Here is a 57671-nt window from a genome sequence, read left to right on the forward strand (position 1 = left end):
TATTCAAGAAATAGCTGGGATTGAAGGATATAAGGTAAATACACCTAGACCTTTAAAAAAATGCCCTACTAAGTATTGGGACAAGTTAGAAAAGGAGCTTCTTTTAAGAGATGTAACTTACGCCTATTTAAAGGGAGCGGAGAAAAGCTTTAATCCTTTTAATAGAATAGAGATTGTAACAGGAGATGAAGTGCGCCCTTTACTTTCTTCTATGATTTTGCAGTATATTTATAAGTATAAGCTTATAGAACCTAGGCCTTATGAAACAAAAGTAGGCATTATTACAGGGAGAATACATGAAACTGTAGATTTAATTGCTAATATTAAAGATGAGATAACGGACTTAACTTTATATACAAAAGAGCCTTTGGCATATAAAGAAGTTGTGCAAGAGCTTAATAGGCTCATAAAGCTAAGAGTAAGAGCAGTAGCACTCAAGGTAGAAGCACTTAATGAGATGGATATTATTTTCGACTTAAATGGAGCAGGGAAATATGCACTAGGATGTAATCCTAAAGCTATCTATATTGATTATAAAAATCAAACAAGAAGGTATATGCAACAATTTATAGGCCCACCTCCTAGAATATGGTATGAGTTTGATATAATATGTCGTAGTCAATCCTTAAGTGTACCTTTTTTACAAGCTATACTTTATGCACAGGGTTTAACCCATGGTTTATTAAGGAAAGAAATAAACAATCTAGGCCTTACTTTAGGCAAAGTCTACGCAAGGCGCATAAGTTGACATCCAGCATAGAGTAGGTTATAATTTTAAAATTAATAGTTTAATGCGCTTTAGAAAGGGAGTATTTTAAAATGGCAGATAAACAAATATTACTCACATATGAGGGGATTAAAGCCTTAGAAAAAGAACTTGAAGATCTCAAAACAGTTGAACGTAATAAAGTAGCAGTTGAATTAAAAGAAGCAAGAGCCCAAGGAGACTTATCAGAAAATGCTGAGTACGATGCGGCTAAAGATAGACAAGCAGAGATTGAAACACGTATTGTTGAAATCGAAAAAATGCTTAAAAACGTTGTAGTTATTGATGCTGACGAGCAAGCTTCAGATACAGTTAAGCCAGGACATAGAGTTAAATTATATGATGAAGCATTTGAAGAAGAAGTAGAGTACCTTATTGTAGGTTCTACAGAAGCAGACCCAATAAATGGTAAAATCTCAAATGAATCACCAGTAGGTGCGGCACTCATTGGGCATCAAGTGGGTGACGAAGTTTTAGTAGAGACAGAATTCGGAACAGATAAATACAAAATTTTAGCTATTTCTAATAACTAAGGATAAAGTTAGAAGTACGGAGGAGGAAATATTTTGTCAGAAGTAGAACAAAGTTTAAATGTTAATGAATTAATTAAAGTACGTCATGATAAGCTTAAGGATTTACAAGAGAAAGGTAAAGATCCATTCCACATTACAAAATTTGATGTCAATGCACATAGCCAAGATGTTATAGATAACTTCGAAGAATTAGAAGGTAAAGATGTAACAATAGCTGGTCGTATTATGGCCAAAAGGGATATGGGTAAGGCTTCTTTCATCCATATTCAAGATCAGAAAGGTAAAATCCAGTCTTATGTAAGACGTGATGAACTGGGTGATGAAGATTACGCAGAATTCAAGAAATTTGATATAGGTGATATTGTAGGTATTACAGGTCTCGTATTTAGAACACAAAAAGGTGAAATCTCAGTACGTGCACATAAAGTAACACTTCTTTCAAAGAGTCTTCAAATCCTTCCAGAGAAATACCATGGATTAAAAGATACAGAAGTACGTTACAGACAACGTTATCTTGATCTTATTGTAAATCCGGAAGTAAAAGATGCATTCATTAAGCGTTCTATGATTATTCGTGAAATCCGTAGCTTCCTTGATCAAAGAAACTTCTTAGAAGTAGAAACACCAGTGCTTCACTCAATTGCAGGTGGAGCTGCTGCTAGACCATTCATTACACACCATAATGCATTAGATATTGATATGTACATGCGTATTGCACTTGAGTTACATCTTAAACGTCTTATTGTAGGTGGATTTGACCGTGTATACGAAATCGGCCGAGTATTCCGTAATGAGGGTATGTCAGTAAGACATAACCCAGAGTTTACACTTCTTGAATTATACCAAGCCTATGCAGATTACGAAGATATTATGAATCTTACAGAAGAGCTTATCCGTCACGTGGCAGTAGCTGTTAACGGAAGTGCTGTTTTAGAATACAATGGTGTAACAATCGACCTTGAAAAACCATTTACACGTTTATCAATGGTAGATGCAGTTAAAGAATACGCTAAAGTAGACTTTAGAGCGGTTAAAGATGTAGAGGAAGCACGTTTACTTGCTAAGGAGCATCATATTGCATTTGAAAAACATCATGGTAAAGGTGATATCTTAAACTTATTCTTCGAACATTATGTAGAAGAACACCTTATTCAGCCAACATTCATTACAGAACATCCAGTAGAAATTTCACCACTTTCAAAACGTAAACCAAATGATCCAGAATACACAGAGAGATTTGAGTTATTCATCGTTGGTCGTGAACATGCGAATGCATTCTCAGAACTCAATGACCCAATCGATCAAAGAGGTCGTTTCATGCACCAAGAAGAACTTCGTGCAGCTGGTGATGATGAAGCAACTGAAATGGATGAAGACTTCCTTACAGCACTTGAATATGGTATGCCTCCAACAGGTGGTTTAGGAATTGGTATTGACCGTTTAGTTATGCTTATTACTAATTCATACTCAATTAGAGACGTATTATTATTCCCAACAATGAAGCCAATTAATGAATAATAGATAAAAAGAGGTTGCTTACCAAAGCAACCTCTTTTTATTGTTAGGATTAATGTAGCTTGGAGGATAAAAACGAAAGTCTGTGGTCTTAACCATGTTCAAAGAGTGAAGGAATAGAAATAGAGTGTCTATAAGAAGTAGGGAATTTATGATATAGAGTAGTAAGCTCCTTATACATCCTATCAATATATTGTTTATAACTTACTTTTTCGTATGTGGAAATAAGAGATAGACAGTGATGAAATAAATCAAGGCCATCATTTAACTCATTTTGTTCAAGATAAATATGTATAATAGGAAATGTAGCAAAAATTTGAAGTTCTAAAGATAGGTCATAAAATTTGAGGATTTGTTGATAACTATTAAGAGCATCATCATAGCGATGGAATGCTTTAAGGCAGTAAATTTTTAAAAGTAGTAGTCTAGTAGGTTTATCAGAGTGAAGAGACAAGTTGTCTGACAGAAGAAGCATTGAAGTGTTTAATTCTTGTAAAGCTTTTTCGTAGTATTCTAGATGATAATAAGCAAGTATCATATTATATTTAAGTTCAAAGATTAGATCTATATTAGGTAAATGATCATAATGAAAAAAAATAAGGCAGTAGTTTACAAGAGGCAAGAAGCGCTCTGTTTTGTAACAACATTGTATAAGGTGAGACGTAAGATTTGCAAAAGTATCTGAATAAGATTGTTTAGGAACCGAGTTAAAGGCTTGTGAATAATAAGTATAAGCTTCAGTATAGTCATGGTGACGCATATAATAACTGCCAATGGTATCATAGAGGAGAGCTTTTTCAAGTGGGAGATTATGTTCCTCAAGTAGGAGTAGCATATTCGCATAGTTACCATTTTTAAAAGATAGCGATATAAGAGTATTATCAGCTTGAAGAGAGCTAATAAACTGTAGGGCAAGTGCACGAGCCTGTGATTGAGCAGAATTGAGTAATTCATTAAGTGAGAGTGTACATGTTTTATTTTTTTGTAAGCATGCATTGTGAAAGTTAGTAAGAATAGCTTCTGCTGTACTTGGGGTCAAAGAGATTTTATTGGTTTCAATCATGCTAATAGTATTACGCGTCATATTTTTACCTGCTAAATCATCTTGTCTTAAATTATATTTTCTGCGGAATAATCGAAGTTTTTCACCGGGGGTCATTACTATAAAATCCATTATATTTTCACCACCTTGTTCTGACATCTAAGTCTATAATAACTAAAAATACGATAAAGGTAAATATAAAATTTTTAGTTTAAATGATAAAGATTATTGACAAAGAAAGATAAAAAGGCTTATACTTAATTTAGTAGTTCTAAATAAAACTACTAATTCGAATAAGATAAATAACATTTACATACAAGTAAAAATAGAGGAGGAACGAGAATGAGTACAATTAAAGTAGGTATCGTAGGATATGGTAATATTGGTCGTGGCGTAGAGGCAGCTATTACACAAAGTCCAGATATGGAACTTGTAGCTGTTTTCACAAGAAGGGCGCCAGAGACACTTACGATTGAAACAGCAACAGCAAAAGTGGAGCATATGGACGCTTTATTAAATTATAAAGGTATCATTGATGTAATGATTTTATGTGGTGGTTCAGCTACAGATTTACCAGTACAAGGTCCAGAACTTGCAGCTAACTTCAATACAATTGATAGTTTTGATACACATGCAAGAATTCCAGAGTACTTTGAAAGTGTAAATGAAAAAGCACTAGAAGCTGGTACAACAAGCATTATCTCAGTAGGTTGGGATCCAGGTCTCTTTTCTATGATCCGTATGATGTCAGGTGCAATCTTACCAGTTGGAGAAGACTACACATTCTGGGGCAAAGGTGTAAGTCAAGGTCACTCAGATGCATTACGCCGTGTTGAAGGCGTTAAAAATGCTATTCAATACACAATTCCGATGGATGAAGCAGTTGAGAGTGTAAGAAGAGGAGACAATCCTAAGCTTACAACAAGACAAAAACATCTTCGTGAATGTTTTGTTGTGGCTGAAGAAGGTGCAGATCTTGCAGCTATTGAAAATACAATTAAAACAATGCCAAACTACTTCGCAGATTATGATACAATTGTTAACTTTGTAAGTGAAGAAGAATTAAAAGCTAACCACTCTAAAATGCCACATGGTGGATTTGTATTTAGAACTGGTGTAACAGGTTTAGAAGAAGAAAACAAACAAATCATTGAATTCTCACTTAAACTTGATAGTAATCCACAATTTACAGCTAATGTACTTGTAGCATACGCTAGAGCTGCTGTAAGAATGAATAAAGAAGGTATGAAAGGTGCTAAATCCGTATTTGATGTACCATTATCTTACCTTTCAGCAAAATCAAACTTAGAACTTATGAGAGACTTATTATAAGATTTTAAAAGAGTTATTAGGAAGCCTAATAACTCTTTTTTATTTGTTTTTATAAATAAGGGGATTATAATAAAAGTAGATATATAGAGCTAGAGGAGGTTATAACGTGATTAGTGAAAATTTTACTTTCATAGGAGAAGAACAGGTGCAAGTGTATGCCTATAGATGGTTACCTGATCCAGAAATTGGTGTAAAAGGAATTGTGCAAATTGCACATGGGATGGCTGAAGGGGCTCACCGCTATGAACGTGTAGCAAATTACCTAACAGATAGAGGATACATTGTTTACGCCCATGATCATAGAGGCCATGGAAGAACGGCTAAAGGCTTAGAAGATATAGGTATTCTAGCAGAAAAAGAAGGCTTTAAATGTTTAGTTAAAGATTTATATCGTTTGACTCAGCTAATAAAAAAAGAAAATCCACAGTTGCCTTTATTTTTACTTTCTCATAGTATGGGGTCTTTTGTTGCACAAGCTTATATTATGAGATATGGAAAAGAACTAGATGGTGTTATTCTTTCTGGAACCAATGGTAAACAAGGTTTCATTTTAGATATAGGTTTATGGGTAGCTAAACAAGAAGTTAAGAAAAAAGGAAGAAATACAAAAAGTCCTGAGATGGACAAACTTATATTTGGAACGTATAATAAACAGTTTAAGCCTAACCGCACATCATTTGACTGGCTTTCAAGAGATGAGAAAGAAGTAGATAAATACATAGAGGACCCATATTGTGGAAGTGTTTTTACAGCAGGATTTTTCGAAGATTTTCTTACAGGGCTTAAGTATGTTGGGTCATTAGAAAACAAGAAAAGTATTCCATTAGATTTACCTATTTATATTTTTGCAGGAGATAAAGACCCTGTTGGCAGAAATGGAAAAGGGATTTATGACCTTGTAAAAGATTATGAAAAAGTAGGAATAAAAAATGTAACCTATAAGCTTTATCAAGAAGGCAGACATGAGATGTTTAATGAAATAAATAGAAAAGAAGTTATGGAAGATGTAGTGAAATGGTTAGATAGTTTAATAGAAAGATAAAAGGCTGCCAGCTAACTTGCAAGTGAGTTAGCTGGCAGCCTTTTGGATTTGGAAAGGAGGTTAGAACTGCTGGAGGTCTGTAGAGACTCTAAACTTAACAGCAGTACCATAGACAAGCATTTGTGTTTGGTTATTTGAGGAGGGGCATATACTGCACTGAATACCTATAACGGCATCAGCTTTAATGCGCGTAGCTTCTTCTTGAAGACTTTTTAAAGCTTCATCAAAAGCTTGTTCTCCAGCAGAAGATAGGCCTTTTACAAGGCCTAATAATTCTAATTCTTGATTTTCAATAGAATGAGTAGTAGTAAGCTGCATCACGAATACTCCTTTAATAAGCAATCTTTTTAGATAGTATATGCCTAGGTATTAAAAATTATTGCTTATGACTAAGAAGGAGCGACATTTCACGGATAACTTTACAGCATGTAGCAGTAGATACGCCTGATATATCATAGTGAGGAGAGAGTTCTACCACATCTGCGCCCACTATATGATTAAGTTTTGTGAACTGCTTAATAGCAAAGATAAGTGTATTAAAATCAATACCACCAGGTTCAGGTGTACCTGTTCCTGGGAATATGGAAGGATCAAGTACATCTAAATCAATTGTAATATAAACAGGACGATTCTGAAGTTGAATAATAATTTCCTCTAGACTATCTAGATTAAATGGTTGAAGATAGGTATGAGATTTGGACCAGTCAAATTCTACTTTAGTGCCAGAACGTATACCAAATTGGAAAATACGATTATCACCTAGTATGTCCCAAGCGCGTCTTATAACAGAAGCATGAGAAAGCGATTCACCCATATAATCCTCACGTAAATCTGTATGAGCATCAAAGTGGATAATACATAAATCAGGATAAATCTTGCTAAATGCCTCAATAATAGGAAGAGAAACTAAGTGTTCCCCACCTATCGTTAAAGGACGTTTTCCGTCTTTTATAATTTGAGCAAAAGTTTTGTATATCGTATTAAGTGCTTTCGTTGTATTTCCAAAAGGAAGTTCTATATCTCCTAAGTCACAGAGGTTGTAATCTTCCATATCTAAGTCTAGGTAAGGAGAATAAGTTTCAAGCCCGTAGGAATCGGGCCTAACTACAGCGGGTGCAAAACGTGTTCCGGGTCTAAAGCTTGTTGTCCCGTCAAAGGGAATACCAACTAAAACAACAGGAGAAGTGTCATATTCTTGGTCAAATCCAATAAAACTAGATGTAGTAGAAATATTATGCATTTTCTAAGCTCTCCTTAACGTAGGTTGGAAGCATAAAAGCACCTTTATGTAGGTCTGTATTATAATAACGTGTATGAAGCCCGAATGCATTCCAAGCATCTGCTTTAAGATCTTCTAGAGGATGGAATTTCTTAGAAGCGAATCCAAAGAGCCAGTGACCTGAAGGATAAGTTGGCATATGGAATTGGTAAACTTGTGCAATTGGGAATGTATCTTTAATTTTGGAGTGCGCACGTTTCATTTCATGAGCGTAAGAATCGTAGTAAGGGCTCTCGTGTTGATTAATAAGAATACCAACTTCGCTTAAAACGCGCTTGCAGTTGTTATAAAAATCGTAAGTGAATAACCCTTCACCAGGTCCGATTGGATCTGTAGAGTCTACTAGGATAAGATCATAGCTAGCATCTTTTGCATCTTGAACAAATTTGAGCCCATCTTCAAAATGGAGGCAAAGCCTTGGATCAGCATCAAGTTTGCAAGCAGTTTGTGGGATGTATTTTTGACAAAGGCGTACAACACGTTCATCAATTTCAACCATATCTACCTTTTCAATGCTCTTATAACGTAAAATTTCACGGGCAGTTCCCCCATCACCTCCACCGATAATGAGTACTTTTTTGATTTCTGGATTAACTGCCATAGGTACGTGTGTAATCATATCGTGATAGATGAATTCATCTTTTTCTGTTACCATCATTAACCCATCTAATGTAAAGAACTTGCCGAATGTATCACTTTCAAAGAAGTCAATCTGTTGAAAAGCACTTTTTTCAGAGTGTAAGTGTGACTTAACTTTGATAGAGAATTTAGTATCCTCTTGGTGGTTTTCTGTATACCATAAATCAATCATATTTTCCTCCTGACTACTGTCTAATACAAGAATGTGATTAAGATTATCTGTAGCATTCAAGATGACAGTATCTTGTTTTTGTAAATAGTGATAATACTCAATAAGTGGTTTGGTAATCATCTCACCAGGGATAATAAGTGGAATACCTGGTGGATAAATCATAATAGATTCTCCGCTTATCAGACCATCAGCTTCATCAATAGAGATTAGCTTTTTAGGATGGTAGTAAGCTTCTCTTGGTGTAAGAAGAAGTTTGTTGTGCAAGGAGACTACTGGGGTAGTGTTAAGACTAGATGGAAGAGAGCCAGTATAAAGCTTCCTGCTAATGTCTTTTAAGGCAGAAACTAAAGTAGATAGGCTTTCTTTAGTGTCTGCTAGTGAAATAATAGCAAGTACAACGTGAGGCTCGGCTAGTTCGAGTTGAATGTTGTAGTCACTTGCAAGCAAATCATAAATATAAAAACCTGAAACGCCCAAATCACTTACACGGATAAGTAGTCGTAAAGGGTCGAAGTGGTGAGCGGCATCCATACACTGAAAACCCGGAATTTGATTAATTTGTGTTTTCGTATGCTTGGTAAGATTAATCAGCTCATGGAATAAAATATGACCCTCGGTAGCAAGTTTATGACGAGCATAGTCCAGAGAACACATCAGCAGATAAGAAGCAGATGTAGTCTGCATCAGATTAATGGTGGAGCGTACTTTCAGTTTATCGATTAGTCCATCGTTATGGAGTAAAACAGAAGATTGGGTAAGAGAACCTCCTGTTTTGTGCATACTAACTGTGACTAGATCAGCGCCTAGCTTGCATGCATTATCAGGTAGCTCAGGATGAAAAGGAAAGTGAGCACCATGAGCTTGATCTACAAGCACAGGAACACCTTTCTCGTGAGCAAGTTGAATAATAGCCTCAAGTTCTGATATGGCTCCAAAGTAAGTAGGGTGAATGACTAGTATAGCCTTAATATCATCATTGAGGTCAAAAGCGTGCTTGACGCTACTTACAGTAATGCCATTAGCAATACCATAATGGGTATCAATTTCAGGCTCAATAAAAACAGGTTTTGCACCTGTTAGAATAAGTGCGTTAATAGCAGATTTGTGAACGTTGCGAGGAAGGAGAACTTTGTCACCATCGCTTAAGGTACTCATAAGCATATACTGCACACCACAGGTAGAACCATTTACGAGCATAAAGGCATTGTCTGCTTCAAAGGCATCTGCTAAAAGCTTTTCTGCTTCTAGAATGATGCCGGTAGGGTGGGCTAAATGATCTACAGGTTTAGTAGAGTTAACATCCATTCTAAGTACGTCTTCACCCCATAAGCTTTGGAGTTCATCAAGTGCTTTGCCACCTTTATGACCTGGTACATCAAAGCGGGTTATAGATTCGCTCGTATAGGTCATAACACCTGTAAGTAGTGGAGTAAGATGATGATTCATTGCCTAATCCTCCACAGGGAACATGGCTTCAGTGACATTAGTCCCATAGAAAATTTCATCCATTTCTCTGCGAACTTTTTTGGCAATCTGATGTGCAGTACCTGGATGAAGATCTTGTTTGGTATAGCCAAATAAGTAGTTATCCAAATCAAAGTTTTTTAGTTTGCATTTTGTGTGGAATATATTTTCCTGATATACATTAACGTCGATCATATGATAAAGATGCTTAATGTGATCAGGAATAAAGTTTTGGATAGAATCAATAGGATGATCAATAAACAGTTTATTGCCTGTAATATCTCTAGTAAAACCACGAACTTTATAGTCAATGGTCATCATATCTGCATCAAAGCAGTGGATGAGATAGTTAAGGGCCTTAAGGGGAGAGATCTCACCACATGTAGAAACATCAATATCGGCCCTAAAGGTACTAATACCATCAGTTGGATGATATTCAGGATAAGTATGTACAGTAATGTGACTTTTATCTAAATGGGCTAGTACGATGTCAGGCAGTGGGCCAGGTGTTGCGCAGTTTGGAAAAGAAGCAGCTGGCGCTATAGGGCTTTCTGATATTAAAATCGTAACACTAGCACCTTGAGGTTCATAATCCTGCTTTGAAACGTTTAAAATATTGGCACCAATAATTTCAGTAACAGTCGTAAGGATTTCAGTAAGTCTGTCGGCATTATATTGTTCGTCAATATAATTAATATAAGCTTCACGATCTTCGGACTTTTGGGTATAACAAATATCATACATGTTGAAACTCAAGGTTTTTGTGAGATTATTAAAGCCATGTAATTTAATTTTTTGTGTATCTAAATGTTCCATCAGTAATAAGACCTCCTTGGTTTTAGTGTGAGAATCATTTTTTAACAAATGCTATTATAGGGGTGACTTTTTGAAAAAGCAATAAAAAATTTTGTATACCTATACTAGTAGTTTAGTAATAGTGTTATAAAAAATAAAATCTTATATCTAACAAAAAGTTTTATAATACTAAACAAAATAAAATAAAATGTAATGCGTATAAGTGTATAATAATGAGAAAAGTACTAAGGACAAAGAATGTTTAAAAATAAGAATGAAAAAATCTGAAAAAAATAATATAAATTTTATGTATAAGAGTTAAGTAATAATATTTGAAAAAAATATAAAAATTAATTAAAAAAATAAGCGATAGGATAGATAAAAATGAAGAAAAAATGGCTTAAGAATCTATTATATTTACTTATAATGACATTTTTAATTGTATGTATAGACTCTATTAAGGCTCAAGAATTAGACGTATCTAAACCACTTATTTTAGCTTTTCAAAGTCAAAAAGCTAAAGTAGAAGGTGGTGAGAAAATTAATTTTTTAGCGCTATATGCGCTGCCTAATGGAACCCAAAAGGTAGAAGAGAGATGGAGTTATAGACCTCTGTTTTTAGATGAAGAATACGTTGTTTTTGAAAAGCCTGAAGTACTTTTTGCACCAGGTCAGTATGAAGTCGCATTGCAGATTAAAGATAGCCATGAGGTATGGAGTGAGCCAGCTCTAACTTATATCACAGTATCTAAAAACTATAGTCAATCTGAAGTAGCCTATATGGCGCAGAAAAATATAAAAGGGGCTAAGTTTAATCTGTTTGGAACTGAAAACTATAGACTATATAAAAAAATAACCGGTACAAGAAATGGTGTAGTGGGTGGAAAGTTAATCATTAGTGATAGTCCGGAAAAGGTCAAAGAAAAAGGAATTTTATATGAGGGAATAAGTAATGGAACAGGAAGACTTCTTATGCACCATCTTCATGATATGAAGGATGGTAAAGATTATAGAATGATGATTTTAGTAACCAATTTAAGTAAGGAGAAACAGAGAATCCATATTAATAATTATGCTATAAAGGGACCTAGTGAGGATGTGCTTTATGTAGGTGAGCAGCTTCTATTAGATTATTGGGATAACCAGACAAGAGAGGTCGTTTATGATTTGCCAGCAGGGCAGACAGGAATTATTTATAAGCAGGAGCTACCTTGGAAAAGGGGGGATGCCCTATCGAGTTATATAGATTTTCATACAGAGGATAAAGTTAAATGGCAGGTATTATGTGTAGAAAATGGGGATAACTTCGAAACATATAGGCATTATTGTGCAAAAGATCAGCACATAAGGGGAACATTTGAGACTATGAAAAAAATCTATTATATAGATTTAGACACAGAATTAGCCTATTTTTCCATAGGAGAAGGGATGGAAGAATTTCTAATAGGGTTTGATGAGGTATTAGGTAAAGAGGTCTATAATAAGGGGAACTTTGGTATGGAGTATGAACTTCATTTAAAAGCGGTGAAAGATACCTTTGTAGTATTTAATCCAAGAGGGGATGTATTTAGAGGGGCGCTTATGTGGAATGGTAAAGTTTATGCCATGCCTAATAAGGGATGTTTAAAAGGAAAAGGAGAAGCTAGTTTTTTGGGAGAGATTCAAGAAGGAGAAGAGGCTATAGTGAAATATATTTTACCTAATGGGTCTTCGGCTCCTGTACTTTTTGTGTTTGTACCCCAAAATAATCTGGAAAAAATGTCAATTTTGAAGGAAATTTGTAAAGCGTATAAGCCGTTCTGAATATAGTGTAAGTATGGGGGGGTCACTATGAAAAATAACTTAGAACTAAGGCGGGAGGATCTTAAAATCTCCTATCTCAATACAGGTTTTAATTTTAAAACAACAGATGAAATCCAACCAGATGAGAGCATTATTGATCAGGACAATGCGCTTATGGCACTAGAGTTTGGTTTGCAATTAGGTGCAAGAGGCTACAACATGTATATATCTGGAGTAGACCAAAAGACAATTTATGAATACGTAAAAGCAAGGTTAGAAAAACAAGCTGGTGAAAAGGCTGTCCCTCAGGATATATGCTATATTTATAATTTTAAAAACCCTTCCACACCTAGAGTGATTCGTATGCAGCCAGGCGAAAGTATACGTTTTAAAGAGGATATGAAAGAATTTAGACAGTTTCTTATAGATGGATTAGGTGCTAAATTAGATAGTGTTGAAGCAGAGAGAAAAAGGCAGCATTTAATAGATAAATTAGATAGTAAAAAGGAACAAATATTAGGAGAACTTAAGAGCTATGCAAAAGAGCAAGGCTTTATTGTTAAGTTAACTCAAGAAGGTTTAGGGTTTATTCCTCTTGATAAGGAAGAAAACCCTATTTCAATGGAACAGTATGAACTTCTAGACCAAACTACAAAGCAAGAGATTGAGGAAAATATTGATAGACTTTCAGAGATGGCAGAACAAGTACTTGCAGATATTAGAGATGCAGAAAAAGAGTATAGTCAATATATGAATGATATTAGTGAAGAGATTGTTCTTCATGAAGTAGGCTATTTTATTAAACATCTGAAAGAAGTATATGGGAAATACGAAGTGATTAAAGAGTATCTAGATGAAATTTTACAAGATATATTAGAAGATATCTCTATTTTTAGTGATTCACAGTCTGCAGAAAACCAGGATATAAAAAGTATTTTTCCATGGTTAGGGAGTAACAAGGTAGGAGAACGTGTAGGTCATTATGATATCAATGTACTTGTAGATAATAGCCAGCTTCAAGGTGCACCAGTAGTTACAGCAAGAGATTTAAGCTTTGCTAGACTAGTAGGTAAGATAAAGGTAGATACAGAGTTAACGCTAAACCGTGTAGATTTTAATAACATTAGTGCAGGTCTTTTACATGAAGCTAATGGTGGATATCTACTGTTATATGTTAATGATCTTTTAGATTATCCAGGGTCTTTTGAAGTTATTAGAAGAACACTTAAGACAGGAGAAGTTAATGTAGAGAGTTTAGCGATTTCTAATATTACAACGAGTTTAGGTATGTTACCACCACCTGTTCCTGTAGATTTTAAGGTGATTTTAATTGGTGATTATGAAGTATACCGTGTGCTTTGTGATATGGATGCAACTTTTAAAGATTTATTTAAAATGAATATCGATTTTAAAGATACTATAGATGGAGATAAGACTTCACTCTTACGATTTGCAAGCCAGATAAAAGCTTTTTGTAATAAAGAACATTTGCCAGATGTAAGCTATGAAGGTGTATTAGTCTTGGCAGAATATAGTCATAGGTTAGCTGAAAGTCAAGAAAAAATGAGTGCCAATATACAACCTGTTACAGACTTAATAAGAGAAGCAAGTGTTTTTAGTAAAGACCTTATTACAAAAGAACATATTGTGAAGGCAAGAAGGGTTAAGACACTTTTTAAAGAAACCTTACAGAAAAATATAGAAGAAAAATATGCAAAGAATATCTATCTGCTTGATGTAGGTGGAAAGAAAATAGGGCAGGTTAATGGATTAGCTGTATATGATGTGGGGGACTTTATGTTTGGTAAGCCTGTTCGTATTACTGCTACAACTTATAGGGGGAAAAGTGGTGTAGCAGATATTGAAGGTGCAGTTGGACTGAGTGGAAGTATTCATTCAAAGGGGGTTCAAATTATTACAGGCTTTCTAGGTAATTATTTTGCACAAGATTATCCTCTTTCATTGTGTGGGAAGATTTGCTTTGAGCAGAGTTATGGGGGAATAGACGGAGATAGTGCATCTAGTGCGGAATTGTATGCTATTTTATCAAGCTTATCACAAGTTCCTATTAGGCAAGGGGTTGCTGTAACAGGCTCTATTAATCAATATGGGCAGATTCAACCTGTAGGAGGCGTCAATGATAAGATAGAAGGATTTTATAGAATTTGTAAGCAAAAAGGCTTAACGGGAAAACAAGGTGTTATTATTCCAAAACAAAATCAAAAAGACTTAGTGCTAGATGAAGAGGTAATAGAAGCAGTTGAGCAGGGAAGATTTCATATTTATGCAATTAGTTCCTTTAAAGAAGGAATAGAAATTCTGACAGGCGTACCGGCAGCGCAGGTTGAAGAACGTGTGGCATGTAAATTGAAAGCTTACAGTGGTGAAGGACAAAATAAGCCAATACGAATTAAGAAAAAAGTAAAATAAACGTCTTATAACAAGAAGTAAGGGCTGTTGCGTGGCAACGGCCCTTTTCTTTATGTATAGGCCAAAAGAAATTGGTGTGAACAAGCCGCTGTAGGGGAAGAAAGTAATGAACAATAAATTTATAGAAATAAAATAAATAGAATGAAAAATACATACTATGGTATAATATTCTAAATGAAAATTGGAAAAGGAGATGTTCCATGAAAAATACTATACTTTCCGTATTGGTTGAGAATAACTATGGTGTTGTTGCGCGTATTGCGGGTTTATTCACAAGAAGAGGATTTAATTTAAATAGTTTTACAGGAGAGGAGACACATGAAAAAAATATTTCTAGAATTACTATTTCTGTAACAGAAGATGAAAATTCTCTCTATCAAATTCAAAAACAGGTAGAGAAACTTATTGATATTAAAAAAGTTGAGGTACTTGATAGCAAGCAAGATATTATTCGTGAACTTGCCCTTGTTAAAGTGACTCTAAAACCTGAATTATGCAATAAGATTAAAGAACTTACTGAGATATATAGTGTAAAAGTCATTGATATTGATACAGAGGTTATTGTATTCGAAATCTGTAACAGTAAAGATATGATAGATGCTTTTATAGATGTAGTAAGACCTTTTGAGATTGTTGAAAGTGTGCGTACTGGTGTAATTGCACTTCAAAGGGGTAATCAGCATATATAAAGAAGTTTTTTTATTAAGAAGAATATTATTGAAGGAATTTGGCGACATTTTCTAAGACAATGTCACTTTTAATAGGAAGAGATAAAAGAAATCTATAAAATGTTTTAAAAGGAAGATATGGTAAAAATATCCTTGTAAATAAACGCATAAATATGCTACACTAATTAAAAATACTATAGAATTAAAAGGAGCTAGTTTGAATGGATACAATTCAAGACATGACATTAGCTCAGTTAAGAGAACTTGCAAAAGAAAAAGGCCTTAAGAATATTAGTAAGCTTAAGAAAGCTGAACTCATTGAAGCACTTACCCCATCTCAGGAAATCCAATCTGAAATCATCCCAGAACCTATTGAAGTGGAAAATTTAATAGAAGATGAAGAAGAAATCAAAATCAGTAGACAAGACCGTATGGTAGGCGCCGGCATTTTGGAAATTATGCCAGACGGCTATGGTTTTTTACGTGCACGTAATTTTATGCGCGGTGATGATGACATTTATCTATCAATTTCACAGATTCGACGTTTTAATCTTAAAACAGGCGACTGGATTGAAGGGGATATGCGTAGACCTAAAGAGGGAGAGAAAGCAGGAGCCTTACTCTATGTGCATAAAGTAAACGGTGACAGACCAGAAAAGGCTAAATACCGTCCTAACTTTGAAACGCTTACGCCAGTATTTCCAAATCAAAGACTGTCTTTAGAATATGATGAGAGTGTATTATCGACGCGTATCATTGACATTATTGCCCCAATAGGAAAAGGTCAAAGAGGGCTTATTGTAGCACCACCTAAAGCAGGGAAAACAATTCTCTTAAAGCATATTGCTAATGCTATCACACACAATCATAAAGATGTCTCTCTTATTGTAGTACTTATAGATGAGAGGCCAGAAGAAGTAACCGATATTAGAAGAAGTATAGAAGGACAAGATGTACAAGTTATTGCTTCTACATTTGATGAGCCGCCAGAACACCATAAACAAGTAGTGGAAATGGTACTAGAGCGTGCAAAACGTATGGTCGAACAGGGAAAAGACCTTGTTATTCTGTTAGATAGTATTACACGTATGGCAAGAGCGTATAACCTTACTATTCCACCAAGTGGAAGGACTTTATCAGGTGGACTGGATCCAGCTGCACTTCATATGCCAAAAAAATTCTTTGGAGCAGCGCGTAAGATAGAAAATGGTGGAAGTTTAACCATTCTTGGGACAGCACTTGTAGAAACAGGAAGTAAAATGGATGATGTTATCTTTGAAGAATTCAAAGGAACAGGCAATATGGAACTTGTATTAGATAGAACCTTATCAGAACGCAGAATCTTTCCAGCAATTGATATCTATAAGTCTGGAACAAGAAGAGATGATCTTCTTTTAAGTAATGATGAGGCTAATGTAGCTTACAATATTCGAAGAGAGATGAGTCGTGGTAATTCTGCAGAAGTTACAGAGGACCTTATTAATAAGATGATCAAGTATCCAACAAACAAAATTTTTACAGAAAAAATGCTGAAAAACGATTATTAATAAACCTTGCAATTTAAAAAAAGACATGATATAATACTAACGTTGTCATAATAGTATTGTTAACGTATAAATTAACATAGAAAGTACTATGAAAGAGGTGAATAGCATGAATAAAGAAATCCAACCAAAATATGAAGAATTAGAAGTAGTTTGTAACTGTGGTAACGTAATCAAAACACGTTCAACAAAATCTGACATCCGTGTAGAGGTTTGCTCAAACTGTCATCCTTTCTATACAGGTAAACAAAGAGCTGCACAAGCTAAAGGTAGAATTGACAAATTCAACAGAAAATACAACGTTCAATAATCGTAAACAAGAGGGGTTGAGAGGATGGTCTCAACTCTTTTTTTATTTATAGATTATTTTATTTAAGGAGGTGCAGTATGGCAAGGACAGATATAGGGGGTCAAGCAGTTATTGAAGGCGTTATGATGAAGGGAAGAAAGTTATACGCCGTAGCTGTAAGAAAACCAGATGGTGAGATTGAAGTAGATGTACAAGACACAAAGAGTATCCTAGACCGCTATAAAGTGCTAAGATTACCGATTTTACGAGGTATTGCAGTATTTATAGAATCCTTAACATTAGGTGTGAAAACACTAAGTTATTCTGCAGAAATCTTTGGAGACGAAGAAGAAGTGGAAGAAAGTAAGTTTGAAAAATGGCTTATGGAGAAGTTAGGAGATAAAGCTGAGAAGTTTTTAATTGGTGCAACTATGTGTATTTCTTTTGTATTAGCAATTGGTATCTTTATGGTTCTGCCAATGCTTATTAGTACTTTATTTAAGAACTTTATTAACTCTTCCTTTTTACTGAACCTCGTTGAAGGTGCACTTAGGATTTTTATTTTCTTAGGTTACATGAAACTTGTAACTTGTATGAAAGATATTCAGCGAACTTTCCAATATCATGGTGCAGAACATAAAACGATTAACTGTTTAGAACAGGAAAAAGAGCTTACAGTAGAAAATGTAAGGTCATGTACAAGACTTCATAAAAGTTGCGGGACAAGTTTCCTTTTTGTCGTTATGATTGTAAGTATTCTAGTATTTAGCTTATTTACAACACAAAATGTATGGCTTAGAATGGTTACCCGTATTGTAATGGTACCAGTTGTTGCAGGTATTTCTTATGAATTTATTAGATGGGCTAGAAAAGCAGATAGTAACAAGCTTGCAGAGCTTTTAAGTAAACCAGGTATGTGGCTTCAAAGAGAATTTACAACGATTGAACCAGATGATGAGCAAATAGAAGTAGCTATTGCTGCGATAAAAGGAGTTTTAGATAATGAGCATGCTGAAGGATCAGCCAAAAAATGTAACTGTTAATCAGCTTATTGCAATGGGTAGAAATGTCCTTGAAAGCTATGAAAAGATGGATGCTACTATTGATGCAAGACTACTTGCACTTTATTTACTACAGTGTACATCAAGCGAACTGATTCTTCATGGCAATGATGAAGTTGCAGATCATATTAAAGAGTCTTATATGTATATGATTGCAAAACGTATTCAAGGGATACCTCTTCAATACATTACAAAAAGTCAAGAATTTATGGGACTAGAATTTTATGTAGATGAGCGTGTTCTCATTCCGAGACAGGATACAGAAACGTTAGTAGAAACAATTATAGAATACAGCAAACAAAATAGAGTTGAAAAAGCAGTAGAAGTAGGCGTAGGTTCAGGATGTATTAGTGTATCACTTGTGCACTACATAAAAGGGCTGAACATAACAGCGATAGATATTTGTGAAAATGCACTTGCAGTAGCAAAGAAAAACGTAAAAGCGCATCAGTTAGAGGAACATATTACCCTCTTGCAAAGTGATGTCTTTAAGGATTATGATGGAGAAGAAGAAAGTCTAGATCTTATTGTGTCTAATCCGCCATATATTACATTTGACGAGTGTAAAGGGCTTATGGGAGAAGTAAAAGAGCATGAGCCTCGTAAAGCGCTAACTGATGAAGGCGATGGCCTTAAGTTTTATCGTGAAATTACTAAAGAAGGTAAAAAGTACCTTAAGAAAAATGGTTTATTAGCCTATGAAATAGGATATCTACAAGGCGAAGATGTATGTAACATTCTTAAGCGAGAAGGTTTTTATAACATTAAGCTTATACAAGATTTAGCTGGAAAAGACAGAGTTGTTATAGGCATGAAATTATAAATAATGATGAGGTGAATGGATGTTTGATCAGCTTGACGATTTAGTACAAAAATTTGAAGACATAGGTGAAATGATTAGTGATCCAATGGTAATTGCCGATCAAGAGAGATGGCAAAAGCTTATGAAAGAGCATAGTGATTTAAGACCTATTGTAGAAAAATATATCGAATACAAAGATACACTTGCAGCAATTGATGATGCACTTATGATGCTTGAAGAAAAGTTAGATGATGACTTTAGAGAGCTTGTAAAAGAAGAACTTAATGAGAATAAAAAACGTGTAGAACCACTTGAGAACGAAATTAAACTTTTACTTCTTCCAAAAGACCCTAACGATGAGAAAAACGTTATTGTGGAGATTCGTGGTGGCGCTGGTGGAGATGAAGCTGCACTCTTTGCTGCAGACCTTTACCGCATGTACAACCGTTATGCAGAACGTTGCAAATGGAAAACAGAGCTTATGGAAGTCAACGAAAGTGGAATTGGTGGTTTTAAAGAAGTTATCTTTATGATTAAAGGGCAAGGTGTTTACTCTAAACTTAAATATGAAAGTGGTGTACACCGTGTACAACGTATTCCTTCAACAGAATCAGGCGGTCGTATCCATACATCAACAGTTACTGTAGCTGTTCTTCCAGAGGCTGAAGAAGTAGACGTTGAACTTAACATGAATGATGTGCGTATTGACGTATTTAGAGCTTCAGGTAATGGTGGACAGTGTGTAAATACAACTGACTCAGCTGTACGTGCTACTCACATTCCAACTGGTCTTGTTGTGTCTTGCCAAGATGAAAAATCGCAGCTTAAAAATAAAGAAAAAGCACTTAAAGTACTTCGTGCTAGACTTTATGATATGGAGCAAGCTAAACAACATGCTGAAATGGCAGCAGAAAAGAAAAGTCAGGTAGGTACTGGTGACCGTAGTGAACGTATTCGTACTTACAACTTCCCACAAGGACGTGTAACAGACCACCGTATCGGTCTTACACTTCATAGATTAGATTCAATCCTTGATGGTGATATTGAGGAAATTATTTCAACACTTACTACAGTAGATCAAACTGAAAAACTTAAATTAGTAACTAACGAATAAAAAAGATGCCTCTTCTAAAGAGGCATCTTTTTTTGTGGATATTATTTTGAAGTATAGATATCTTTTTCAACATTGATGAAGATATCTGCAATAATGTTATAGGCTTTACCCCATGCTTCCATAATTTCTTCAGTTGCACCATCACCTAATACATCTTTAAGAGCTTGTAATAAGTTCTGTCCTACGATTGGGTAGTGTTCAGGTTTGACATTAAGTTCTACGTGTCTTGCGCCGATTTTTTGTACCGCTGGAAGAAGTGTTTCTAAACGGTCAATATTTTGGGCAGCAGCTAATACTGTCATAGCTAAAGCCATTGGTTGAGCACCTGATTCTTGTTTGCTCATATCAAACATAGCTTTTACTTCTGGATTATTTTCAAACATAATTTTATAAAAATGAGTTGTAATTTCTACACCTTTTTCTTGCAATACAGGAACTGTGCTTTTAACAACTTCGATTGTTTTTTGATCTAACATGGTTAAATCCTCCTAGTAAAGTAATGAACGAATGGTTTTAATTTAGAAAATAAAGAAATAATAAAGTATAAAGTATTAACCTCTAATAGGTTGTATTAGTATGTTATTTAGTAAGCAAAAGGGGGAATAGCATAAGCTATATTTGAACTTTTACTATAGAGATAGCAGGCCAGAACGATAAGGGGTGTTGTTGGAATAACGGGAAGGAAAGTACCTACTATCCCTATAAATAAAAGTAGGGAACCTAATATGAGATAGGTATATTTTTTTAAGTCATTTAACATATTTATAGTCCCTAAGTTAAATGTGTATATGTTTTACATATTTAATTTAACATATTTTACTTTAATGTGCAAGTAAAATATACATTTAAAATGTGTTATAATAGTTAAAGTTTAAATGGAAAGGATGCTGCAACTATGCAACTATCTAAATTTACCGATTATACATTTCGTGCACTTGTGTATTTAGCTAGACATACAGATAAGTTATGTACAGTAGAGGAATTGGCAACTTATTTAGATGTATCAGAGCACCATATGAAAAAGGTTATACATCAGCTTGCTAAAACTGACTACGTACTTTCTATAAAAGGTAGGTCAGGTGGCCTGAAGCTGGGAGTATCACCTTGTGAGATTAATCTAGGAAAAGTGCTTAGGATGACAGAAGAGACAGGAAATATGGCAGAATGCTTTAGTAGAGGTGAAATCTGTAAGCATGTACAAGGTGGCTGTAAACTGAAAGGTATTATCCAAAGATCTCTTAATAAATTTATAGAGGAATTTGATCAATATACATTAGAAGATGTTTTATAGTAAAAGAAAATAAAGTGAGAAAAGCTAGCACAGGCCATTACCTTTTGAAAAACATGGCTCTATGCTAGCTTTTTAACTTTTTAAGAATTCTTAGTTTCTTCAAAGTCTACATCAATGATAGGTTTACCATCAGGAGTAGTAGTTGGTTTTGAGTTTTTTTTAGGTGATCGATTAATGTTAATATGAATACCTAATTTATTACGCCATTTTTTAGGAATAAGTAAGGTGATAAGACTAATAATGATGGCAATGCCAGCAACGCCTAAGGCAAAGGTAATGGCAATGCCTATAATAGAAAAAACAACAGATAATAAAACACCTACCAGTGCAATGACAGGAATAGCAATAAGGATAGCAAGCATAATTGCCCATGCACCAGTTATATCATGACTACCTATTTTAAAGTGGAAATTTGATGGTTTCATTTCAATTTCTCCTATCTTTTTATAACTGTTTTTATATGTCTTAGTATAACATAGCTGAGTTATAATATGAATAATAAGTAAAGAGGACTGGCGGATGTAGTGTTGCATTGTATAATATGGGTTATACCAATAAAGATTTTATATCGGTTAATTGGGGATATGTTATCTTTGGTAAGTTAGAAAATATGAAAGAATAAATAGTTGCATCAAAAGTTCTAGAAGTTACTAGTTGACAATAGTATGTAATCGTCATAGGATATATCTATAAAATAGTTTGTATACGAACTAATAGGAGTGAGTGAAATGGATAAATTCGTGCTTAGGTGTTCAAAGAAAACATTATTAATATATGCAGCTATTGTGTGGATGTTTGCGGGGGGGATGGTGATGAAACTAGGTTATGAAGTTTTATTAGCAGCACAAGGCCATAAAATGATTTCTGTTATAGTGGCTGTAGGTGTATTTTTGATTTTCTATTTTAGTATTTTTAGTAAGATGGTCCATAAACATGAAAAACGTATTAAAAATAAAGAGAAAGAAAGGCTATGTGTCTTTTCGTTTTTTGATATAAAAGGTTATGTCATTATGGCTTGTATGATGACCTTAGGAGTAGTGATTCGTTCTATGAGTTTCATTCCGCCTATGTATTGGGCACCTTTTTATGTAGGATTAGGGACAGCTTTATTTAGTGCAGGGATTCTATTTGTTAGAGGTTGGATGAAATGGGAACAATAAAAAGGGAAACAGAGTCTTTTCAAATTATTATGATGATTAAAGAGATTTATTCGCTTATGAATAATCATATAGGATTGGGAATGAGAATGAGTGGATTAACTAATCAACAGGTTATGGTAGTGAAGATCTTAGCTCATAAAAAAGAGATGACACTTACAAGCCTGTGCAGTGAACTTTCTTTAACGAAAGCTACAGTATCAGGTATTATTAAAAGATTAGAAGAAGCAGGATATATAGAGAAGACAAAGAAAGATAAGGATAAGCGTAATACTTATATTACCTTATCATATAAAGGAAAGGAATTTGCTTATTCTTTTAAGAAAGCTATGAATGATAGTTTTTGTAATGTATTTAAGGAATTAACATCGGAAGAATTAAATCAGATTAAACAGTCCCTAGAGATACTTATTAATAAAATGCAATAAAAAAAGCTGTAGAGTTCACTCTACAGCTTTTTTAGATTTAGTTACCTAAGAATCTATCATAAGCTTGGTTGTAAATTTCCATATATCTTTCTAAGCCCATTTTGTTAAGTGTAGCCACATAGTTATCCCAATCAGTATCTACATTTTGTTGACCTGTTGTCCATTTTGCTTTATTTTGATTTACATAGTCTTGTAAATCTGTTTGAAGAGCTGATAATTCTTTAGACTCTTCTGGAGTTAAGTTCATGTTTGGAATAGCTGGTGCTAAGAATGGTTTGTACATTTCGAGACGTTCATTAGCTCTGATTGAAGATTCTGTTTGAACAAGGTCGTTCATTTCCATATCTTTTGTTTCCATTGTTGGAGCATATGGACCTGGACATTCGCTAGATACGCCTGGTTCAAGTTCTATAATTTCCCATTTACCGCCCTCTCTTTCTTGAAGACGTTTACCGTATTTAAGTTTTAAAGAGTTTTCTTTTTCAAAGAATGAGTCAATGTAACGCATTGCAACTTCTGGATACTGGCAAGTAGCAGAGATGATTGCTCTGTTTTTATCAATACCGTAGTCGAATTGAGACCATAATTGATCACCATTTGGTCCTTTAAGTGGTTCGATTGCAATCCATTCAATGTCTGTACCTTCTAATGGTCCATTTGTAAGGTATGCACCTACGTAGTCAGAACTTCTTTTAGCCATATATTGGTTGTGGTCTTGTGTGAAAAGTTCTGGGTCAAGAAGACCTTCTGTATAAAGTTTGCTTGTCCATTTAATATAATCTTTGTAACCTTCTTGAACAGGTGTGTAGATAAGATCTTGTTCATCTTCAGAAAGCATCATGCTTCCAGTAAGTGTTACAACACCGAATGCACCACTGAAACCTGTATCACCATTCCATACATCATATGGAGGAACTGGTTCATAAGTCATTGGAATTTCGTCTGCCTTACCATTTCCGTTAGGATCTTGTGTTTTAAAAGCTTTTAAAACTTCATAGAATTCATCTGTTGTTGTTGGTACTTCTAAGCCTAATTTATCTAACCAAGTTTTGTTAATGCAAAGCTGAGTTGTAGGGATACCTGCATTTGCATTTACAGCTGGAATAGAGTAAATGTTACCGTCTGGCATTGTAATAGCGTTTTTGATATCTGGGCGCTCTTCAAGTACCGCTTTGATATTTGGAGCATATTGATCAATAAGATCGTTAAGTGGAAGGAATAATCCCATTCCAGCATATTTATTAATCATAGTAGAACTTAAACCTGAGAAGAAGATATCAGGAAGTTTATTTGATGCAAGAACTAAGTTAAGTTTTTCAGTTGCACCATCTCCACTTACTGTTTCGAAGTCTACTTGAACATTTGTTTTTTCTGCAAGTTCTGCAAATACTGGATAGTCATCCCAGTCGCCATTTCCAGGTTCGCCATAAGCGAAAGCTGTTAATTGGATAGGCTCTTCAACGATTGGATAACCTGTTAAGTTAACTTCTACGCCTGAAGATGAAGTGTTTCCTCCTGCTGCTGCTTGTGATTTGTTTCCAGTGCTACATCCTGTTACAGAAGATACTAAGAGCATTGTAGCTGTTGCTAAAGTTAAAGCTTTAGTGAATTTTCTCATAACTGTCCCCTCCGGTTGTTTGTAATAAAGTCATAAAAACGGATAAATTCTAGTGATACACATGTATAAATTAACTAGAAATAAATGTCTTTATGTCAGAATCAAATTTAATATATATAAATAATAACATATATTTTTGGTTTTTAAAGAGATTATGAACAAAAAAATATAAAAAATTAATTTTTTGTTTATAATCAACAAAAATACGACTAAAATTATAGAGATAGAGACAGTAAAATGTAGCATAATGACGAATAGCATAGTAAGAAAAAGGAAAAAAAGTTATAATAGGGGATAGATCAATAAGCGTGAAAGGAAAGAGAATATGTTAGCCATTGATAATTTTGTTGGGGATACACTTAAAAGATTAGAACAGATTGCACCATTAAATTGTTTAGATATACGATCTTATAAGAAAAATAGAAAAATTGTGATAGAAAAGTTAGAAGAGGGTTATAACCTTTATGAAGAAGGCTTTCATGAAGAGGTTTTTTATGACCTATCTAAGGAAGAACTTAAGAAGCTACTTAAAATTATTGAAAAGAGGGAATTTCCAAGAAGTAATAAGTTAAGACTTTATGTACTAGATTCGAGAGAAAGTAGTGTTGCAAGAGCGAATTATAGACAAGAAGTAGAAGAAGAGGAACAGGAATTAGAAAAAGTATTTCTGAAATGCCCCTATAACTTATTTACGCCTATTAAGAGTTTACTAGAGGAGCAGGGAGGGGAAATTATAAATGTAGATTTTAGAGAAGAAGTAGGTATACAAATGCTTCTTAATGAAGGTGTATATAGTTTATTAAAAGAATATGTAAAAGACGAACAGAATATAGAACTCTATACGTATTATTAGGAGATTAAAATATGAAACAAATTATAATAGAAGATAATAGTGTATTAGAAAAGTTTTTTAGACGTAATAGAAAGTATGAAGAAAAGATTATAAATGAGATTCAGGAGAATCTTCTATCTATTATAAAAGAGAAAGCTTATAAAATTAAAACAGTAAAGGGCTATAAATATGAAGGTAAGACCATTTATGAATATAAAATTCCATTAGATAAAGTTTTTTCTTGTAGGGTAGCGTACATTTATCAGGAAGAGAAGATTATAGTATTCTTTATTTCTCTTACTACTATTAAGCATGAGTTTACTAAATTGATTGCAGGGGTAGTAGGTGTAACGAAAAGTTAAAATAAGAATAATAGGTTACATAATTTAACAAATATAAAACAGGAACTTTATCATAAAATGCTACGTCTAAGATGTATAAATCAAAACTTTTGATAATAAGGAGAGTATAAAGATGAAAATAAATAAAAAAGTTATAGCTATTATGATGACACTTGCAGTGGCAGGAAGCCTTGTAGGATGTGGACAGTCAAATACACCAGAAACACCAGAAACAGGAGTTGTAACGCCAGAAGAGAAACCAGAAGAAGGAACAGAGCAAGATATCGTAGAGCCAGAAACATCAGCATTAGCAGGTTTAGTAGAAACTATTACAGAGGGCATAGAGCTTCCAAGTCAAACTACCATGTTACCGGAAATGTTTGCAGATGCCTATGGAATAGATACAAGTTTACTTAAAGATTATTATGTAAGTATTTCTATGATGAATGTACATGCAACAGAAATTGCAGTATTTGAGTTAAATGACGAAAAAGATGCCGAAGCAGTTATGGAAGGTATTGAAAAAAGACAAAAAGGATTAGAAGAACAATGGATGAGCTATCTTCCAGAACAATATGAATTAGTTCAAAACTATCAAACAGCTCAAAAAGGAAATAAAATCTTATTTGTTATTAATGAACAAGCAGACAAGATTGTAGAGAACTTTAACAATGTAGCTGAATAATAATATACAAAAAGAGCAACTCATAAAAGTGAGGTGCTCTTTTTGTATACTAGGATTTTTTTATTTGTTTATCATCTTTTGGAATTTCTTCAGGGGCACGTCCTTCAGAATAATCAATAGTAGAAGCTGCTGTGTGACCGCAGTTACACCATGCATTTGTTGTCGCTGTTTTTTTTGCTTTATTCATAGGTTGTTTCACTCCTAAGCTTTAAAATGAAAGATTTAAAAATAGTATATGGAGATTAGAAAAAGTCATGCTGGATAAAGAAAGGAAATTAAGATATATATTTCCATGAATATCCAGATTGACAAGAATATGTCAATGTGGTATCTTAGTTAGGTAAGATACATATTTTTAAATTGTTATTGTTAGATATAATAGACGGGAGACTTGAGACATGAGTAAAAAAGTAGCAAAGATGTTAGTTGCTGTTATGATGGTAGCAACAGTAGCTTTAACTGTAGGATGTGCACAGCAAGCACCAGAAATGCAACCAGAGACAACTACAGAAGTAAAAGCTGAAGAAAATGCAGATGCAGTAACAGGAGCATCAGCAGAAGAATATGAAGTAACAGATTTAGAATGGAGTGCACAGCCACAACTTGGAATCATCAAAGGTGATTATTATAAAGAGGAAGAGCGTTTTAGACAAGGTCATTTAGGAATTTTTGAAGTTGTAAAAAATGGGGATGAGATTGTTAAAGTAGAGTTTAACGAAAATACACGTCCAAATTACTACAACCGTTTTTATCAAGATGTGCCAAAGCGTTTATCAGAATACAACTTCAGCATGGGTAAAGCTAAAGGTGCAGCATGGATTCAAAGTGTTGTTTTAGTTGAAAAACAAATGTTAGAAGAACAAAGATTAACAGGTGAGTTTGATGTAGTATCAGGTGCATCAAATAGTATTTACCAAGCGATGGTACCACTTGCAGAAAAAGTAGAGCCATTATTAGCTCAGCCTTCAAAGCAAAAATTCTACGGTATTGCTGAAGAATTAGGTGGCGGTTTAACTGGTCAACTTAAAGTAATTGTAGAAGATGGAAAGATTATTTCTTGTCGTTATGATGAAATCTTCGCAGATGATCCAGCAGACATTGAAGAAGATAAATTAAAAGGATTCTACAGACAATCAAAATATGAAAGTGTTATGTATGATGAGCCATCAAGAATTGGCTTCAACGTACAAATGGATGCTTTAAATGAGAAAGTAGTAGAAACACAAAACTTATTAGATTTAACAGGTCTTCCAGCTATTGAAGCAACAGGAGATTATGGTAAATCAGGTTATACAGAGCGTAATACTGCATGGGATAACTATCTTGCATTAGCTGAAAAACTTTTAGCTGAAATGGAAGCGGATAAAGTTTTATATTAATAGATAGAAGGAAGGGACTGTTTTTAGCAGTCCCTTTTTTGTATTAATATTTTTAGTTCTAAAATAGTGTACGAGCCCCATACAATAGAGAAGAGGGGAGGAATAAAATGAATGCATTTGGAGCAGCCTTACTCGCTTTAGTAGCAGAAGGAGGTGGCGTATTAACAGGAATTTTATTATTATATCTTTTTCACATTAAAAGTAAGAGACTTATAGGTATGCTTTTTGGAACGACTTCTGGGATTATGATTGCCATGATTTGTTTTGATGTGTTACCACATGCATTAGAGTCAGGTGAAAATATACTGATGATGATTGGTGTGATAATAGGAATTCTAATAGGAATTTTTTTAGAGGATTTTACAGAACTTTTAGGGGACAAGTTTGGAGCCGGTCATAACAAGAAAATGCATACCGGGCTGATTTTGCTATTAGGAATAGCTATACATAATATACCTGAAGGAGTAGCTTTAGGTACGTTAGCTGCTACGTCGCCTGAAACTATTTTAAAATTTGCTTTTGTTATAGGAATTCATAGTATACCTGAGGCTATAGCTGTGGCGATTCCACTTAAAATAGCTAAGACACCTTATAAGACTATTGCGATGATTCCTCCTGTACTAGGTGGGATCATGGGAATTGGAGCTTTCTGTGGATTTATTATGAGCCAGATGGCAAGTTTTTTTATAACTGTTATGCTAGGGCTTGCAGCGGGAATCATTCTTTATATTGTGTGTCAGGAACTACTTCCAGAATCACGTAAAATATGGAATGGAAGACTTACAACTATAGCAACGGTAGTAGGGATTATATTAGGCATGTTATTAGTCAAATAATGTTACATTTTGGCAACAAATCTTTACGACTATGCTTCATTATGTAAAAATATGCTAATATAGAGTGAGACATAAATAAGCAGGAGGCCTTACATGAAGCTTAGAAAAAGACTCATTGCCACTATGGCATGTGTAATTGCAATGAATAATCCCATTTTTGGGCTTGAACCTATAAATACTGTACAGACACATACATATGAAACAACAAAAGAAGTCATTATAGATATTAAAAATACAACGAACGTGAAGAATTTTAATGATACCTATTATATTTCCACTGATTTTATTAAATCTTATATACATGATGTAAAGGTAAAGTGGGATAGTATAAATAAACAGACTATTATTACTGTTAATCAGAAAGACTATAGTGTGAAGGTAGGATCTAAAGAGCTTATAACAGAAGAAGGCAGTTATGATTTAGCTAGTCCAGTAGTAACTTATAAAGACCGTACTTTTGTACCAGCTAAAGCTTTCATGCAAGCAGTAGGCGGAGATGTGAAGTATGATGCTGTGCAGAAAACGTTACAATTTAATGTACCACTAACGCAAGAAGAGATACTGAATCAAGCACCTATAGCAGACTTTGACTTTATTCAAGAAAGTTATATAGATGGGCAAGAAGTAAAGGTAATAGATAAAAGCATAGATTTAGATGGACATAATATTACAAATTGGCAATGGCAGATATCTGGAGATAGGGCAAGCTATAGTTCATTTGCAGAGCTAGGGGTTCATCTAGAAGTTGGAGAAAATGTAGTAGCATTGCGTGTTAAAGATTCACTTGGTAAATGGAGTGAATGGACAAATAAAAAAGTCGTAATTGAACCTAATCAAATTCCACTAATCAAAGCAGTAGAAGTAGATAAAAAAACTTATCAACAAGGTGAGCCTATTACCTTTAAAGATTATGAGTATGAAAATGAAGAGTGGGAAAAGATCACAGAAGAAAAGTGGACTTATCAATGTATCAGCCAAGATAATATGCCACTAATTGAAGGTAAACCGTATAAACTTTTTGCTGAGGGAACTTATCACGTTACACTTCAAATTAAAGATGAAAAAGGACAGTGGAGCTTGCCTTATGTGAAGGAGATAGAAGTAGGCAAAGAGGTTCTTCAAAGTGAGCTTACTTATCGCTTTACAGAAGGACGTATTGGAGATATTTTAGAGAACTATAAAAACTTTAATTTCCAAGAATTTGAGGCCATTATACCAACACGTGTTACTTATACAGGTGCCACACTTATGATGAGTAATTCACCAGAATCTGTTCAAACTAAAGGTATTCTTTATGAAGATACCATTCAAGGAGAAGGACGTATTCTCTATCATCATAAAAATGCTTCTACAGATAAGTCTAAAAAAAGATTTGTCATTGTAATGGAGAATGTAAATGAAGTGCCTATTAAAGTTGTGACGATGAATGCAAGCCATAAGGGACCTTCCACAGATGTTTTATACTTAGGTCAACAGGTTGCTTATGACATTTTAGGCCAAAATCATGAAAAGCATTATAATTTGGCACCGGGAGAAAAACGTTATCTTTTTGATACAGGAAATAAAAATTGGTATCAAGGTCAAACTATTTCGGGCATGATAGATCTTTATTCACAAAGTCCAGTAAAGATTACCATTGCTATGGTAGGGGATCAAACAGAGATTAAACATTTAGAAAATCTTGTGTATCTTCCAAGAGATGGTGTACATACAAGAGGCACATTCCCAAATGCAGATAGATATTATACGGTAGATGTGCCTAAAAATAAACCTTATAAACTTATGTTAGGCTTACCATCAGGAGATATTGAACAGCCAATAGAAGGTTATGATGCCTTAACGGGACAAAGTACTGTTAATAAGGGTAATTATGGTGTTAAATATCATATTCGTACAACAGCTGAAGTAAATACTGGACTTCTTTTAAATCCAAGGGGTAATATTTTTAAAGGTGCTATTGGATGGGCAAATAATCGCAGCTATTATGCTCCAAGTGGACATTTAAATGGGGCGAAAAGTGCAGCTAATATTGGTGTTGTAAAAGAGGGGGAGACAAAAGAACTGCTTTATATGTTGCCAAATGGCTCTGCAGCACCTGTTTTAATTTGTTTTATTCCAGAAAATTTATGGAATTATTATTAAAATATTTGTAGAATAGGATAGCCTTCTTAGTGAAAAAATAAAGATGCAATATATCTTATTGTCACTAAGGAGGATTTTTATATGCCAAAATTATATTGTGGTGTAGAAAACTGCACTTATAATGCTGAACATTGTTGTTGTTTAGGAAAAGTAGATGTAGATGGTTCAGAAGCAACAGATTGTACAGAAGGTACTTGCTGTAATAGTTTTGTAGAAGATAATGGGGTTCATAACTGTAGTGGAGAACCTGAGCCAAATTCAGAAATCGACTGTAAGGCAGAAAGTTGTATGCATAATGAAAACTGCAAATGTCATGCAGAAAGTATAGAAGTAGTAGGTAATGGAGCTTGTCGCTGTGGACAAACAGAATGCAGTACTTTTACCAGAAGATAGTAGAATATGAAAAGTGATAAAAAGGCATACTAGACTTGTTAAAAAATTTAAGGAGGCATTAGCCATGAAAAATTCAACAAATAACTCAACAAATAACAACACAGGTTTCAATAATTCAACAAACAATGCAAGTAACTGTGGAAGATGCAATAACTCAACAAATAACTCAACAAATAATTCAACAAATAATTCAACAAACAACAGCACAAACTGCAGATAGTCTATTACATTCAAATAGCTCAAATAGGTTGAAGGGTAAAAAAGTCATTAGGAGAACAAACATTCTCCTAATGACTTTTTCTTTCTAACTACATAGTGTATGATAGAGAAAAATAGATGGAACACTTAAAAAGAAAGAAGGGAGAAAGGAATGAATCAAACAACACCTTTTAAAATTGAATCAGCTTTTAAACCCATGGGAGATCAGCCTGAGGCCATTAGAAAAATGGCAGAGAGTATAAAAAAAGGTAATCGCTATCAGACGCTCTTAGGTGTAACAGGCTCAGGAAAAACCTTTACCATGGCTAATATTATAGAAAAAACTCAAAAGCCTACCCTTATTATTGCACATAACAAGACTCTAGCAGCACAGCTTTATAGTGAGTTTAAAGAATTCTTTCCTAATAATGCAGTAGAGTACTTTGTTTCTTATTATGATTATTATCAACCAGAAGCTTATGTACCTCAAAGTGATACTTATATTGAAAAAGACTCCAGTGTTAATGAAGAAATAGATAAACTGCGTCACTCAGCTACAGCTTCTTTATCTGAAAGAAGGGATGTAATTATTGTAGCAAGTGTATCTTGTATTTATGGTTTAGGTGACCCCATTGACTATGAAAATCAAGTACTATCCTTAAGACAAGGTGCAGAAATGGATAGAGATGATGTACTACGTAAATTAGTTCAGATTCAATATAACCGAAATGATATGGACTTTGCTAGATCTACCTTTAGAGTAAGAGGAGATACAGTAGAGATTATACCGGCAGGAGCATCTGAGAAAGCTATTCGCGTAGAGTTTTTTGGGGATGAAATAGATCGTATAGCAGAGATTGATCCATTAACAGGAGCCGTACTAGGTTATAGAGAACATGTCTCTATTTTCCCAGCTTCTCACTATGCTATTAGTAGAGAGAAGATGGAAGTGGCTATTGAAGCTATAGAGAGTGAGCTTAAAGAACGTCTAGAAGAACTAAAAAATGAAGACAAGCTCCTTGAGATGCAAAGATTAAGTCAGCGTACTAATTTTGACGTTGAGATGCTAAGAGAAATGGGATACTGCTCTGGAGTTGAAAATTACTCACGTCACCTATCTGGCAGAGAGGCTGGCAGTACACCTTTTACACTTCTTGACTACTTCCCAGATGATTATCTTATTATGATCGATGAATCTCATATGACAGTACCTCAAATTAGAGCTATGTATAATGGCGACCAGGCCCGTAAAAATGTACTTGTAGACTATGGTTTTCGATTACCGTCCGCTCTTGATAACAGGCCTCTTAAATTTGAAGAGTTTGAAGAAAAGATTAATCAAATTATGTTTGTTTCAGCTACGCCAGCGCAGTATGAGTTAGAGCATTCCTTAACTATTGCAGAGCAGCTTATTCGTCCAACAGGGCTTCTTGATCCACCAATTGATGTAAGACCTGTTAAAGGACAAATTGATGATTTACTTAGTGAGATTACAAAACGCACTGCTAAAGGTGAGAAAGTACTTGTTACAACGCTTACAAAACGTATGTCTGAAGACTTAACAGATTACTTAAGAGAAATGGGTGTCAAAGTTAAATATTTACATTCAGATATTGATACACTAGAGCGTATTGAAATTGTACGTGATTTACGTATGGGTATTTTTGATGTATTGGTAGGGATTAACTTATTGCGTGAGGGACTAGATATTCCAGAGGTAGCCCTTGTAGCTATTTTAGATGCGGACAAGGAAGGTTTCTTACGTTCTGAAACATCACTTATTCAGACTATAGGGCGTGCAGCTCGAAATGCGGATGGACAGGTTATTATGTATGCAGATAATATGACACGTTCTATGCAAAGTGCCATCTCCGAAACCAATAGAAGAAGGCAGATTCAAGAAGCTTATAATGAAGAACATGGTATTGTACCTCAAACCATTAAGAAAGATATACGTGACCTCATAGTCGCAACCAAAACTGCAGCTAAGAATGAAGAGTTCTTTAAAGAAAAAGATCCAGAGTCTATGAGTAAGGATGAACTTGAAAAAACTATAGCTAAAGTAGAAAAAGAAATGAAAAAGGCAGCGAGAGATTTACAGTTTGAACGTGCAGCAGAATTACGTGATACACTTATTAAGCTTAAACAAATACTAGCATCAAATTAGAGTTTTGCCTAAAAATACTACCGAACACATGTTTGATTATGTCGTTTTATATGCTATAATAGGCATAAAATGATAAATTAAGAAGGGGAAAATATGAAAAATAAGATTGTCATAAAAGGTGCGAGAGAGCACAACTTAAAAAATATTGATCTTGAACTTAATCGTGACCAGCTTATTGTTTTTACAGGGCTTAGTGGTTCAGGTAAGTCTTCATTAGCATTTGATACGATTTATGCAGAGGGTCAGAGAAGATATGTAGAATCTTTATCAGCTTATGCAAGACAATTCTTAGGTCAGATGGAAAAGCCAGAGGTAGATTATATTTCAGGGTTATCACCAGCTATTTCTATAGATCAAAAGACAACAAGTAAAAACCCACGTTCTACAGTTGGAACAGTTACAGAAATCTATGATTACTTAAGACTTCTTTTTGCTCGAGTAGGTGTGCCACATTGTCCAAACTGTGGCAAGGAAATTAAGAAGCAAACTATTGACCAAATGGTAGATCAGCTTATGGAATTACCTGAGCGTACAAAGGTTCAGCTCCTTGCACCTATTGTAAGAGGCCGTAAAGGAAGACATGAAAAAGTACTTGAAACGGCAGTGAAACAAGGTTATATCAGAGCGCGTATTGATGGAGAAGTTGTAGATCTGACAGAGGCAGAGATTGAACTTGACAAAAATAAAAAGCACTCTATCGATATTGTTGTAGACCGTCTTGTTATTAAAGAAGGAATCGGTAAACGTCTTACAGACTCTATTGAGACTATTATGAAGCAAAGTGGTGGTCTGATGATTGCTGAAATTAATGGTGTAGAAGAAATGAACTTTAGCCAAAGTTTTTCTTGTCCAGATTGCCAAATTAGCATTGAGGAAATTGAGCCACGTCTATTCTCCTTCAACAATCCATTTGGTGCTTGTCCAACTTGTACAGGTCTTGGTGAGAAGTTAGAAGTAGATCCCGAGCTTGTTATTCCTAATCCAGAGCTTACCCTTAGACAAGGAGCTATCGCAGTTATTGGTTGGGGTTCTATAGGTAATCCGGATAGCTATGCTTATGCACTTTTTGATGCGCTAATGAAAAAGTATCATTTTAATTTAGACACACCATTTAAGGAATTGCCAGAAGATATTCAAAACATGATTTTATATGGAACAGATGGTGAAAAAGTACAGTTTACTTTCTCTGGTGAATATGGAACACGTAACTATGATTATGCCTTTGAAGGTGTCATAGCCAATACAAAACGTCGTTATGAAGAGAGTAGCTCTGAAAGTATGCGTGATGAGTACGAAAGCTATATGACAAGTATTCCATGTAAAACTTGTAAAGGTGCTAGACTTAAACCAGAAGCACTTGCAGTTACTATTGGAGATAAAAACATTAATCAGGTCACAAGCATGTCTATTGGTGATCTTAGAACTTTCTTCCTTGAAGTAGAGCTTACAGATAGGCAAAAAGCAATTGGTGTACAAATCCTAAAGGAAATTAATGCAAGGCTTGGGTTCTTAGTAGATGTAGGTCTTGATTATCTGACTTTATCACGTTCATCAGGAACATTATCAGGTGGAGAAGCTCAGCGTATTAGGCTTGCCACACAAATTGGTTCAGGACTTGTAGGGGTACTTTATATTTTAGACGAGCCAAGTATTGGGCTTCATCAAAGAGATAATGAGAGACTCATTCAGACACTTGTGCGTCTTCGCGACCTTGGAAATACACTCATTGTTGTAGAGCATGATGAGGATACCATGCATGCTGCAGATTGGATTGTAGATATAGGACCAGGAGCAGGTGAGCATGGTGGCAATATTATTTCGAGTGGTCCAATTGATACGATTTTAGCATGTGAGGAATCTGAAACAGGTGCATACTTAAGTGGACGTAAACAAATTGAAGTGCCTGAAGTAAGGAGAAAAGGTAACGGCAATAAGATTAAAATTGTAGGTGCCAAAGAGAATAACCTTAAAAATGTGAGTGTAGATATTCCACTTGGAACACTAACTTGTATCACAGGTGTATCAGGATCAGGAAAAAGTACACTTATTAATGAAATCTTGCTTAAGCGTTTATCAAGAGATTTAAATCGAGCTAAATGTAAACCAGGTGCACATAGAGATATTAAAGGTCTTGAAAACTTAGATAAAGTTATTCATATTGATCAGTCTCCAATTGGACGTACACCACGTTCAAATCCAGCTACTTATGTAGGGGTATTTGATATGATTCGTGATGTATTTGCACAGACACAGGAAGCTAAGATGAAAGGGTATCAAAAAGGTCGTTTTAGCTTTAATGTAAAAGGGGGACGCTGTGAAGCATGTCGTGGCGATGGTATGCTGAAGATTGAAATGCATTTCCTACCAGATGTCTATGTACCTTGTGAAGTATGTAAAGGTAAACGTTACAATAGAGAAACTTTAGAAGTGAAGTATAAAGAGAAAACGATTTCAGATGTATTAGATATGACAGTAGAAGAAGCGCTTAAATTCTTTGAGAACTTCCAAGCGATTAGCCGTAAACTTCAGACACTTTATGATGTAGGTCTAGGTTATATTAGACTTGGACAATCTTCTACGACTTTATCAGGTGGGGAGGCGCAACGTGTTAAACTTGCGACAGAGCTCAGTCGCCGTGGTACAGGAAAGACGATGTATATTTTAGATGAACCAACTACAGGTCTGCACTTTGCGGATGTGCATAAGCTTGTAGGCATTTTAGATAGGCTCGTAGAGAATGGTAATACAGTTGTAGTTATTGAGCATAACTTAGATGTTATTAAAACAGCTGATTATATTATTGATTTAGGTCCTGAAGGTGGTAGCCGTGGTGGTGAAATTGTAGCAACAGGTACACCAGAAAAAGTAGCTAGAGTAGAAGGTTCTTATACAGGTAAATTCCTTAAGAAAATATTAAATATATAAGCATAGATGTGCAAAAAAGCCAAGCCCTTATGCAGTTCCCCCTTAAAATAACTGCATGGGCTTGGCTTTTTATGTGGCAAGGGTAGTGTCTATAGATTGTATAAGCGTCATGAGCTTAAGGTTAAGAAGGGAAAGGCTCTTCTGTGGTGAACTCATAGGTATTAGGTGGGTATTGTCTGCATCTGCCGTTTATAGGGATGTCAACACATATATAAGGGTCAGATGGGAGGTAGCACGTAGTACGTATGGAGGTACCGTAAGAGAGGCCGGTTGCTTCTATAACTTATACGCTAGAGCTTATTTAAAGTATAGACACTTTTATATATTAAACCGTGCAAGCTTAGTTGCCACCATCTAGGCTTACTGGTTTGTAAACTAATCTGAATACTCATAATTTGGAAGGGGGACCAAAGTAGAATAGATAGATCGTTTACGGGTCGTAAGGTACTTTCACTACCTAGGATGTGTTTTGTATCTTACATATACTATATAGTCCTATGTAGCTAAAATTCTTCAAAATTTTTTTAAGAAATTTTTGACTTATAAAAAGAGATTAAATAAGTAAAAAAAGTGCATTTTTATTAAAGAAAAAGTAGCTTATAATAATTGGACAAACAATCAACCTCATTGAATAAGGAGAAGTAGGATGACAACTTTATTAAAGTTTGAAACTATGCAAATCAAAGTAAGTCCCTGGTTAGAAGAAGCAAGTGTACCTTTTATATCTCAAATTAATATTTTGCAGAATGGCTTAAAAAATAGATTGGAAGAGGGAGATGATATAGGACTAGGATTTGGAACTATACAGACACTTTATCCTTACGTTCAGCAAAATATCTATACAAGAAAACTAGAAGAGCAAGAGATAGAAGTTGTAAGATTAGAGAATGATTATTTAAGAGCTATATTTATACCAAGTTTAGGTGGAAGGCTATGGTCTTTATATGATAAGGTAGCCCAAAGAGATTTACTTTATGTAAATGATGTGATTAGGCCTAGTAATCTAGCTGTGCGTAATGCATGGGTAAGTGGTGGTGTAGAATGGAATATAGGCGTTATAGGGCATTCTCCATTTACATGTTCACAGCTTTTTGTAGGCGTAGTTGAAGTAGAGGGCATGGAAGTTCTAAGAATGTATGAATATGAACGTATTCGCAAAGTGACGTATCAAATGGACTTTTTCCTTCCTGAGGATTCTAAGTTTTTGATGTGCCGTATGAGGATTGTTAATCCTAATGAGATAGAAGTACCTATGTATTGGTGGAGCAATATGGCCGTACCTGAACTGGATGGGGGAAGGCTTGTTGTAGAAGCAGATGAGGCATATACCAATGGAGAAGGAGCTGTCTATAAGGTACAGGTACCTGTAGTAGAGGGAGTAGACATTACATATCCTAAAACGATTCCACATGCAGTAGACTATTTCTTTGATATTCCTAAAGTAAAAAGGAAGTATATTACACAGTTAGATGAATCCGGTTACGGTATGATTCAGACATCTACAAGTAGGCTTCAAGGCAGAAAACTTTTTGTATGGGGACAGGCAAGAGGCAGCGAGAGATGGCAGGAGTATTTGACCAATGAAGCAGGTCATTACATAGAAATTCAGGCAGGACTTGCTAAGACTCAATATGGATGTCTGCATATGGAACCAGCAAGTGAATGGGAATGGCTAGAGGCATATGGAGCTATTCAAGTAGATAAGCAACTTGTACAAGGAGAGTGGCAATCATTAAGGAAGCAGGTAACTCAAACTTTAGAAGAGGCATTACCTGAGAAGAGGCTAGAACAACTCCTTAAAGAGACTAGAGCATCTATCGCCTTGAGAGAGGCAAAACTTATAAAAACAGGAAGTGTATTTGGAGCTATAGAAAATATACGAAGAGAGCAAGAAGGAAAAGGGGCTTTAAGTGAAAACTTAGATTTTGGGCAAGTCTCTAAAGAAAATGAATGGGTACAACTCATGCTAGAAGGTAATATGGGGGGCTGTGAAGATAGGGAGATGTCAGGAAGCTATATGAAGGAAGACTATTATTATAAACTTCTTCAAAAGGCTGTGCAGCAAAAAGATAAGGATAATGCATATACTTGGTATCATTTAGGCCTTTATGAACTTGTACATCAGCAGCTTGATCAAGCCATTAATTCTTTAAAGCATTCTAGAGGTATAAAGGCTACAGCCTTCAATACCTATGCGCTGGCTATAGCGTATAGCCTAAGAGGGAATACAGAGGAAGCTATAGATTATTGTATAAAGGCTATGAGATTAAGGAATGATGATATAGGGTTAGTTAAGGAATGTTTATCTCTTTTATTAAAGAAGGAAGCGTATGAAATTTTACTGAAAGAAGTTGAAATGCTTCCAGATGCTATTCAAGATAATACAAGAATAAGGGCTTATAAAGCTTTTGCTTATGCTAAGTGTGGTAGTGTAGATAAGGCAGAGGAGATTCTAAGAAAAGATGAATGGCTAGAAGTAGAAGACATTCGAGAAGGGGAGTGCTTCACTGCTCAGTTATGGAACATCATTCAAGAGGGCAAAAAAGATAAAGAAGATTTGCCGTTTCAATTAGACTTTAAAGCTACTTTTTAAAAATAAAACTAGCACTGCTTAGAAAGCAGTGCTAGTTTTGGATTATCTGAATGTTTCTAAGCTGATGTCACCATCTTCGTATTTGGCAATAAGTTTATCATTGCCATTGTAGATGATACCAGTAAATTCTCTTGAACCAAATTCATCAGTAAGATCTTTGATGATTTCTTCCATGAAATCTCTTAAAACACGTTTGTCGGAGCGGGAAGCATTTCTTACATAGTCATTCCAGAGATCTTTTTTATCACTTGGTAAGTCAGTATATACTTCAAAGATAATTGTTTCGTAGTTATCAATACCTTCAAGTTTGAAATCGTCAATAGCAATTGTTAAATCTTTTAATGAATCAAAGTCAATAGATGGAAGTTTAGTATAATCAGAAATTAAATCATCTTCCATATCTTTTAAAGCGTTATCTGTGATTTGAAGGCTGTATTCAAATCTACCTTTTGTTGTATAAGTGAAAGTAGATACTGTTTCATCTTTGTAATCGTCAACAAATTCACCACGGATTTCTATAGAACCTAATTCATCTTGGATATCGCTGCAAATATTTTCAAAGAAAGTTTTTAGTTTTGATTCAGAAATACGTCCAAATGCTGATTTATCATATTTGCTATCGTAAGATACTTCAAGTTCGATGTATTCTTTTTTTGCATTATAAGTTAAGCCAAAGCCCCAGTCTACATCATATTTATCATCATATTCATCTTCGATAAGGGTAAGCATTTTTTTCATGCCTTTATCATCTAAAGATGGTTTGCTTGCTTCTTCTTCTTTTTTGTCTTCTTCTAATTGTTTATAGTAAGCTACTTGTTTTTCAAGGTTAGCTACTTGATTTTTAAGAGTAGCAATTTCAAGATTTTTGTTTGCAAGTTCAGTTTCACTTACACCACCTTGAGGTGTTTTTGAGGTGATTTGAACTGTTTTATTTGTACTGTCCCAGTTAACATTATTATTAGTAATTTGGCCAGCATCACGAAGTGACACATATACAGTACCATTTATCAGAAATGGTTCATATTGAGGTGCTTGAGCTTTTCCGTCATATGTAACTTTAATATTGTTATAAACTGCTTCTACTTTTTTAGTAAGGTTAGCAGCACTTACAGATAATGCGCCTGAGACCATAAGCATTGCACAACCAAGTGTTAAAGCTTTTTTTAGATTTCTATTCATTGAAAAAAACCTCCTTATAAGTCATACATAATTTCTTTAAACAAAGTATAACGAATAGGAGGTTATAATTCAATTGAACACAGTAAAATTAATGAAAATGTAACAAAAGATTACTTAATGTCTAACTTTCCATTATTATACGTAAATTGGTGAGTTGGCTGAGCTGCATCGTCTTCGATAATAATACCTTGTATAGGAATGTCTTGTTTACCTAAAGCAGTGATAATTTCAGTTGCAATAGCTGTCACCAATTTTTCCAGATCAGCTTTTGTTAGTTTTTTGAAAGCTTTAGCATCTTCTTTGTCATATTCAATGACTACGAGGACCTTACCATTATTATAGATGATTTCAAAGTCCCAGTCGATTTTATATTGCTTGTCAGAGCTTTTCTCGAGTTTATCTTCAAGTTGATCAAGTACAAAACTTATAGAAAGTGGGTTGTTCAAGTCTACTTGTGGTGCAGAAGCAAAAATGGGTATAGTACTACTTGCAATAAGGCAGGTTGTTATTCCTGTAAATAAAAACTTTTTAATGGACATAATAAAACCTCCTAAAAAATATAGAGTCTATAATTAGTATTGAAGATAGTATTGATTCTATTCTGGGAAATATTAGTATAGGTAAAATGCAAAATCTGGTCTATACTTGAATTAAGAGATAAAACTTAAAGAGGAGAAAAGGTATGTTTGATATTAAAGAAGAACTAAAAAAACTTCCGGCTCTTCCAGGCGTTTATTTAATGAAAAATGAACTGGATCAAATCATATATGTAGGTAAGGCAGTAAGTCTGAAAAATAGAGTAAAGCAATACTTTCAAAAATCTAAAAATCATTCTATAAAAACTATTCGATTAGTAGAGCAGATTAGAAGCTTTGAGTATATTGTAACGGCTTCTGAACTAGAGGCACTTGTATTAGAGTGTAATCTTATTAAGCGATATAATCCTAAATATAATATTCGCCTTAAAGATGATAAGCATTATCCTTACATTCGTGTGGATATTCAAAATGCCTTCCCACGCGTAACGGTTGTAAGAAGTATGAAAAAAGATGGGGCTAAATATTTTGGACCTTATACAGATGTTAATGCTATGTGGGAGCTTGTAGAAATCATTAAGAAGACATGGCAACTTCGTACGTGTACAAGAGTATTGCCAAGAGATATTAATAAGGAGAGAGCATGCCTTAACTATCATATAGGACAATGTAGTGGGCCATGTATTGCCAAGTCCTCAGAGGTTGAATATAAGGTAATGGTAGATGAGGTAACATCTTTTTTAAGTGGTAAATACCAAGATATTATTAAGCGTATAGAAAGACAGATGGAAGATGCAGCTATAAATCTAGAATTTGAAAAGGCAGCTACCTTAAGAGACCAGCTAGCTGCAATTAAGAAAATTGAGCAGAAACAGACTGCTTCTAACAGTAGTATGGAGGACCAAGATGTTATAGCCTTTGCGCGTAGTGAGAAGGATACCTTAATGCAAATCTACTTTGTGAGACAGGGAAAACTTATTGGACGTGAACATTTCTTAATTAATGAGACCGAGGGAGAAGAAATTGAGACGTTATTTAGAGAGTTCATCATACAGTTTTATTCAGAGGCCAATTTTATTCCTAAACAGATTTTAGTAGAAAAGGTACCTCAAGATTTAGAACTACTTGAAGAATATTTGACGATGCAAAGAGGTAGTAAAGTTACTATAGTGCATCCTCAGAAAGGAACTAAACATAATCTATTAGAGCTGGCGAGTAAAAATGCTTATATTACACTGAGTCAGTTTGGTGATGAACTAAGAAGGCAAGAAGCAAGGACAAAGGGAGCGCTTGAAGAAATTCAAGAAGCAATTGGTTTGAGTGGCAACTTAACTAGAATAGAAGCCTATGATATATCTAATACTCAAGGGATTGAGTCTGTAGGGGGAATGGTTGTCTTTGAAAATGGTAAACCGAAACGTAGTGACTATCGTAAGTTTAAAATTAAGAGTATTCAAGGGCCAAACGACTATGGCAGTATGGAAGAAGTTTTAGATAGACGTATTGCAAGATTGGTACAAAAAGGAGAAGAAGATAGTTTTGCTAAAATGCCTGACCTTATTCTAATGGATGGTGGTAAAGGACAAGTTGGTGTAGCTGAAAAGGTTATTGCGAGTTATGGGCTAACGATTCCGGTATGTGGTATGGTAAAAGATGACCGTCACCGTACAAGGGGATTACTTTATCAAAATGAGGAGATTCTTCTTAAAACGACTTCAGAAGGCTTTAAACTTATTACACGTATTCAAGATGAAGTCCATCGCTTTGCTATAGAATACCATAAAAAGTTACGTAGCAAGGCTCAGGTTCAATCTGTTTTAGATAATATTAAAGGTGTAGGAAAAGAACGTAAAAAAATGCTTATGAATACATTTAAGAGTGTAGAACTTTTAAGACAGGCAAGTCTGGAAGAAATTGAGGCTGTACCGGGTATTCCGAAAGATGTGGCACTAAACATTTATACTTTTTTCCATAAACAATAGATGTTATAATAACTAATAGTATGTAAAAATTAGAAAAAGGAGTAAGGGCATGTATTCTGTAAAAGTAAGTAAAATCATTGAACATTTTAAGCTTGAGCCTTTAACACCGAATGTAGAGTACGATAACAGACAGGTTACAGAATCTGATGTAAATAGACCAGCTCTCCAATTAGCAGGATTTTTTGACTATTTTGATCCTACAAGATTACAGATTATTGGTAAAGTTGAGCATACTTATCTTCAGAAAATGAGTCAGGCAGACAGGGCAAAGTGTATTGAACGCTTAATGAGTTATAAAGAGATTCCTTGTATTGTTCTGTGTAGGGAAGAAATTAATCCATTCCCAGAAATGATTGCCTGTGCTGAAAAATATGGTATTCCTATTTTTAAAACTCTTGAAGCAACAACAAGTTTCATTGCAGAAGTGAATAGATGGTTACATGTAGAACTTGCACCTCGTATGTCTATGCATGGTGTTCTTGTAGATATTTACGGGGAGGGCGTACTCATTACAGGAGAGAGTGGCATTGGGAAAAGTGAAACAGCTCTTGAGCTTGTAAGAAGGGGCCATCGTCTTGTAGCAGATGATGCAGTAGAAATCAAACGTGTATCTGGTACAACACTTCTTGGGTCAGCACCAGAAGTTATTCGTCATTTTATTGAAGTACGTGGTATTGGAATTGTAGATGTGAAGCAGATTTTTGGGATAGGTTCTGTAAAAGAAATGAAGAATATTGACTTAGTTGTAAAACTTGAGTTATGGGATCAAAAGAAACAGTATGATAGATTAGGGTTGACAAATGAATATATGGATATTCTAGGTATTAATGTTGTAAGTCATTCTATTCCGATTAGGCCAGGGAGAAACCTTGCGATTATTTGTGAAACAGCTGCCATTAACTTTAGACAAAAGAAAATGGGTTATAATGCGGCAGAAGCACTTAATGAACGTGTTATGAATAACTTACAAAATAATTTTAATAATTAATTCTTCAGGAGGAAAGTGATGTATTATATTGGTGTAGATTTAGGTGGGACAACTATTAAGGCGGGGTTACTTAATAGTGATTATGAGATTATTAAAAAGGTTGTGATTCCAACAGGAGCGGAGCGTTCATCAGAAGAAGTTCTAAGAGATATGGCTATGCTTTGCAGAGAAATTATGCAAGAGCATAACTTAACAGAAGAAGATGTACACTCTATTGGTATTGGTAGCCCAGGGATTGCTTCTCCGATTGAAGGCATTATTCATTATGCAAGTAATCTTAACTTCAACGAAGTAAATGTAAGAAATGAAATTCAAAAATATATTAACTTACCAGTTTACGTAGAAAATGATGCAAACTGTGCAGCCCTTGCAGAAGCAATTTGTGGTGCAGCTAAAGGTGAAAAAGACGTTGTCGTTATGACACTTGGAACAGGTGTAGGCGGCGGTATTATCATTAATGGTAAAGTTTATAGTGGTGCTTTCTGTGGTGGCGGAGAAATCGGACATCATGTGATAGAGATGAATGGTCGTCCATGTGGATGTGGGCGTAAAGGTTGTTTAGAACAATATGCATCTGCTACAGCACTTATTAATGATGCAAAAGCAGCCGCAAAAGCAAACGCTGGAAGCAGCCTTAATGAGCTAGTAGAAGATGGTAACTTAGACAATATGACGGCTAAAATTGTATTTGATGCAGCACAAAGTGGTGATGAAGTAGCCGCAGCTGTACTTGATCAATACTTTAGATATGTAGCACACGGTGTAGCTAATATTGTTTATATGCTTCAGCCAAGCACTGTTGTATTAGGTGGTGGTATGAGTGCTCAAAAAGAAAACCTTACAGGGCCAGTTACACAATATGCAGCAGAGGAAATGTGTCCAGGGCTTGAGCTTAGAAATCCAGTTAAAGCAGCTATTTTAGGTAATGATGCAGGAATCATTGGTGCCGCATTAGTAGGAACAACTTTGTAAAATACAATAGAATCAAAGCATTAGCTTGTTAAGGTGGGGATGAGTCAGTTCATCCCCACCTTAATGCATGACGTTATGAATGAAATAATGGATAAACTTAAAGGGGGCTTACAAATGAATCAAAAAGAACTACTTAAACGTTATGTCATGAAATATAAGTGGTTCTATATATTTGGTGTACTTATTTTATTACTTGTCGACTATATGCAACTTTTTATTCCTAAGATTATAGGAATGGTAACAGACGGGATTAAAGATGGAAGTATGGCGTCAGAAGGAATTATTACAATGGTTATGACTTTAATAGGCGTAACTCTTGTGATGGCTCTTTCTCGTATAGGTTGGCGTTATTGTATCATAGGTTCATCAAAGAAGATAGAACGTGATTTAAGAGCAGATTTATTTGAAAAATGGGTAGAGTTAGATGCGCAATACTTTAATGCACATAAAACAGGAAATTTAATGGCTTATGCAACGAATGACTTAAATGCTATTCGTATGATGGTAGGACCTGGTGTTATTACTATATTTGATGCGGTCATTATGACATTTCTTGTAATAGGCCAGATGGCTTTTGACATTAACTTACAGCTTACTTTAGTAGCGATTATTCCAATGCCATTTATTGCATGGGGGAGTTACTATTTTGGTAAGATTATAAAAAGACGTTTTAAAATTAAACAAGAAGCTTTTGCACTTTTATCAGATAAGGTACAGGAAGCTTTTTCGGGGATTAAGGTTATTAAATCGTTCGTGCAAGAGTATTATGACCTTAAAGATTTTGATGTTATTGCAGAAGATAACTATGATAAGAATTTAAAGCTTGCTAAACTTTCAGCATTTTTAAATCCATTAGTGATTTTCTTAGTAGGTACAAGTTTACTTATTTCTATAGGTTATGGAGGGTATCTCACCATGGTTAATGAAATTACCATTGGTGAATTTGTAGCTTTCAATCAGTACATACTTATGCTAAGTTGGCCAATGCAAGCCATTGCTATGGGGATTAATACCTTTGCACAAGGTTCAGCTTCTGTGAAAAGAATTGATGAAGTTCTTCAAGTACAGGCAGTGGTTCAAGATGAGGAGGGTGCTAAAGCACTTGAGCAGGTAGAAGGAAATATTAAGCTTTCTCATTTAAACTTTAACTTCCCAGATAATAATCAACAAGGTCTGATAGATGTAAACTTAGATATTAAAAAAGGTGAAACGCTTGCTATTTTAGGCAGAACAGGTAGTGGTAAATCTACTTTAGTAAACTTACTTCTTAGAATTTATAATGCGCCAGAAGGGTCTATCTATATTGATGGTAAAGACATTATGAAAGCAACCGTGCAAAGTGTACGTGAACATATTGCTTATGTACCACAGGATAATTTCCTTTTCAGTGATACGATTGCCAGCAATATTGCATTTGGAGCGGATCACCTAACTAAAGAACAGATTGAAGAGGCAGCAAGAAAAGCAGATGTACATAGAAATATTATGGACTTCCCAGAGAAGTATGATACAGTCGTAGGGGAAAGAGGTACAACTTTATCAGGTGGACAGAAACAAAGGGTATCTATAGCAAGAGCGCTTATATTAGATGCACCTATTCTCATTTTAGATGATTCCTTATCTGCGGTTGATACAAAGACAGAAGAACTGATCTTAGAAAACTTAAAAGAAGTACGTGAAGGCAAAACAAATATTATTATTGCACATCGTATTTCAACCGTACGTCATGCAGACCGTATTGTAGTTTTAGAAGAAGGTCGTGTAGCTGAGTATGGTAATCATGAATCGCTTCTTGAGATGCAAGGCATTTATGCAGATATGTATGAAAAACAACAGTTGGAAGAAGAACTCAGTGAGGCATAAGAGGAGGAAACAAAATGAAAGATAAAGATAGTAGTCTTATAAAGCGTTTGCTTGCCTATGCAAAACCTTATAAATGGTGGTTCTTACTGGTTTTAATCTTTATGCTTGGAAGTACAGTTGCAGATTTAGCAAAGCCTGTACTCATAGGAAACGCTGTAGACTTATTTACTGAAGGTTATAAAATACCTTATGTAGAAGATGATAAGGCAAAGGGAACAATAGAATTTGAAGGGCGTAAACTACGTCATTTAGAAGAGAAAGAGAATATACAAGAAGTTTCACAGATGCTTCAATATAAGAGCCAGTATTACTGGGTACAGGAAATGAACTTAGAAGATGCCAAGGCAGTTTTGGCTATGACACCATCCATGTATCGTAATAGTATTTTAGAGAGCGAAGATAGTCTAACGATTGATGTAAATGGTCATACTTATAAAGGACGTTTATTAGAAAAAGAGGAACTTAAAGTATTAAGAAGTCTTAATCTTAAGCCACTAGCTATACTTGCAGGTTATTTCTTATTAGTACTTGTAGTAAGTTTTGCTTTCTTATATTTACAAGCAGTAATCTTACAGTATATTGGACAGAAAATTATTTTAGCTATAAGGCATGAAATTTATGACAAGATGCTGCATTTACCATTTAGATTTTATCATCAAAATCCTATTGGTAAGTTAGTAACAAGAGTCACCAATGATACAGAAACCCTTAATGAAATGTATACCAGTGTTCTAGTCAATTTATTAAAACAGGCATTCTTCCTAATAGGGGTTATGGTCATGATGTTAGCTACAGATGTGAAAACAGCCTTATGTGTTATTGGGCTTGTGCCAATTGTTGTTATTGCTACCATCATTTATAAACGTTTTTCAAGACGTGCGTATCGTGAGATGCGTAATAAGCTTACAGAAATGAATGCCTTCCTATCTGAACATTTATCTGGTATGCGTGTTATTCAAATTTTTACGCGTGAAAAAGCTAAAGTCAAACAAATGAAGAAGATTAACAATGAACACTTTAAGGCAAATATGAAAGAAATGACAGCTTTCATGCTCTTTAGACCTTTTATTTTCTTCTTATGCTACATAGGTGTAGCGCTTGTACTTCTGGTAGGTGGACATAGTGTACTTCAAGGTGCCATGAGCGTAGGAGCACTTATTATTATGACATCTTATACAAAGGATTTCTTTGGACCTATTGAACAACTTGCAGAGAATTTCAATGTACTTCAGTCAGCATTAGCTTCAGCTGAGAAAATCTTCACCATTTTAGATGAAGAAAATGAAATTATAGAAGGTACACGTAACATTGATTCAAATACTTTTAAAGGAGATATTGAATTTAAAAATGTATGGTTTGCCTATGAAGGTGAAGAGTGGATTTTAAGGGATGTTTCTTTCAAAATAGAAGCAGGACAAAAGGTAGCCTTTGTAGGAGCAACAGGAGCAGGCAAAACATCTATTTTAAGTTTAATTTGTCGTTATTATGATATTCAAAAGGGACAAATCTTAATAGATGGTATTGATATTAAGGAGTATGATACAGCAGCACTTAGAAGCCAGGTAGGACAGGTGTTACAGGATGTATTTATGTTTACAGGTGACATTAAAGGGAATATTAGACTAGGAAAAGACAGCATTTCCCAGGAAACTGTCGAAGCAGCAGCAAAACTTGTCAATGCCCATGAGTTTATTAAAAAATTACCACATGGGTATGATGAAGAAGTATTAGAAAGAGGTAATAGTCTTTCAACAGGTCAGAGACAACTTATTTCTTTTGCGAGAGCAGTTGCATATGATCCTAAGATCTTTATTCTAGATGAAGCTACAGCTAATATTGATACAGAAACAGAAAGTCTTATTCAAGATGCTCTTTATAAGATGATGGAAGGACGTACAACTTTAATGGTTGCCCATCGTTTATCAACCATTCAGCATGCAGACAACATTATTGTATTACATAAAGGTAAGATTAGAGAGATGGGTACACATCAGACACTACTTGCCAATAAAGGTATTTATCATCATTTATACCAATTAGCCCTTGAAAGCCAACACATGGCTTAGAGGAAAACTATAGAAATAAGAGGTATACAGAGAGTGGACAATAAATTAGAGCTTCAAATTAAATTAAAAGTAAAAGATGTGCTACGTTATAACTTATGGGTAGCCTACCGCTCTATTGTAAGCAAACTTATGCTTATTCTTGGAGTAGGTTTAACAGGATGGCTTATTTATAAAGTAAGTGTTAATACAGGTAGGTTAGATGTATTTATTTCACAAAACATTATATGGATTGTACTAGCTGTATTTATTCTTATAGCAACCCCATTTAAAGTTTGGACTATTACAGCAACACAGATGCAGGCGCCTATTTTTTCAGGTGTTTCGAAGTACATTTTTACAAAAGAAAATATTTATATGCAGGTAGGAGAGTTAGAAGACACAGTTTCTTGGGATACCTACATTAAAATTGTGGAAACAAATAAAGATTTTAGATTTTTTGTGGATAAAGTTCAGGCACAAATTTTCCCTAAACATAATATGACAGCACAGCAAATAACAGTTTTAAAAGCATTGATTAAAGAAGCAAAGGATGAAGCTAGTTATAAGCTCAAATAGAAAGAGGACCAAATGGAAAGATTATTTCATATCTCTACAATTAACAAATACCTAGAGTGGTTTGAAGATGATTGGGATAAAATTAAAGCTTTTAGTGAGAAACATCAAATGGACGGGGTAGAGCTGGGGCTTACCTTGGATTATGATATTAGCCGTATACCAGAAGAAATTGTAAAAGGTATACATCTAAGCTTCTATCCCATGTGGTTAGATTTCTGGCAAGGAAACTTAGAAAAAGTTGAACAGATTTTAGGTAGTAAAGAAGCAGTTAGAGCCTATTACGGTGGTGAAGATAAACAAGTAATGATAGATACATATAAGAAACAATATGAAAGGGCTAAAACTTTAGGTGCTAAATATATGGTCTTTCATGTGAGTCATGTATGTATTGAAGATTCTTTTACTTGGAAGTTTGATTATACAGATGAAGAAATTATAGATGCGGCTGTAGAACTGTTAAATGAAGTTTTCCCAGCAGATGAAGAAGGGCCGTTATTACTTTTCGAGAATTTATGGTGGCCAGGTCTTAATTACCTAGATAAAGAGGTGACACATAAACTTATTAAAGGCGTAAAATACGCACAAAAAGGATTATTAATAGATATTTCGCATCTTACCCTTACCAATTTACAAATTGGGACAGAAAAAAGTTGTTACGCGTATATTAAAGAAGTGGTTAAGAATTTAGGTGAATTAAAAGACTATATTTATGGTATACATTTGAATAAGACATTACCTAAATATTATATGAGTCAAGACCGTAGCTATTTATTAGAGCGTTATAGAGAGGCGCAATCACCAATGCTCAAAAATCGTATTTTGAAACAGCATATTCAAAAACTAGATCCACATCGTCCTTTTGATCATGAAATTGCTAAAAAAATTGTAGAGTGTATTGGTCCTAAATTCTGTGTCTATGAAACAAATCCTGCGGATATTTATGAAATGGCTTATTTCTTAAAGCAGCAGAATAAGGCATTAGGCATTCTATATAAATAAAGGTATAATATATTAAACTTTAGTTTAATTATTAAATATTAATAAATATGTATAAAAAGAATAATTAATGTCGAGTAAATAGTTGACAGTATACTCCAATTTTCTTATAATAGTTTTGTAACAATTAGTTAATAAATTATGAGAAGCCGGAGGAAATGAAAATGCAGTTGAAGAAAACATTACTCGCAATAGGGATTGCAGTGACTACTATGTTAGTACCTTCACTTGTATATGGACAAGCTTATGGTAAAGTAAATGTTGAAACTTTGAATATGCGTCAGGAACCGAATACAAAAGCTACCAATGTAGGCCAGTTAAATCAAAAAGATGAGGTACAAATCATTGGTCGTGCAAATGAGGAATGGCTTCAAGTAAAAGGTAAAGATGGCAAGTCTGCCTATGTTTTTAGTGAATATGTTTCTGTAGAAGAAGCGGAAGGCGCTATTATAGGACAAGGCGTACGCTTAAGAGATTATCCAGCCACAACAGGAAGTAATGTATTTGACACCCTTAGTAAAGGTGATAAAGTGGTTATTCAATATACAGTAGATGGATGGTGTAAGGTTATCCATGATGGTAGAGAAGGTTTTGTAAGTGCTGAATATGTGGATTCAAAGTTTATGGATGAAATAAAGTCCAAATCTATTTCAGAAGTAAAACGCATTGTGCCTACGAAAGTAGAAGCACCTGCTCAAACAGAATCTACAGCTTCTAAGAATAATACATCAGGGTCAAGTAGCAGTAATAGCAATACAAAGCCAGTTGCAAGCTCAGGAAGTTTGGCAGATGCTATTATACAAGATGCAAAACAATTTTTAGGTAATCCATATGTATATGGAGGTAACAGTTTAACAAATGGTGTAGACTGTTCAGGATTTACACAACAAATTATGAAAAGACACGGCATTAGTATTTCTAGAACATCTAGTTCACAGTATGATAATGATGGTTATAAAGTAAGTAGGGATGAACTACGCAAAGGAGACTTAGTATTCTTTGGCTATAATGATTCGATCTCACATGTAGGTATTTACATAGGAAATGGACAAATGATTCACTCTGGTACAAGTAGTACAGGTATTACAATCAGCTCACTTGAAGGAGCTGGAAAACCTTATATAGGTGCAAAACGCGTATTATAAAATAATAAAAGACATATAGGAATGACTTTCTATATGTCTTTTTTATATAATTATAGTAAAAATAAGGGGAATAAACATGAATAAAAAACCTAATATTTTATTCTTAATGAGTGACGAACATCGATTTGATGTAAGTGGATTTACAGGTAATCAAATAGTACGAACACCATTTTTGGACCGTTTAGCAAAAGATGCAGTTATTTTTACTAATGCTTATACACCATCTCCAGTATGTATACCGGCTAGACAATGTATAGCAGCAGGTCAGTTTCCAAGGACATGTGGAGTAGAGAACTATGGTCAAGACTTGCCACCCAATTATCAAACTTTTGCTAAGACACTCGTACAAGGAGGGTACAAAACTGCAGCAGCAGGTAAATTGCATCACTTTGGTATAGACCAAATGCAAGGATGGCTTTATCGTATTGCTGGGGATTGTGAAGTTTCCTCAAAACATTATGCACAAGGCTGTAATAGGACTGCTACATCTGATAATGCATCAGGACTTTTAGAAAGTGGCATCAAGTGGGATGATAAAAAAGAAATTCTTAGAGCAGGCCCAGGGCATAGTGCATATGCAAGAAGAGATGAGTTAGCCGTACAAGGAGCCAAAAACTTTATCTATGAGCACTTTATAGATAGTTATTATGATAGAGCTACGCCTCATGTACCTCTTATGTTATATGTAGGTCTTTTAAATCCCCACTATCCATACATAGCAGAAGAAAATCTCTTTAATTATTACCTAAATAGAGTGGAGCTTTATGAGAATCAAGAACCTTTCAATCATCCGTTTTTAGGAAGATGTTCTAACTGTGGTCCACTTAGACCAGGTATAGATATTGATAAGAGAGATGTAAAAAGGGCCATGTCTGCCTACTATGCTAATATAGAAACTATAGATAAGCAATTTGAACAAGTATTTAAGGCCTTGGAAGAAGCTGGTGAAGACTTAGATGAATGGATTATTATTTATACAACTGATCACGGTGAGATGCTCGGAGAGCATGCTATATGGGAGAAACAAAGATTTTTTGAAGGAAGCGTAAAAGTGCCTTTATTTATTAGATACCCTAAGAAATATGCACCTAAAAAAGTAGATAAAAATGTTAATCTAGCAGATTTATTTGCAACCTTATGTGAGTTAACTGAAACGCCGTTACCGGGCCACTTAGATAGTAGAAGTTTAGTGCCTTTAATGGCAGGGGATGATAGTGACTGGATGGATGAATCTATTTCACAATGGGGAGGAAGAAATCTTATGATTAAATGGGGAGCAGTAAAGTATCAGCTTTATACTGATGATGGGTCAGAGGTGCTATTTGATTTAGACACTGACCCAAGTGAAAGTAGTAATCTGATTCATCATGAAAAATATAAAGCGCTACTTCCTAAATTTAGAGAACGTGCAGAAGCATTAGGCTTTAGATATAAAACATGTAATTAGAATTATCAGCATAGCGAGTAGCTTCACGTGCTAGCTGATCTAAAGTAATAGACTCTAACTGAGTAAGAAGTACCTGATCTATTTTATTCCAGACAAGGTCCATAAGGACCTTATCTGTGATAGGATCAGAGGAAGAAGATTCTGTGTGCTCGAAAAGGCTGGTTTCAACAGCCTGAAGAATGGTGTTTACTGTAATCATTTCGGGAGGGGAGGTAAGTTCATAGCCTCCTCCTGCTCCTTTAATAGAGTGAACAAGTCCAGCTCTTTTAAGAAGTGAAAAAACCTGCTCCAAATAAATTTTAGAAATACCTAGTTTTTCTGAAATACGAATGATCGTTATACATTCATGATGGGCATTAAGTTGCGCCATATAAGTAAGAGCAGCTAAAGCATACCTACCTTTAGAGGAAATTTTCATAAAGAGGACCTCCATAAATCTTATTAATTCTATAGGTTTTATTAATTATAGTATAAAGATGAAGAATAAAATAAACAATAATATTAAAATATATATTTAAAAATGTTGACTATTTAGATAAGGGGTGCATATATTATAATCATAGTAAACAGATATGTTTTATAAAGGAGCGTGTTGTAAATGGCAAAGATTTATAAAAGCTTAGTGGAATTAATAGGTAGAACGCCTTTACTTGAATTAAAAAACTATAGTGAGCAGCATGATTTAGAAGCTATTTTATTAGGAAAATTAGAATACTTCAATCCAGCGGGAAGTGTTAAAGATAGAATTGCAAAGGCTATGATTGAGGATGCAGAGGAAAAAGGCCTTCTTAACCCTAAGTCTGTTATTATTGAACCTACTAGTGGTAATACAGGCATCGGTCTGGCAGCTGTAGCAGCAGCAAGGGGCTATCGTATTATTCTTACTATGCCAGAGACTATGAGTATGGAAAGAAGGAATCTCCTTAAAGCTTATGGAGCAGAAGTGGTACTTACAGAGGGGGGGAAAGGTATGAAAGGAGCTATTGAGAAGGCCAAAGAGCTTACTCAAAACATTCCTAATAGTTTTATGCCCAGTCAGTTTGACAATCCGGCCAATCCTAAGGTACATGTAGCTACAACAGGGCCAGAAATATGGGAAGATACAGAGGGAAAAGTAGATATTTTTGTAGCAGGAGTGGGCACGGGTGGTACTATAAGTGGCGTAGGTAAATATCTAAAGCAGCAAAATCCTAAAGTTAAAATAGTGGCAGTAGAGCCTTTTGATTCACCTGTTTTATCAGGTGGTAAACCAGGACCACACAAAATTCAAGGTATAGGTGCAGGATTTGTACCACAGACACTAGATACGGCTATTTATGATGAACTTATTCCAGTTAAAAATGAAGATGCTTTTAGAGCTACGAGAGACATTGCAAGATGTGAAGGTGTACTAATAGGTATTTCTTCAGGAGCAGCAGTATGGGCAGCTACAGAACTTGCTAAAAGACCAGAAAATAAAGGCAAAACTATCGTAGTTTTATTACCAGACACTGGAGAGCGTTACCTTTCAACACCATTATTTAGTTGACAAGGTGAATACCTTTTACTATACTAATTCCTAATAATCAGAAGGAGGTAGAGACATGAAAACGATAGCAGCATTTTTTGATATTGATGGAACAATTTATAGAGAAGGACTTATTACAGAAGTCTTTAAGAAGATGGTTAAATATGAGCTAATAGATCCAAGCAAATGGGATAGTGAAGTAAGGCCAGCTTTCTTAAATTGGGATAAAAGACAAGGAGACTACGATACGTATCTACTTAAAATGGTAGATGTATATATAGAGGCTGTTAAAGGAATATCTCCTGATCATATGGAATATGTAGCAAAAAAGGTCATTGATCAAAAGGGAGATCGTGTTTATACTTTCACGAGAGACCGTATTAACTGGCATAAGCAAAATGCTCACAAAGTGATTGCTATATCTGGTTCACCAATTGAGCTTGTAAGAGAGATGTCTAATAAATATGGTATGGATGATTTTAGAGGTACCATTTATGAAGTAGGAGATAAAGGCACTTATAGCGGGAATGTTATACCGATGTGGGATGCAGTAAGTAAACGAAAATCTATTTTAGAAATGGTGGAAAAGTATAATATTGATTTAGAAGAAAGTTATGCTTATGGAGATACTGCAGGGGATATGACTATGTTGAAGATGGTAGGGCATCCTTTTGCTATTAATCCAACAAAAGAATTACTCTCTAAAATCTTAGAAGATGAGGACTTAAAAAAGAAGATCACAATCATTGTAGAGCGTAAAGATGTTACTTACCGTATGAATGTAGATTGTATAGATACTATTAATAGCATATACTAAAGGTAAAATATAATGAAGTGTGATACATGTGCAGGAAGGGCAAGCTTTTTATGAGGTATAACAAAAGTCATTATGTGTGGGAATGTAAATGGTGAAAATACTAAGCTAGATTTGAAAGTGCCAAATGTTCTTCGGTAAAATGTATTGAATTCATTTCTGTTAAGATTATTTAACTTGACAGAAGTCCCTTAATGTGTAAAAATAAAACATCTTTACTAGTGGGAGGGAAATGAATGAAAGCATTAGAATATTATAGAGAAATCCTTGAAAAAGCGGGTGTTACATTACCACAAGGTGTTGTAAAGAATGAAGAACATTATTTTTCTAAACTTTATATTGCTAGAGTACTTAGAGATTTAGAATATAATAAAGAAGCCTACGAAATAATGCGTGCTATGTATGAAGTGAATGAAGTGCGTTTTGACAAAACACTTTATGCAAGTCATGAAGATTATATTGAAGAAAAAGTAAAGTTCTTTGTAGAGCTTGCTAAGTTAAGCTATATTGTAACGGAGGAGCCAGCTCAGAGTATCCCTTATTTAGATGAGGCACTTATTAGATTAGATAGTGAAGAAAGTTCTTATCCATATATTAGCAAAACAGAAATAGAAAAATTGAAACAAGAGTATATCAACCTAGTAGGCTAAATAACCGCTAGGTTATTTTTTTGTTTTGAGAAGAATCCCTAGCGGAAAAATATGGAGATGGCTATTTTCTGACTCTAAGGATGATATAATAGAAGAAAAAAGATAGGAGAAGGAGGGGCCTATGGCATTATTTATACTAGGCACAGCTAAAAGTGGTAAAACGACAGCCTGTTATAAACAATTACAGGAAGAGCTAGCCAAAGAAGCTTATCATAATTTGATTATGCTTGTGCCTGAACAGTTTAACTTACAGGTTCAAGTAGAGCTAGCCAAGCTTCTAAAACCAGGATTATTAAGAACGGAAGTTATGAGTTTTAGAAACCTAGCTAAACGTGTTTTAAAAGAAGTGGGTGGCATAAAAGAGCCTGTTATCGATGATTTAGAACGTGTCATGATTTTAAAAAAGCTATTAGAACAGCATAAGAGTGAGCTTGTTTACTATAAAACAACCTATGGTAGTGAAGGGTTTGTAGATGGCATTAATAGACTGATTACTTTATTTGAACAAAATGAAATAGATAAACCTTTCTTAGATGCATTAGAGCAAGATGAAAAGAGCAGTGCAGTTTTTAAAAGCAAATTACAAGATATTACAGCTATTAATGAATGGTTCCATACTTATATTGCCGAGCGTTTTGTGACTGTAGAAAAAACAATGGAGCGCCTTGCAGGTGCTGTGCATAAAAGTGACTACCTCAAAGATTCAATTGTATGGATAGATGGGTTCTACGGTTTTACAGCAGTGCAGATGAAGATTATTGAAGAAATAATGCATAAGGTAAGTCAAGTTATTATTACACTTCCAATTGATCGTCACTATACAATGAATGAATACATTTATCCTAATAATCCTTTCTATGATAGCATTAAAAATTATCAGAGCCTTATGGCAAGATGTGAACAAGGTAATATACCTTATGAGACAATGGTAATGAAGGCTGATAACAAGGATAAGGATGCACTGGCTTACTTAAGTGAGAACTATCTCAAGCCTTATGTCAAACCGTTTGAGAATGAACAAGATGCTATTAGGATTATGAGTTTCCCTTCAAAGGATGAGGAAGTGACACAGCTTGCCTGTGAAATCGTAAGACTTATACGTGATGAAGATTATCGTTATCATGATATAGCAGTACTTGTAGGGGATATGGGTCAGTATAAATCTTCTCTTGTAAGTACTTTTAAAGAATATGATATTCCAGTTTTTATGGATGATAAGAAGAGTATTCATACCAATGGTCTAGTAGCCGTTATCGATGCAGCTTTAGAGGTTATTACAACAGGTTGGACTTATAAAAGTATTATGAGCTTTTTGCGCTTTAATCGATTAGATTTGACCACAGATGAAATAGATACTTTAGAAAACTACTTATTAGAACATGGCATCCAAGGTAAGAAAAAATGGGATGCTACATGGGAGAGAGAAAGCAAAAGTATACCACTTGAAGTAATCCAAGCTATTAAAGAAAAGGTACAGGTGCCTCTTCTTAGTTTAGAGGAAGCTTTAAAAAGTGCTCAAGATGGGAGTGGTAAAATCAAAATTAGGGAGGCTAGCATAGCTGTTTATAATTTCTTAGAGAGTATTCATGCCTATGAAACAACTCAGCAGCATATTGCTTACTATAAGCAAGTAGGAGAGCTAAGCCTAGAACTTGAAAATACCCAGATATGGGGACAGGTTGTGGATACTTTGGAAAGATTAGTAGACCTACTTGGG

At 34.7% G+C, this 57671-nt stretch carries 53 protein-coding genes and 1 pseudogene (2 of these 54 cut by a window edge); 40 read left to right on the forward strand and 14 right to left on the reverse strand.

The window, feature by feature from the left end:
• The 3 genes from ACLTBU_RS11000 to lysS all read left to right on the forward strand — a co-directional run.
• Positions 1 to 748 carry the 3' portion of a hypothetical protein gene (locus ACLTBU_RS11000; protein ID WP_320649670.1) on the forward strand. Its footprint begins 95 nt before the window's first position, so 748 of the gene's 843 nt are visible here — the last part of the coding sequence; the start codon falls outside the window, past its left edge; its stop codon occupies positions 746 to 748.
• Between the two features lie 71 nt (positions 749 to 819).
• Positions 820 to 1299, forward strand: a complete 480-nt coding sequence (gene greA / locus ACLTBU_RS11005; RefSeq protein WP_177670265.1) for a transcription elongation factor GreA — start codon at positions 820 to 822, stop codon at positions 1297 to 1299.
• Between the two features lie 33 nt (positions 1300 to 1332).
• On the forward strand, positions 1333 to 2817 hold the full coding sequence (gene lysS, locus ACLTBU_RS11010) for a lysine--tRNA ligase (RefSeq protein ID WP_249331550.1): 1485 nt from the start codon (positions 1333 to 1335) through the stop codon (positions 2815 to 2817).
• A gap of 88 nt (positions 2818 to 2905) precedes the next feature.
• Here lysS and ACLTBU_RS11015 read toward each other — a convergent pair whose 3' ends face one another.
• Positions 2906 to 3988, reverse strand: a complete 1083-nt coding sequence (locus ACLTBU_RS11015; RefSeq protein ID WP_412218907.1) for a hypothetical protein — start codon at positions 3986 to 3988, stop codon at positions 2906 to 2908.
• A 210-nt stretch (positions 3989 to 4198) separates the two neighbouring features.
• Between ACLTBU_RS11015 and ACLTBU_RS11020 the strand changes: the two genes are divergently transcribed.
• Together ACLTBU_RS11020 and ACLTBU_RS11025 are read left to right on the forward strand one after the other, a co-directional pair.
• Positions 4199 to 5188, forward strand: coding sequence for a diaminopimelate dehydrogenase (locus tag ACLTBU_RS11020; RefSeq protein WP_177670261.1), 990 nt, complete (start codon positions 4199 to 4201; stop codon positions 5186 to 5188).
• Positions 5189 to 5294: 106 nt separating this feature from the next.
• The gene (locus ACLTBU_RS11025; RefSeq protein WP_177670260.1) at positions 5295 to 6230 is read left to right on the forward strand and encodes an alpha/beta fold hydrolase; all 936 of its coding nucleotides are present in this window, start codon (positions 5295 to 5297) and stop codon (positions 6228 to 6230) included.
• A 60-nt stretch (positions 6231 to 6290) separates the two neighbouring features.
• On the opposite strand, the gene ACLTBU_RS11030 is transcribed toward ACLTBU_RS11025, so the two are convergent.
• The 5 genes and pseudogenes from ACLTBU_RS11030 to speD form a co-directional block, all read right to left on the reverse strand.
• Positions 6291 to 6548 carry a heavy metal-binding domain-containing protein gene (locus ACLTBU_RS11030; RefSeq protein WP_177670258.1) on the reverse strand — a complete coding sequence of 86 codons (258 nt, stop codon included), beginning with the start codon at positions 6546 to 6548 and terminating at the stop codon, positions 6291 to 6293.
• Positions 6549 to 6606: 58 nt separating this feature from the next.
• The gene (gene speB / locus ACLTBU_RS11035) at positions 6607 to 7470 is read right to left on the reverse strand and encodes an agmatinase (RefSeq protein ID WP_412218910.1); all 864 of its coding nucleotides are present in this window, start codon (positions 7468 to 7470) and stop codon (positions 6607 to 6609) included.
• On the reverse strand, positions 7463 to 8317 hold the full coding sequence (speE, locus tag ACLTBU_RS11040; protein ID WP_334299073.1) for a polyamine aminopropyltransferase: 855 nt from the start codon (positions 8315 to 8317) through the stop codon (positions 7463 to 7465). The genes speB and speE overlap by 8 nt, the downstream gene beginning before the upstream one ends.
• Positions 8318 to 8401: 84 nt before the next feature.
• A pseudogene (locus tag ACLTBU_RS11045) lies at positions 8402 to 9766 on the reverse strand (aminotransferase class I/II-fold pyridoxal phosphate-dependent enzyme); the annotation flags it as partial.
• Between the two features lie 3 nt (positions 9767 to 9769).
• Positions 9770 to 10600 carry an adenosylmethionine decarboxylase gene (gene speD, locus ACLTBU_RS11050; protein WP_330597575.1) on the reverse strand — a complete coding sequence of 277 codons (831 nt, stop codon included), beginning with the start codon at positions 10598 to 10600 and terminating at the stop codon, positions 9770 to 9772.
• 363 nt (positions 10601 to 10963) lie between these two features.
• Between speD and ACLTBU_RS11055 the strand changes: the two genes are divergently transcribed.
• From ACLTBU_RS11055 to prfA, 8 genes are all read left to right on the forward strand, one after another.
• On the forward strand, positions 10964 to 12382 hold the full coding sequence (locus ACLTBU_RS11055) for a hypothetical protein (protein ID WP_412218912.1): 1419 nt from the start codon (positions 10964 to 10966) through the stop codon (positions 12380 to 12382).
• Between the two features lie 27 nt (positions 12383 to 12409).
• Positions 12410 to 14791 (forward strand): Lon protease family protein, encoded by a 2382-nt coding sequence (locus ACLTBU_RS11060; RefSeq protein WP_412218913.1) that lies wholly within the window; start codon positions 12410 to 12412, stop codon positions 14789 to 14791.
• Positions 14792 to 14991: 200 nt separating this feature from the next.
• Positions 14992 to 15480: an acetolactate synthase small subunit gene (gene ilvN, locus ACLTBU_RS11065; RefSeq protein WP_249331555.1), complete on the forward strand. Its 489-nt coding sequence runs from the start codon at positions 14992 to 14994 to the stop codon at positions 15478 to 15480.
• Positions 15481 to 15680: 200 nt separating this feature from the next.
• Positions 15681 to 17006 (forward strand): transcription termination factor Rho, encoded by a 1326-nt coding sequence (rho, locus tag ACLTBU_RS11070; RefSeq protein WP_177670249.1) that lies wholly within the window; start codon positions 15681 to 15683, stop codon positions 17004 to 17006.
• Between the two features lie 106 nt (positions 17007 to 17112).
• Entirely contained in the window at positions 17113 to 17313 is a 201-nt protein-coding gene (rpmE, locus tag ACLTBU_RS11075; RefSeq protein ID WP_177670247.1) for a 50S ribosomal protein L31, read from the forward strand.
• A gap of 77 nt (positions 17314 to 17390) precedes the next feature.
• On the forward strand, positions 17391 to 18335 hold the full coding sequence (locus tag ACLTBU_RS11080) for a DUF1385 domain-containing protein (RefSeq protein WP_412218915.1): 945 nt from the start codon (positions 17391 to 17393) through the stop codon (positions 18333 to 18335).
• Positions 18295 to 19176 carry a peptide chain release factor N(5)-glutamine methyltransferase gene (prmC, locus tag ACLTBU_RS11085; RefSeq protein WP_412218917.1) on the forward strand — a complete coding sequence of 294 codons (882 nt, stop codon included), beginning with the start codon at positions 18295 to 18297 and terminating at the stop codon, positions 19174 to 19176. The genes ACLTBU_RS11080 and prmC overlap by 41 nt, the downstream gene beginning before the upstream one ends.
• Before the next feature lie 19 nt (positions 19177 to 19195).
• Positions 19196 to 20269 carry a peptide chain release factor 1 gene (gene prfA / locus ACLTBU_RS11090; protein WP_177670242.1) on the forward strand — a complete coding sequence of 358 codons (1074 nt, stop codon included), beginning with the start codon at positions 19196 to 19198 and terminating at the stop codon, positions 20267 to 20269.
• Positions 20270 to 20310: 41 nt separating this feature from the next.
• On the opposite strand, the gene ACLTBU_RS11095 is transcribed toward prfA, so the two are convergent.
• A complete protein-coding gene (locus ACLTBU_RS11095; RefSeq protein WP_412182737.1) occupies positions 20311 to 20745 on the reverse strand; it encodes a globin domain-containing protein in 435 nt (144 codons plus the stop codon).
• A gap of 107 nt (positions 20746 to 20852) precedes the next feature.
• Positions 20853 to 21029 (reverse strand): DUF454 family protein, encoded by a 177-nt coding sequence (locus tag ACLTBU_RS11100; protein WP_408646564.1) that lies wholly within the window; start codon positions 21027 to 21029, stop codon positions 20853 to 20855.
• Positions 21030 to 21164: 135 nt separating this feature from the next.
• On the opposite strand from ACLTBU_RS11100, the gene ACLTBU_RS11105 reads away from it, so the two are divergent.
• Positions 21165 to 21560 (forward strand): RrF2 family transcriptional regulator, encoded by a 396-nt coding sequence (locus ACLTBU_RS11105; protein WP_177670236.1) that lies wholly within the window; start codon positions 21165 to 21167, stop codon positions 21558 to 21560.
• A gap of 80 nt (positions 21561 to 21640) precedes the next feature.
• Here the strand turns inward: ACLTBU_RS11105 and ACLTBU_RS11110 are convergent, their stop codons facing one another.
• Positions 21641 to 21985 (reverse strand): hypothetical protein, encoded by a 345-nt coding sequence (locus ACLTBU_RS11110; protein WP_412182738.1) that lies wholly within the window; start codon positions 21983 to 21985, stop codon positions 21641 to 21643.
• A 303-nt stretch (positions 21986 to 22288) separates the two neighbouring features.
• Between ACLTBU_RS11110 and ACLTBU_RS11115 the strand changes: the two genes are divergently transcribed.
• Entirely contained in the window at positions 22289 to 22720 is a 432-nt protein-coding gene (locus ACLTBU_RS11115) for a hypothetical protein (RefSeq protein WP_412218919.1), read from the forward strand.
• Complete coding sequence (locus tag ACLTBU_RS11120) at positions 22708 to 23145, forward strand: MarR family winged helix-turn-helix transcriptional regulator (RefSeq protein WP_177670231.1); 438 nt, start codon at positions 22708 to 22710, stop codon at positions 23143 to 23145. The genes ACLTBU_RS11115 and ACLTBU_RS11120 overlap by 13 nt, the downstream gene beginning before the upstream one ends.
• A 37-nt stretch (positions 23146 to 23182) precedes the next feature.
• Here ACLTBU_RS11120 and ACLTBU_RS11125 read toward each other — a convergent pair whose 3' ends face one another.
• Positions 23183 to 24763: an extracellular solute-binding protein gene (locus ACLTBU_RS11125; protein ID WP_177670229.1), complete on the reverse strand. Its 1581-nt coding sequence runs from the start codon at positions 24761 to 24763 to the stop codon at positions 23183 to 23185.
• 325 nt (positions 24764 to 25088) lie between these two features.
• Here ACLTBU_RS11125 and ACLTBU_RS11130 point away from each other — a divergent pair, with 325 nt between their 5' ends.
• From ACLTBU_RS11130 to ACLTBU_RS11140, 3 genes are all read left to right on the forward strand, one after another.
• Positions 25089 to 25616 (forward strand): DUF1949 domain-containing protein, encoded by a 528-nt coding sequence (locus ACLTBU_RS11130; protein WP_249331561.1) that lies wholly within the window; start codon positions 25089 to 25091, stop codon positions 25614 to 25616.
• Between the two features lie 11 nt (positions 25617 to 25627).
• Positions 25628 to 25957, forward strand: a complete 330-nt coding sequence (locus ACLTBU_RS11135; RefSeq protein ID WP_412218921.1) for a hypothetical protein — start codon at positions 25628 to 25630, stop codon at positions 25955 to 25957.
• Between the two features lie 112 nt (positions 25958 to 26069).
• A complete protein-coding gene (locus ACLTBU_RS11140; RefSeq protein ID WP_177670223.1) occupies positions 26070 to 26621 on the forward strand; it encodes a DUF4358 domain-containing protein in 552 nt (183 codons plus the stop codon).
• A 49-nt stretch (positions 26622 to 26670) separates the two neighbouring features.
• On the opposite strand, the gene ACLTBU_RS11145 is transcribed toward ACLTBU_RS11140, so the two are convergent.
• Complete coding sequence (locus ACLTBU_RS11145; RefSeq protein ID WP_412218923.1) at positions 26671 to 26808, reverse strand: hypothetical protein; 138 nt, start codon at positions 26806 to 26808, stop codon at positions 26671 to 26673.
• Positions 26809 to 27019: 211 nt separating this feature from the next.
• Here ACLTBU_RS11145 and ACLTBU_RS11150 point away from each other — a divergent pair, with 211 nt between their 5' ends.
• The 8 genes from ACLTBU_RS11150 (at position 27020) to ACLTBU_RS11185 (ending at position 39254) form a co-directional block, all read left to right on the forward strand.
• Positions 27020 to 28000 (forward strand): hypothetical protein, encoded by a 981-nt coding sequence (locus ACLTBU_RS11150; RefSeq protein WP_412218924.1) that lies wholly within the window; start codon positions 27020 to 27022, stop codon positions 27998 to 28000.
• Between the two features lie 107 nt (positions 28001 to 28107).
• Entirely contained in the window at positions 28108 to 28836 is a 729-nt protein-coding gene (locus ACLTBU_RS11155; protein WP_412218925.1) for a ZIP family metal transporter, read from the forward strand.
• 93 nt (positions 28837 to 28929) lie between these two features.
• Positions 28930 to 30978, forward strand: coding sequence for a stalk domain-containing protein (locus ACLTBU_RS11160; protein ID WP_412218927.1), 2049 nt, complete (start codon positions 28930 to 28932; stop codon positions 30976 to 30978).
• An 81-nt stretch (positions 30979 to 31059) separates the two neighbouring features.
• Positions 31060 to 31371, forward strand: a complete 312-nt coding sequence (locus ACLTBU_RS11165; RefSeq protein ID WP_177670215.1) for a DUF1540 domain-containing protein — start codon at positions 31060 to 31062, stop codon at positions 31369 to 31371.
• Between the two features lie 64 nt (positions 31372 to 31435).
• Complete coding sequence (locus ACLTBU_RS11170) at positions 31436 to 31591, forward strand: hypothetical protein (RefSeq protein WP_412218928.1); 156 nt, start codon at positions 31436 to 31438, stop codon at positions 31589 to 31591.
• 150 nt (positions 31592 to 31741) lie between these two features.
• Positions 31742 to 33736 (forward strand): excinuclease ABC subunit UvrB, encoded by a 1995-nt coding sequence (gene uvrB / locus ACLTBU_RS11175; RefSeq protein WP_412218929.1) that lies wholly within the window; start codon positions 31742 to 31744, stop codon positions 33734 to 33736.
• Between the two features lie 93 nt (positions 33737 to 33829).
• On the forward strand, positions 33830 to 36661 hold the full coding sequence (uvrA, locus tag ACLTBU_RS11180) for an excinuclease ABC subunit UvrA (protein ID WP_412218931.1): 2832 nt from the start codon (positions 33830 to 33832) through the stop codon (positions 36659 to 36661).
• Between the two features lie 646 nt (positions 36662 to 37307).
• Positions 37308 to 39254: a DUF5107 domain-containing protein gene (locus ACLTBU_RS11185; protein ID WP_412218933.1), complete on the forward strand. Its 1947-nt coding sequence runs from the start codon at positions 37308 to 37310 to the stop codon at positions 39252 to 39254.
• 42 nt (positions 39255 to 39296) lie between these two features.
• Here the strand turns inward: ACLTBU_RS11185 and ACLTBU_RS11190 are convergent, their stop codons facing one another.
• Both ACLTBU_RS11190 and ACLTBU_RS11195 read right to left on the reverse strand, forming a co-directional pair.
• Positions 39297 to 40433 carry a stalk domain-containing protein gene (locus tag ACLTBU_RS11190; RefSeq protein WP_412218934.1) on the reverse strand — a complete coding sequence of 379 codons (1137 nt, stop codon included), beginning with the start codon at positions 40431 to 40433 and terminating at the stop codon, positions 39297 to 39299.
• A 110-nt stretch (positions 40434 to 40543) separates the two neighbouring features.
• Positions 40544 to 40972, reverse strand: a complete 429-nt coding sequence (locus ACLTBU_RS11195) for a hypothetical protein (RefSeq protein ID WP_412218936.1) — start codon at positions 40970 to 40972, stop codon at positions 40544 to 40546.
• Between the two features lie 143 nt (positions 40973 to 41115).
• Here ACLTBU_RS11195 and uvrC point away from each other — a divergent pair, with 143 nt between their 5' ends.
• From uvrC to ACLTBU_RS11240, 9 genes are all read left to right on the forward strand, one after another.
• A complete protein-coding gene (uvrC, locus tag ACLTBU_RS11200; protein WP_412218938.1) occupies positions 41116 to 42951 on the forward strand; it encodes an excinuclease ABC subunit UvrC in 1836 nt (611 codons plus the stop codon).
• A 49-nt stretch (positions 42952 to 43000) separates the two neighbouring features.
• Positions 43001 to 43939 (forward strand): HPr(Ser) kinase/phosphatase, encoded by a 939-nt coding sequence (gene hprK / locus ACLTBU_RS11205; protein ID WP_177670200.1) that lies wholly within the window; start codon positions 43001 to 43003, stop codon positions 43937 to 43939.
• 18 nt (positions 43940 to 43957) lie between these two features.
• Positions 43958 to 44911 (forward strand): ROK family protein, encoded by a 954-nt coding sequence (locus ACLTBU_RS11210; protein WP_412182751.1) that lies wholly within the window; start codon positions 43958 to 43960, stop codon positions 44909 to 44911.
• 114 nt (positions 44912 to 45025) lie between these two features.
• Positions 45026 to 46774, forward strand: a complete 1749-nt coding sequence (locus ACLTBU_RS11215; protein ID WP_412218940.1) for an ABC transporter ATP-binding protein — start codon at positions 45026 to 45028, stop codon at positions 46772 to 46774.
• 14 nt (positions 46775 to 46788) lie between these two features.
• The gene (locus ACLTBU_RS11220) at positions 46789 to 48840 is read left to right on the forward strand and encodes an ABC transporter ATP-binding protein (RefSeq protein WP_412218942.1); all 2052 of its coding nucleotides are present in this window, start codon (positions 46789 to 46791) and stop codon (positions 48838 to 48840) included.
• A gap of 33 nt (positions 48841 to 48873) precedes the next feature.
• Complete coding sequence (locus ACLTBU_RS11225; RefSeq protein WP_412218944.1) at positions 48874 to 49395, forward strand: YcxB family protein; 522 nt, start codon at positions 48874 to 48876, stop codon at positions 49393 to 49395.
• A gap of 12 nt (positions 49396 to 49407) precedes the next feature.
• Positions 49408 to 50394, forward strand: a complete 987-nt coding sequence (locus tag ACLTBU_RS11230) for a TIM barrel protein (RefSeq protein WP_412218946.1) — start codon at positions 49408 to 49410, stop codon at positions 50392 to 50394.
• 161 nt (positions 50395 to 50555) lie between these two features.
• Positions 50556 to 51536 (forward strand): NlpC/P60 family protein, encoded by a 981-nt coding sequence (locus ACLTBU_RS11235; protein ID WP_412218947.1) that lies wholly within the window; start codon positions 50556 to 50558, stop codon positions 51534 to 51536.
• 76 nt (positions 51537 to 51612) lie between these two features.
• On the forward strand, positions 51613 to 52983 hold the full coding sequence (locus ACLTBU_RS11240) for a sulfatase-like hydrolase/transferase (protein ID WP_412218948.1): 1371 nt from the start codon (positions 51613 to 51615) through the stop codon (positions 52981 to 52983).
• Here the strand turns inward: ACLTBU_RS11240 and ACLTBU_RS11245 are convergent.
• Positions 52961 to 53401 (reverse strand): RrF2 family transcriptional regulator, encoded by a 441-nt coding sequence (locus ACLTBU_RS11245; RefSeq protein WP_412218949.1) that lies wholly within the window; start codon positions 53399 to 53401, stop codon positions 52961 to 52963. The genes ACLTBU_RS11240 and ACLTBU_RS11245 overlap by 23 nt on opposite strands.
• A gap of 180 nt (positions 53402 to 53581) precedes the next feature.
• On the opposite strand from ACLTBU_RS11245, the gene cysK reads away from it, so the two are divergent.
• The 4 genes from cysK to ACLTBU_RS11265 all read left to right on the forward strand — a co-directional run.
• Complete coding sequence (gene cysK, locus ACLTBU_RS11250) at positions 53582 to 54511, forward strand: cysteine synthase A (protein ID WP_412218950.1); 930 nt, start codon at positions 53582 to 53584, stop codon at positions 54509 to 54511.
• A gap of 55 nt (positions 54512 to 54566) precedes the next feature.
• A complete protein-coding gene (locus ACLTBU_RS11255) occupies positions 54567 to 55307 on the forward strand; it encodes an HAD-IB family hydrolase (protein WP_249331612.1) in 741 nt (246 codons plus the stop codon).
• Between the two features lie 233 nt (positions 55308 to 55540).
• Entirely contained in the window at positions 55541 to 55954 is a 414-nt protein-coding gene (locus ACLTBU_RS11260) for a hypothetical protein (RefSeq protein WP_249331616.1), read from the forward strand.
• A gap of 121 nt (positions 55955 to 56075) precedes the next feature.
• Positions 56076 to 57671, forward strand: the 5' portion of a protein-coding gene (locus ACLTBU_RS11265) for a PD-(D/E)XK nuclease family protein (RefSeq protein WP_412218951.1). The gene runs 1821 nt beyond the window's last position; the window shows 1596 of its 3417 coding nt (coding positions 1-1596); the start codon lies at positions 56076 to 56078; its stop codon lies off the right edge, out of view.

It is taken from the genome of Zhenhengia sp. (genome assembly GCF_046966505.1).
Classification (GTDB): Bacteria; Bacillota; Clostridia; order Lachnospirales; family Cellulosilyticaceae; genus Zhenhengia; species Zhenhengia yiwuensis.

Bases quoted from the DNA above. Each gene is read 5' to 3' on its own strand.
- greA (WP_177670265.1), top strand. From the start codon at position 820: ATGGCAGATAAACAAATATTACTCACATATGAGGGGATTAAAGCCTTA.
- uvrB (WP_412218929.1), top strand. From the start codon at position 31,742: ATGAATCAAACAACACCTTTTAAAATTGAATCAGCTTTTAAACCCATG.
- ACLTBU_RS11020 (WP_177670261.1), top strand. From the start codon at position 4,199: ATGAGTACAATTAAAGTAGGTATCGTAGGATATGGTAATATTGGTCGT.
- ACLTBU_RS11100 (WP_408646564.1), bottom strand. From the start codon at position 21,029: ATGTTAAATGACTTAAAAAAATATACCTATCTCATATTAGGTTCCCTA.
- ACLTBU_RS11055 (WP_412218912.1), top strand. From the start codon at position 10,964: ATGAAGAAAAAATGGCTTAAGAATCTATTATATTTACTTATAATGACA.
- ACLTBU_RS11190 (WP_412218934.1), bottom strand. From the start codon at position 40,433: ATGAATAGAAATCTAAAAAAAGCTTTAACACTTGGTTGTGCAATGCTT.
- ACLTBU_RS11030 (WP_177670258.1), bottom strand. From the start codon at position 6,548: ATGCAGCTTACTACTACTCATTCTATTGAAAATCAAGAATTAGAATTA.
- ilvN (WP_249331555.1), top strand. From the start codon at position 14,992: ATGAAAAATACTATACTTTCCGTATTGGTTGAGAATAACTATGGTGTT.
- ACLTBU_RS11215 (WP_412218940.1), top strand. From the start codon at position 45,026: ATGAATCAAAAAGAACTACTTAAACGTTATGTCATGAAATATAAGTGG.
- ACLTBU_RS11080 (WP_412218915.1), top strand. From the start codon at position 17,391: ATGGCAAGGACAGATATAGGGGGTCAAGCAGTTATTGAAGGCGTTATG.
- ACLTBU_RS11125 (WP_177670229.1), bottom strand. From the start codon at position 24,763: ATGAGAAAATTCACTAAAGCTTTAACTTTAGCAACAGCTACAATGCTC.
- ACLTBU_RS11255 (WP_249331612.1), top strand. From the start codon at position 54,567: ATGAAAACGATAGCAGCATTTTTTGATATTGATGGAACAATTTATAGA.
- ACLTBU_RS11165 (WP_177670215.1), top strand. From the start codon at position 31,060: ATGCCAAAATTATATTGTGGTGTAGAAAACTGCACTTATAATGCTGAA.
- uvrC (WP_412218938.1), top strand. From the start codon at position 41,116: ATGTTTGATATTAAAGAAGAACTAAAAAAACTTCCGGCTCTTCCAGGC.
- cysK (WP_412218950.1), top strand. From the start codon at position 53,582: ATGGCAAAGATTTATAAAAGCTTAGTGGAATTAATAGGTAGAACGCCT.
- ACLTBU_RS11130 (WP_249331561.1), top strand. From the start codon at position 25,089: ATGTTAGCCATTGATAATTTTGTTGGGGATACACTTAAAAGATTAGAA.
- ACLTBU_RS11015 (WP_412218907.1), bottom strand. From the start codon at position 3,988: ATGGATTTTATAGTAATGACCCCCGGTGAAAAACTTCGATTATTCCGC.
- ACLTBU_RS11210 (WP_412182751.1), top strand. From the start codon at position 43,958: ATGTATTATATTGGTGTAGATTTAGGTGGGACAACTATTAAGGCGGGG.
- ACLTBU_RS11110 (WP_412182738.1), bottom strand. From the start codon at position 21,985: ATGAAACCATCAAATTTCCACTTTAAAATAGGTAGTCATGATATAACT.
- speB (WP_412218910.1), bottom strand. From the start codon at position 7,470: ATGCATAATATTTCTACTACATCTAGTTTTATTGGATTTGACCAAGAA.
- ACLTBU_RS11105 (WP_177670236.1), top strand. From the start codon at position 21,165: ATGCAACTATCTAAATTTACCGATTATACATTTCGTGCACTTGTGTAT.
- ACLTBU_RS11150 (WP_412218924.1), top strand. From the start codon at position 27,020: ATGAGTAAAAAAGTAGCAAAGATGTTAGTTGCTGTTATGATGGTAGCA.
- speD (WP_330597575.1), bottom strand. From the start codon at position 10,600: ATGGAACATTTAGATACACAAAAAATTAAATTACATGGCTTTAATAAT.
- ACLTBU_RS11185 (WP_412218933.1), top strand. From the start codon at position 37,308: ATGACAACTTTATTAAAGTTTGAAACTATGCAAATCAAAGTAAGTCCC.
- ACLTBU_RS11120 (WP_177670231.1), top strand. From the start codon at position 22,708: ATGGGAACAATAAAAAGGGAAACAGAGTCTTTTCAAATTATTATGATG.
- ACLTBU_RS11135 (WP_412218921.1), top strand. From the start codon at position 25,628: ATGAAACAAATTATAATAGAAGATAATAGTGTATTAGAAAAGTTTTTT.
- ACLTBU_RS11260 (WP_249331616.1), top strand. From the start codon at position 55,541: ATGAAAGCATTAGAATATTATAGAGAAATCCTTGAAAAAGCGGGTGTT.
- rpmE (WP_177670247.1), top strand. From the start codon at position 17,113: ATGAATAAAGAAATCCAACCAAAATATGAAGAATTAGAAGTAGTTTGT.
- ACLTBU_RS11195 (WP_412218936.1), bottom strand. From the start codon at position 40,972: ATGTCCATTAAAAAGTTTTTATTTACAGGAATAACAACCTGCCTTATT.
- ACLTBU_RS11230 (WP_412218946.1), top strand. From the start codon at position 49,408: ATGGAAAGATTATTTCATATCTCTACAATTAACAAATACCTAGAGTGG.
- ACLTBU_RS11155 (WP_412218925.1), top strand. From the start codon at position 28,108: ATGAATGCATTTGGAGCAGCCTTACTCGCTTTAGTAGCAGAAGGAGGT.
- ACLTBU_RS11220 (WP_412218942.1), top strand. From the start codon at position 46,789: ATGAAAGATAAAGATAGTAGTCTTATAAAGCGTTTGCTTGCCTATGCA.
- prmC (WP_412218917.1), top strand. From the start codon at position 18,295: ATGAGCATGCTGAAGGATCAGCCAAAAAATGTAACTGTTAATCAGCTT.
- rho (WP_177670249.1), top strand. From the start codon at position 15,681: ATGGATACAATTCAAGACATGACATTAGCTCAGTTAAGAGAACTTGCA.
- ACLTBU_RS11145 (WP_412218923.1), bottom strand. From the start codon at position 26,808: ATGAATAAAGCAAAAAAAACAGCGACAACAAATGCATGGTGTAACTGC.
- prfA (WP_177670242.1), top strand. From the start codon at position 19,196: ATGTTTGATCAGCTTGACGATTTAGTACAAAAATTTGAAGACATAGGT.
- hprK (WP_177670200.1), top strand. From the start codon at position 43,001: ATGTATTCTGTAAAAGTAAGTAAAATCATTGAACATTTTAAGCTTGAG.
- uvrA (WP_412218931.1), top strand. From the start codon at position 33,830: ATGAAAAATAAGATTGTCATAAAAGGTGCGAGAGAGCACAACTTAAAA.
- ACLTBU_RS11240 (WP_412218948.1), top strand. From the start codon at position 51,613: ATGAATAAAAAACCTAATATTTTATTCTTAATGAGTGACGAACATCGA.
- ACLTBU_RS11095 (WP_412182737.1), bottom strand. From the start codon at position 20,745: ATGTTAGATCAAAAAACAATCGAAGTTGTTAAAAGCACAGTTCCTGTA.
- ACLTBU_RS11170 (WP_412218928.1), top strand. From the start codon at position 31,436: ATGAAAAATTCAACAAATAACTCAACAAATAACAACACAGGTTTCAAT.
- ACLTBU_RS11140 (WP_177670223.1), top strand. From the start codon at position 26,070: ATGAAAATAAATAAAAAAGTTATAGCTATTATGATGACACTTGCAGTG.
- ACLTBU_RS11160 (WP_412218927.1), top strand. From the start codon at position 28,930: ATGAAGCTTAGAAAAAGACTCATTGCCACTATGGCATGTGTAATTGCA.
- ACLTBU_RS11235 (WP_412218947.1), top strand. From the start codon at position 50,556: ATGCAGTTGAAGAAAACATTACTCGCAATAGGGATTGCAGTGACTACT.
- ACLTBU_RS11245 (WP_412218949.1), bottom strand. From the start codon at position 53,401: ATGAAAATTTCCTCTAAAGGTAGGTATGCTTTAGCTGCTCTTACTTAT.
- ACLTBU_RS11115 (WP_412218919.1), top strand. From the start codon at position 22,289: ATGGATAAATTCGTGCTTAGGTGTTCAAAGAAAACATTATTAATATAT.
- ACLTBU_RS11060 (WP_412218913.1), top strand. From the start codon at position 12,410: ATGAAAAATAACTTAGAACTAAGGCGGGAGGATCTTAAAATCTCCTAT.